Here is a 52,130-nt window from a genome sequence, read left to right on the forward strand (position 1 = left end):
CGTCGTGAAACGGGATCTCTATCTCGATACTGTGGCTAATCATCCAGGACTCATGCTGCATACAGACTCTCCATCGGGCCGTGCCAGACATCCGCAGCCATCATGTCCACATCGTGAAACGGGATCTCTATCTCGATGCTGTGGCTAATCATCCAGGGTTCACTCTGCATACAGGCTCTCCATCGGGCCGTGCCAGACATCCGCTGCCATCATGTCCACGTCGTGAAACGGGATCTCTATCTCGATGCTGTGGCTAATCATCCAGGACTCATGCTGCATACAGACTCTCCATCGGGCCGTGCCAGACATCCACTGCCATCATGTCCACGTCGTGAAACGGGATCTCTATCTCGATACTGTGGCTAATCATCCAGGCTTCACTCCCCATGGGAGATCTCCTCATAGAGCGGGTAATGACGGGCCTGCAGACGGGCGATCAGTGCCCTGAGTTCCTGCTCCAGGGGCCTGTCTTCCACCAGGGCCGGGTGGTGCTCGCGTACCCCTAGCACCATCCTCTGCAGCTCAGCGCCAAGCTCGCTGAGGGTGCGGCCCTGGGCCAGCAACCGCAGCTCGACCCCCTGCACCGCCGCCAGCAGGCAGGCGGCGCCAACCTGTTCACTCAGGGTCAGCACCCGCAGGGCATCCCGCGCCGCTATGGTGCCCATGCTCACCTTGTCCTGGTTGTGGCACTCGGTGGAGCGGGAAAAGACGCTGGCGGGCATGGTCAGCTTGAGGGCCTCGGCGGTCCAGGCGGAGACGCCGATCTGCACCGCCTTGAAACCGTGATTGATCATGCGTCGCTCGCCGCTGGCACCCGACAGGTTGCTCGGCAGGCCACCGTTGAACTTGCTGTCCACCAGCTGGGCCAGCTGGCGATCGAGCAGATCGGCCAGATTGGCCACCGCCGTCTTCATGCTGTCCATGGCCATGGCGATGTGGCCGCCATAGAAGTGGCCGCCGTGCATCACATGCTCAAAGTCGCCATCGATCAGCGGATTGTCATTGGCGCTGTTGAGCTCGTTCTCGATGAGCTGACGCCACCAGGGCAGGCTGTCGGCCACCACGCCGATGACATGGGGGGCGCAGCGCAGAGAGTAGCGGTCTTGCAGCCGGTCGCTGTGGCGCGGCAGCTCGCCACTCTGCAAGTCGGCCCGCAGCCAGGCGGCGATGCCCTGCATGCCGGGGTGGGGCTTGGCCGCGAACAGCCGCTCATCGAAGTGGAAGGCGTTGCCGGCCATGGCGACGCTGACCAGGGCGGTGATGCGGGTGGCAAGCTTCATCAGGTATTCGGTGCGGGCATAGGCCAGACAGGCGAGCGCCGTCATCACCGAGGTGCCGTTCATCAGCGCCAGCCCCTCCTTGGGCCTCAGGATCAGGGGCGTGACCCCGAGCGAACCATAGACATCGGCGGTATCGGCCAACTCTCCGTTCCGATAGAGCTCGCGCTCCCCCACCAGCACGGCGGCCACGTAGGAGAGCGGGGTGAGATCGCCGCTGGCACCGACCGACCCCTCTTCGGGAATACGGGGGATTAAGTCCTGCTCCAGCAACCAGCAGAGCCGCTCCAGCAACGCAGGGCTGACCCCGGAGACCCCCTGGGTCAGGGAGCAGAGCCGGGTCGCCAACACGGCGCGGCCAGCCTCCAGGCTCAGATCCGCCCCCAGGCCGCAGCCATGGAAACGGGTCAGGTGCAGGGGCAGCTCGGCCACCAGGGCGGGCGGCACGGCCCGGGTCACGGAGTCGCCATAGCCGGTGGTCACCCCGTAGATGACCCCCTCCTCCTCGAGCAGCCGATCGAGAAAATCGGCGCCGCGCTGGATACGGGCCATAAAGGCGGGATCCGGATTGAGTACGGGTCTGGCCCGCCCCTCGGCCAGGGCCACTACCTGCTCTATGGTGAGCCTGTCTGCGCCGAAGGTGACCTGGGGAGAAGGAGTATCACTGTTCATCATGAGTTAGCTGCCAAAAATCGAAGAAGTTGAACCAGTCGAGAGGGGCTCGCAGGCAGTGGTGTTGCAACCTGTCCGCATAGGCCTGCACCCAGTGCTGCAGCGCCGCCTCCCGATTGCTACGCGGCAGCAACAGCCGCTCTGCGAAGGGCTCGAAATGGACCCGGAACCGGCCCTGTTCCTTGAGGCCGAACATCAGATAGACGGGGCAGGCCAGCACGCTGGCCAGGGCGAAGGGGCCAAGGGGAAAAGGGGCCGGGGCGCCGAGAAAATCGGCCCAGACCACCCGCTTCTCCCTGGTGACCGAGGTGCGATCCCCGACGATCACCACCCACTCCCCCGCCTCTATCTTCTCCTTGAGCAAGATGGCGGTGTCGGCCCCCATCTCCTGCACCTGGATGAGATTGAGCCCGGATCCTGGATTGATCTGCTTGAGCAGGGCATTGAAACGGGCCGCATGGCGGGTGAACACCAGGGCGTTGATGCGCACTTGGCCCGCCTGGGTGCCAAGGGCCCGGCACAGCTCGAGATCCCCGAGATGGGAGCCGAGCAGCAACAGGCCACGCCCCGAAGCAAGAGCAGCCTCCTGGTGTTCGCGCCCCACCAGCTCGACCTGCTCCGGGGCTATGTCGCCGCGCCAGCCCGCCAGCTTGTCCAGGGCCGCCTCGCCAAAGCGCAGCAAGTGACGAAAGCTGGATCTCGGCTCGGCAGGCAGTGGAATGTCGTTGGCCGCAGCAAACGCCTCTAGCCGGGCCAGATACTGCTCCGAAGCCGCCCGCTGACGGCGGCCGGTCAACCAGAAGTAGCCGATGACCGGATAGAGCAGCGCCTTGAAGCCCCTGCGTCCCAGCAGCCGATAACTGGTCAGCATGATCCGCAAGCCAAGCAGGCTGCCTCGTTCCGGGGTACGCGACCAGTGTGCCCTGCCCCGGTGCCAGAGGCGAGCGGGCCAGCGCAGCAGCTGGCGGGTCAGATCCCAGAGCAGGCGGCACACCAGCCGGGTGTGCATCCAGGAGATATCCAGATTGTCTTGCCAGAGCCGAAAATGGGAGCTGCCATCGGCGGGATAGATGACCCGGGTCGCCACGAAACGACTCTTCACCCCGCGCCAGTGGAGGCGCACCATGATCTCGGTGTCAAAATCCATCCGCGCGCCGAGGCGCACCTCGTCAAACAGGGCGCAACTCGCCGCCAAGGGGTAGACCCGAAAGCCGCACATGCTGTCTTCGAGGGTGAAGGAGAGCGTCTCTATCCAGACCCAGACATGGGTGACATAGCGGCCATAGAGCCGTCCCTTGGGCACAGAGTCGTCATAGAGGGGGCGGCCCGAGATCAGCGCCTCGGGATGGGCCTCGGCCTCGTGCAATAGCCGCGGCACGTCAGCGAGATCGTGCTGACCGTCCGCGTCTATCTGCACTCCATGGCTAAAACCGCGCTCGAAGGCGGCCTTGAGCCCGGTCATCACCGCGGCCCCCTTGCCCAGATTATGGGGATGACGCAGCAGGCTCACCCAGGCCTGATGCTCCCTCGCCAAGCCATCGAGACGGGCGGCGGCGCCCGGCTCACTGCCATCGTCGATGAGCAGACAGGGCAGCCCCAGGGGGGCCAGCCTGGTCAGCACCCCGGCCAGGGGAGCCGAGTGGTTGTAGCAGGGGATGATGATGCAGGGAGTCAGGGACATAACCGCACTCTTCCACTACTGGCGAGCTCATCGGCGAGTCGATAGCTGAATAACAACTGACCCTTGTCGGCCTGCCAAGTCAGGTGCAGGCTGCACTGCTGACCCGGGCTCAGGGGGCGCTGGAACTTGAGCTGGCTCATGCCGCCAAAGGTGCCAGAGAGGCCAAGCAACTGCCGACCATAGTGGATGGCCCAGTGCACCTGCGTCACGCCGGGCAGCAGCGGCGCCCCCGGAAAATGGCCGCTGAACCAGGGGAGCGCGGGGTCAAGATGAAGCCGCAGCACCAGCGCATCCAGGGTCTGAGTCTGCTCGAGCAGCGTCGGTAGGGTAGCTGCTTGCATGGCGGCAGCCCCTGAGTCGTTGTTGTTCATCTCTTTTCTCATCGGCTGACCGGCTCCGCCACCCGCCATCTTGTCCGCAGGCAGCTCATCAAATAGCGCTTTCAACTCGGACCAGGGGCGCTTGCCCTGACTACTCAGGGGCAAGGTCGCCAGGAGTCGCACCCGGCGCGGCAGCGCCACCGGTTCGAGCCAGGGTCTGAGCCGCTCGCGCAGGGCGATGAGGAAGCGCCCATGCCCCAGTGTCTGCCACTGGCGCTGCCCCTCAGGGGTCAACACCAGCACGGCGCCGAGCGCTTGCCGGGTCGCCACCGTCAGGGGCAGCACGGCGGCGGCCTCCACCCAGGGCAGGGCCTGCAAGCGGGTCTCGACCTCATCGAGGGAGATCCGCTTCTCTTCGATCTTGATGAGCCGATCCCCGCGTCCAAGCAGATGAAAGCCAGCCTCTTCCCATCGAATGCGATCGGCGCAGAGCAGCGGCTCGCCATCGGGCAGAAAGGGGGAGTGCAGCAACAAGCGATCCTCGGCCGCCACCAGGGCCCGGATCCCCGGCATGGGCTGCCAGGGGGTATGGGGCGCCTGACTCTGGCGCCAGGCGATGCCACCGGTCTCGCTGCTGCCAAATACTTCGATGGGCAACTGACCAAACAGCTGAGCGCTGCGGAGTGCATCCGCCAGGGCCAGGGGACCGCCGGAGGAGACAATCAGGCGGCACTCCCCCTCCCCGAGCTCAGGATCGAGTCGACTGAGAAAGGCGGGAGAGGCGATCAGGGCCCAGGGCCCTCGCTGCCCCTTGAGCTGCTCCGGATAGAGGGTCAGGGTGCGGGCGAAGGGAACACCCAGTACCAGGGGCAGCAGGATGCGAAACAGCAGGCCATAGATATGCTGATGGCTGACGCTCGCCAGCAGACGTGTGCCATCGAGCCTCTCCCCCCAGAGCGCAATCAAGACTCGCAACTCGGCCTCTAGCTGGTGCCAGGCCTTGGGGATCGCCTTGGGCACGCCGGTCGAGCCCGAGGTGAACAGGGTCAGTTGCAAGCCGGTGGGAGCGGCCCAGCGCGGCGCCGGGCTCTCATGCTGCGAAACCGTCAGGGGCAGACGCAACCAGGGGTGCTCGCCCCCCTCCCCCAGCTGCTGGCTATCGGTCAGTATGCCGTCGAAACCCGCACCGAGTTCGGTCAGGGCGGCCGGGCGCTGATGACCGGGCAGCACGACCTCACGACCCGACAGGGCGCAGGCCAGCAGGGCCTGGGCAAACAGCAGGCTGTCATCGAAGCAGAGTGCCCAGCGCGTTGCCGGTGAGGCCGCCAGCACGCAGGCCAACCCCTCGGCGCCGCCTCTTAGCTCACCGAACAGGCTCTCGCCCTGTGGGCCGAACGCCACCACCTCCTCGTCTGCCCGCTCCCAGATGGCGGCGAGCAGACGTTGGCAGGGCGCGAAAGAGTCAGCTGCATGACTCATCAGGCAAAACTCCGTTTGACCCGCAGGCGCACCAGATATTCCCCGCCCATTAACAGCCCCATCAGCAGGTAGCTGATGAGACCGTTGTAGAGGCTCCACAACGCCAGGTCTCCGTGCCAGATGGTGGCGGCGGCAAGCACGCCATTGACCACGAAGAAGCCGCACCAGACCTGGGTCACGGTGCGGGTATAGCGCACTCCCGCCGGCGGCAAGTCGGGATCGGTCAGGCGGGCGAGGCGCTCCACCAGCGTCATCGGCTGGCGCAGACTCCAGCCAAACAGGCAGAGCAGCGCCAGGGAGACGGCGAGGGGGTAATAGAGCAACCAGTGCTGGGCCGAGAAGAGGGCGCTCAAGCCCGTCAGCAGCAGGCCGACACCGGCGAGCAGGCGGCCGAGCAGCAGCCACTCGCGCACCGGGGAAACACCGGGCAGCAGCCGCAAGGCAAAGGTGACCAGCAAGATGGCGAGCAGGGAGGATCCCCCCCAATGGGTCAATCCCCAGTAAACGGCCAGGGGATAGGCCAGCAGCAGCCCCCCTGCCAGCAGGGAGAGCAGTCGCAGCACGGGTCTGACCTTGGGATCAGGCATCGGCCAGCAGGCGCTCGACCGCGTCGACCACATCGGCCACGCTGCGCACCGTCTTGAACTCTTCGGGCTTGATCTTCTTGCCGGTCAGTTTTTGCAGATGCACCACCAGATCGATGGCATCTATGCTGTCGAGTTCCAGATCCTGATAGAGCTGGGCGTCCAGGGTGATCTCCCCTTCATCCACCTCGAACAGCTTCACCAGGGTGGCCTTGATCTCGGTAAAAATCTCGTCTCTGTTCATCTGCGTTTCTCCGAAAAGGGACGGGCTCAGGCTTGGGAGTGAACCAGGGCAACCAGGGCTGCGACACTGGCAAAGTGACGACGGGTATTCTCGTCATCGGCGGAGAGCACTATGCCGTAGCGACCCTTGATGGCGAGCCCGAGCTCGAGCGCATCGATAGAGTCCAGGCCCAGACCATCCCCAAACAGGGGAGCCTGGCTGTCGATGTCGTCCGGGGTCAATCCTTCCAGATTGAGGCTGTCGATAATGAGTTGCTTTATTTCTTGTTGCAGGTCTTGCATTGCTGTTCCATACGCTGTCATTGGGCCCCGGGTTGCAGGACCCTGGTGAGAAATCGGGTTAGCTGGCGGGCGGCCAGGGCGCTGCCCTGTTCGTTGTCGACCACCTCTGCGGCAGTGATCTGCGGCAGGAATTCCAGGGTGAAGCTTGGCTTGTGCTTCGGTGTTCTGAACCACTTGTCCTGCTTGGTGAGGAAGCGCTCACTGCAGTGAATGCGCACCGGCTGCAGCGGCACCTGACTGCGCAGTGCAAGCTGAGCCGCCCCCCGTTGCAGGTGCAGTGGCTGGCCTGGGGTGGTGCGAGTCCCTTCCGGAAACACCAGCAGCAGGCCGCCGCTGCGTACCCGCGCCATACAGAGCGGCAATAACCGCTCGGCCTCCACATTGGGAATGTAATCGGCGGCACGCACCACGCCCCCCAGAAACGGATTATGCCACAAGGCTTGCTTGACGATGCAGTCACATACCGGCAGCTCGGCGGCCAGCATCACATAGTCGAGCAGGCTGGGGTGATTGGCGACCACCAAGGCCCCGCGCAGATCCTGAGGCATGCCGCTCACCCGGTAATCCAGTACCCCCAGCCCCTTGAGCAGCGACATAAACAGCCGAAAACTCTGCTTGATGCTGGCCTGGGCCAGGGTGCGACGCCGTTCCCCGCGCAGGCAGAGCGCCAGCAGCGGGAACCAGCAGAGAGTGAGCAGCAGCCCCCCCAAACCAAAGAGGGTGAAGCCAAGGGCGGTGCCAAACAGCCGCCAGAGCCGGTTCAACCGCGCCGCCATGCCCACTCCTGACGTCCATCCCCCAGCAGGCAGGTCGCTTGCTGCAACAAGTGCGCGCGCCAGAATGCCAGAGGCTGGGCCAGCGCGGGAGCATGGCCATGAATCCTCGCCCCCTCGCAGTGCCAGCGCTCGCCTTGCTCCTCATCCCCGAGTACCAGCGCGATCCCATAGGGGGGAGTGGCCGGGATCCAGGGGTGATGAAAGGCGGGGATCTCCCCCTCGAAGAGCACCAGCAGCACCCGCCGGTAACCGGCCTGCAGGTTGGCGACCGCCTCGGTCAGCCCCGCCATCAGTCCCCCTTCCCCTGCCGCCAGCGAGCTCATGGGCAGCGCCGCCTTGCCCTGAATGGAGCAGAGTCCGGCCGCGGTGTTGTGCACCGACATGGAGAAATCCGTGGGCGAGAGGGGGTTCGCCGCCGCCAATCCTTGCAACAGCGTGAGAGAGCGGGCCAGCTCACCGTGGCGGCTGACAAAGATGGCGTTGTCTATCTCGTGGCGACCGAGCATCTCCAGGCCGAGCTGCACCGCGAGCCGGGCCCCGGCGCTGAGGCGACGGGCCATCATCATGGGCAGCAGCGGAGTCGGTGGCAACGGGGCAGCATCGGGCCACAGGCCCTGTTCCGCCCACTGTTGCCATTGACTGACCTGGTTCAGCCCGGGGGAGAGCGCCTGCGCATCAAGGAGTGAAAATGAGAACATGATGACGAGCTTCCGTCCTGGTGCGGCGCAATGGCTGATGAGTTGGGTTAATCAGATTGCCGGCTGTCATCCGGCGGGAAACATGGAGAAATAATGCTGGTTTCATGCCTGTCATTAATTCGGCGGCCATCATAGCATTATTTTCCGTAAATAATAGACGCGAACCATATAAGCCCTTGTCTTCAGTCATATTTATTGAAAATAACGCCATTATGTTGTCTCATTGCCCCGCTTCATAAGAAACCGACCTCGGGGAACAATAATGAACATGATGTCCAAATCCGCCTTGCTGCTCGGCTGCGCCCTGCTGGCCGCCTGCGCCACCAGTCAGCCGGTGCATAATTTGCCGGCCAATCAGGTGAACTTCACCCTGACCCAAGAACAGGTCGGCAACGCCATCCTCAATGGTGGTCTCAGCAAGGGCTGGGTGATGAAAAAAGAGCAGCCAGGGCTTATTCGCGGTCAATTGAATGTGCGCCAACATCAGGCGGTGATCAATATTCCCTATAGCGCTCATGACTACGCCATCAATTATGTCAGCAGCATCAATCTCGATGATGATGGCAAGGGTGCCATACACCGCAGTTATAACCGCTGGATCCAGGGATTGAACCAGGCCATCCAGATCGAGCTGTCCCGCACTAGCAATAATAAATAACCCCGGAGTGGCAAGTCCTGTGAAACATTACCAAAGCGAGGGACATGACGCCCTCGCCGCCATCAGCCAGGCGCAGCGCATCGCCTTCGCTCCCATGTTGTTCCAGGCGAGCTGGTGCCTGCGTGAAACCGGTGTGCTCGCCTACCTGGAGAGCCGTGGTAAAGAAGGCGCGACCACCGCCGAGATAGCCCGCCACTGCGCGATCAGTGAATACGGCGTCGGTGTGCTGCTCGACATGGGGTTGGGGGGCGGGATCTGCCATCTGGCCGGGGCGCGCTATGTGCTCGGCAAAGTGGGCAAATACCTGCAAAACGACTCCATGACCCGGGTCAATATGGACTTCACCCAGCACGTCTGCTATCAACCCCTCGCCCACCTGCTCGATGCCATTCGGGAAGGCAAGCCCGAGGGGCTCAAGGTGTTCAACCGCGACTGGGCCACCATCTATCCCCACCTCGACGAGTTGCCGGAGCCAGCCCGGGCCAGCTGGTTTGCCTTCGATCACTTCTACTCAGACTGGGCCTTCCAGCAGGCTCAGGACCATGTGCTGGGCTATGAGCCGCGCACCCTGTATGACGTGGGCGGCAATACCGGCAAGTGGGCACTCTCTTGCGCGGCCCGGGATCCCGGACTCAAGGTCACAATACTGGACTTGCCCGAGCAGCTCGCCCTGGCCCAGCCCCGGATAGAGGCCGCCGGGCTGACAGCCAGAGTCAGCGGCCATGCCGTCAACATGCTCGAAGCCGAAGGCCCGTTGCCCGGTGAAGCGGACGTCTGGTGGATGAGCCAGTTCCTGGACTGCTTCAGCCACGAGCAGATAGTCGCCATCCTCAAGCGTATTCGCCAACACATGAAACCCGGGGCCCGGGTCTGCATCCTTGAGCTGTTCTGGGACAGGCAGAGCTTCGAGGCGGCCAGCTTCAGCCTCAATGCCACCTCCCTCTACTTCACCGCCATCGCCAACGGCAACAGTCGCTTCTACCACTCCAAGCAGATGTACCAGTGCCTGCGGGAAGCCGGTTTCCATGTGGAGGCCGAGCACGAGATCCCGGGCCCCGGTCACACCCTGCTGGTTGCCCGCCCGCTCCCTCAGGGGCAATAATGACCTCAACCCTTAACGAGGAGGTTGGCATGCGTCATTTATCCCTGCGTCACTCATCCCTGATGGCGCTGCTCACCGGCCTGGTGCTGGCCGGTTGTGCCGATATCAAGGAGGCGGGCCGCACCATAGGCCACACCACCAAGCATGTGACCCGGGAGATTGGCCACACCAGCCGGGATGTCACCCGTGAGATAGGTCACAGCACCCGGGATGCGGTCAAACAGGTCGGGGATGAGCTGAGCGACTGATTTCGTCTGAACGCGTACCCATAACAAGAGGGCCCCGGGGCCCTCTTGTTATTGCGCGGTGATCTCGACTCAGAGGCTGGCGGCGATGTGGGCCCCCAGAACGGCGTTGTTCAGCACCAGCTGGATATTAGCCGCCAGGGAGTCACAGGGGCCAACAGTTACAAGCTGGCGGCAATCTTTGCCCCCAGGGCGGCGTTGTTCAGCACCAGCTGGATGTTGGCCGCCAGGGAGTTGCCGCCGGTCAGCTCGCACACCCGCGCCAGCAGGAAGGGGGTGGATGCCTTGCCTTTGACGCCCTGCTCGTCCGCTTCCTGCAGTGCCTGCTTGATGGCCGCATCTATGTCGGCCTTGGGCATGGCAAACTCGGTCGGGATGGGGTTGGTGACCACGGCGCCACCGGCCAGCCCCAGCTCCCACTTCAGACGCAGCGCCTCGGCAATGGCCGCCGGGGTGTCGAGGCGGTAATCCACCTTGAAGCCGCTTTCGCGGGTGTAGAAGGCGGGCAGCTGCTCGGTCTGATAGCCGATGACCGGCACCCCCTGGGTCTCCAGGTACTCCAGGGTCAAGCCGATGTCGAGTATCGACTTGGCACCGGCGCAGACCACGGCCACCGGGGTCTGGGCGAACTCCTGCAGATCCGCCGAGATGTCGAAGCTCTCCTGGGCACCGCGGTGCACGCCGCCGATGCCGCCGGTGGCGAACACCCGGATCCCCGCCATGGCCGCAATGATCATGGTGGAGGCGACAGTGGTGGCCCCCAGCCCCTTGTTGGCCAGCACGAAGGGGATGTCGCGGCGGCTGCACTTGGTGGCGGCGTGACCGGCCTTGCCCAGCGCCTCCAGCGCCCCCGCATCCAGACCCACCTTGAGGCGGCCATCGATGATGGCGATGGTGGCCGGCACGGCGCCGTTGTCGCGCACCACCTGCTCGACCTGGCGCGCCGTCTCCACATTCTGCGGATAGGGCATGCCGTGGGAGATGATGGTGGACTCCAGGGCTACGACGGGTTTGCCGGCGGCCAGGGCCGCGGCGACGACCGGTTGGATATCGAGGTAAGCGTTCAACATGGGTACTCCTCCAGAACACGTTCAACGGCGGCCTTGGACAGGCCGGAAAAAACAGTTTCATGACAACCGACGGTGAGGGCGGCGCACCCCAGGGCAAAGCGGGTGCTTTGCGCCATGTCGCTACCGGCCAGCCAGCCATGGACCAGACCGGCCATGAAGGCATCACCGCCGCCGGTCACATTGCTGACCGGGCAGCCGAGGATGGGCAGGTGACCCTGACTCTCCCCGTCGCTATAAAAAATGCCCTGCTCCCCCAGACTCAGGAACAGGCGCTGTACCCCGGCGCTGTGGAACCAGTGCGCCGCCCTGGGCCAGGTGTCGGGCCCTGCAATGGCGAAGCCGCACAGCTGTTCGGCCTCGCTGCGATTGGGCTTGAGGGTATGGATGCGGCCGAGCCAGGGGCGGATCTTCTCCACCTTGGCCACGGAGACGGTATCGACAAAGAGCACCTGCTCCCCATGGCGGTCGAACAGCCAGTCCAGGGTGCCGGTGGCGAGATTGGTGTCGAGCACCAGCACGTTGGCGGCAGCGAGAAAACCGCCAAGGGGGCTCAACCGGGCAGGGGTCAGCTCATCGATGATGCCCATGGCATTGATGGCGCAGCTCATCTCCCCCAGGCCATCGTGCAGGCTCAGGTAGCAGGAGGTGGTTTTGCCGTCGAGCACCAGCGTCTGGCGCACATCGACACCAGCCTGCTGGCTCACCTCCAGCAACTGATGGCCATGCTGATCGTTGCCCACCGCCGTCACCAGACGGGTATCAGTGCCAAGCCGCGCCAGGTTCTCGGCTATGTTGCGTCCCACCCCGCCGGCCGAGGTGCGCACCGAGCCCGGGTTGGAATCCCCCATGCGCAGGGCTCCCTGGCTCTGGCCACAGATATCCATGTTGGCCCCCCCCACCACCACGGCGTAAGGGCCCTCGCGCAGCACATAACCGCGCCCCATCACGAACCCCTGCCGCGTCAGGCTGGAGACATGGCTGGCCAGCGCCGAGCGACTGATGCCAAGTTGGGTCGCCAGCTCCTGCTGGGGGATCATGGGGTCCTGGCGCAGCAGGGCGAGGATCTCTTGCTCACGGTCTGTCATAGACAAATATCCATATCTAGGCTTTTGTTTAAGCTAGCAGGAAAACGTTTCGATAAAAGAGGGGCGGTGCAGAATTGTCGGGTGGCGCACAAAAAAAACACCGGGCAGGCCCGGTGCTGGTGACGCATCTGATTGCATGTTGGTGACCTGGCTCAGGAGAGCTTGACCCAGATGGTCTCTCCCTCCAGCCGGGTGGGCCAGGCGCGCACCCCGAGGGCCGGATCGTCGAGACAGCGGCCATCCATCAGGGCGTAGCGCTGCTTGTAGAGTGGCGAGGCCACCACCGGCTCTCCGCCAAGATCCCCCACTATGCCTCGCGAGAGCAGGGCAATACCCGAGACGGGATCCCTGTCGTCAAGCACATATACCCGCTCCCCGAGCAGAAACAACGCCAGCTGCTGCTCCCCAACCCGGGCACTGCGGCCCTGGCCGGGCAGCAGACTGGCCAGGGCGCAGACCGGCAACCAGGTTTCTTGCTGCATCATATCAACTCCTTGATCTTGATCGCCGGGACCCACTGGCCACGCTCCTCGCGCCTTGGCGGCGTGGCAACCGGCTCGTCATCGACGAATGCCTTGAACAGCGCCACCTTGTCCGGATCGGCCAATGTACTCCGCCACTCGCACTGCCAGCTGCCGACAATGGACTCCATGTGGGCCTCAAGTTCGGCCCCGAGGCCCAGTCTGTCCTCCACGATCACCGACTTGAGGTAGTCGAGCCCCCCCTCCATGCTCTCCATCCAGACCGAGGTGCGCTGCAGGCGCTCCCCGGTGCGCACATAGAACATCAGCAATCGGTCTATGTAGCGGATCAGGGTCGGCTCATCGAGATCGGTGGCAAACAGATCGGCGTGGCGCGGCCGCATGCCGCCATTGCCACAGACATAGAGGTTCCAGCCCCGCTCGGTGGCGATGACACCGATGTCCTTGCTCTGGGCCTCGGCGCACTCCCGGGTGCAACCGGAGACGGCAAACTTCAGCTTGTGGGGCGCTCTGAGCCCCTTGTACCTGTGCTCGAGCCGCATGGTCAGCCCCATGGAGTCCTGCACCCCGTAGCGACACCAGGTGGAGCCCACACAGGATTTGACGGTGCGCACCGACTTGCCATAGGCCTGGCCGGTCTCGAAGCCCGCCGCGATGAGCTCCCCCCAGATGTCCGGCAACTGATCGACCCTGGCACCGAACAAGTCGATGCGCTGGCCGCCGGTGATCTTGGTGTAGAGCCCGTATTTGCGGGCCACCTCGCCGATGGTGATGAGGCCGTCCGGGGTGATCTCGCCGCCGGGGATGCGCGGCACCACCGAGTAGGTGCCGTCTCTTTGCAGGTTGGCCAGGAAGGCGTCGTTGGTATCTTGCAGTCCCCGGTGGGGCTTCTCCAGCACGTGCTCGTTCCAGAGCGAAGCCAGAATGGAGGCCACGGTCGGCTTGCAGATATCGCAACCCAGCCCCTGACCGTGACGATCCCGCAGGGCATCGAAGGTCTTGATCTCCCCCACGCGGACCAGGTGGTAGAGCTCCTGACGGCTGTAGGCGAAGTGCTCGCACAGACTGTGGTCGGCCTCCACCCCCAGCTCGGCCAGGGCCACGTCCACCACCTGCTTGAGCAAGTTGCTGCAACCGCCACAGCCGGTGCCCGCCTTGGTGCAGCTCTTCACCGCCGCCAGCTCGTGATTGCCCGCCCGAACGGCGGCCACCACGGCCCCCTTGCTGACGTTATGGCAGGAGCAGAGGATGGCGCTGTCGGGCAGCACCATGGGCGCCGCCGCCTCGGCCCCCTCCCCCATCAACAGGGAGAGCACGGGTTCGGGCAGGGGCAGAGCGTTCTGGTAGTACTGGAGCAGCCGCTCATAATCACTGCCATCGCCCACCAGGATGGCGCCGAGCAGCCGCTTGCCCTCGCCATCGGTCACCAGTTTCTTGTAGATGCCATTGACCCTGTCCAGCAGCAACAGCTCCTGAGCCCCTTCGCTGCTGCCATGGGCATCACCGATGGAGCCCACATCCACCCCCATCAGCTTGAGCTTGGTGGACATGTCAGCGCCCTGGAAGCGGGTCTCACCGCCACAGAGGGTCGCCACGGCGGCGCGGGCCATCTGGTAACCGGGGGCCACCAGTCCGTAGATGCGCCCCTGCCAGAGCGCACACTCACCGATGGCCAGGATGGCGGGATCCGAGCTGATGCAGCCCTCATCGATGCAGATACCCCCTCGCTCACCCACCGTCAGCCCCCCCTGACGGGCCAGGGCATCCGCCGGGCGTATCCCGGCCGAGAAGAGGATCACATCCGTCTCCAGATGCTGACCATCGGCGAAGCGCAGGCGATGGCGCGCCGTCTCGCCATCCTCGATGGCCTCGGTCGCCGTGGCCGTGTACACCTCGACCCCCAGCCCCTGGATCTTCTCCCTGAGCAGGGCGCCGCCGCTCTCATCGAGCTGAACCGGCATCAGTCGGGGAGCGAACTCCACCACCCGCGTCTTGAGTCCCAGCAATCGCAGGGCATTGGCCGCTTCCAAGCCGAGCAGGCCGCCGCCGATGACGACGCCAGTGCGGGCGGCGGCGCAGGCATCGCGGATCTCGTCCAGATCCCCCAGGGTGCGATAGACGAAACAGCCAGCCCGCTCATGACCGGGGATGGGCGGCACGAAGGGCACAGAGCCGGTGGCCAGCACCAGACGGTCATAGTCGAGGCGCTCCCCGGACTCGAGGCAGAGCTGGCGAGCGGCCCTGTCCAGGCTCTCGACCTTGGCACCGAGCCGCAAACTCACCCCTTGCTCGGCGTACCAGGCCGGGTCGGCGAGGCGCAACGCGTCGGGCGCCTTGCCGCCAAACACCTCGGAGAGATGCACCCTGTCATAGGCGGGATCGGGTTCGGCACCCAATACGGTGACCGTGAAGCGGGCCAGTCCATCTGCCGCCACCAGCTGTTCGATGAAGTGATGACCGACCATGCCATTGCCGACGACCAGCAGTTGCTGTTTCTCAACCACCTTGGGTTGTTCGGTGAAGTGATGGTCTATCTCACCAGCCATGCCATTGCCTATCACCACCAATTTTTGTTCATCCATCTCGTTCATCCTTGTTCTCTTGTCCCGATTCAGGCGGTGCGTCTGATGACGCCCCCGGTGGCCGTCTTGAGCTGTGTCACCTTGCGCTGCTTCTCGTAGAGGAAACGCAGCACCTGCTGGCGCAACTTGTGGTACGCCGGGTCGTCGGCCAGGGCCACCCTCTCCCTGGGTCTGGGCAGGTTGACCGCCAGAATTTCCCCCACGGTCGCCGCCGGGCCATTGGTCATCATGATGATGCGATCCGACAGCAACACCGCCTCGTCCACGTCATGGGTGATCATGATGACGGTGTTGCCAAGCTCCGCCTGGATGGCCATCAGCGCATCCTGCAGATGAGCCCGGGTCAGGGCATCCAGGGCGCCGAAGGGTTCATCCATCAACAGCACCTTGGGGGAGAGCGACAGCGCCCGCGCGATGCCGACCCGCTGCTTCATGCCCCCCGAGATCTCATGGGGCATCTTGTGGCTGGCATGCTCCATCTGCACCAGGGAGAGGAAGTAGTGCACCTGTTCGGCCACCTCCTCGCGCCCCGTTACCCGCCGCCTGACCGCCAGTTCAACGTTCTGATGAACACTGAGCCAGGGCAGCAGGGCGTGGTTCTGGAACACCATGGCCCGCTCGGGTCCTGGCCCATCCACCTCGCGGCCATCGAGGATGATGCCCCCCTGGCTCGGCTCCAGCAGCCCTGCCACCAGATTGAGCACAGTGCTCTTGCCACAGCCGGAGTGGCCTATCAGGGAGATGAACTCCCCCTTCTCTATCTTCAGGTTCACCCCGGTCAGGGCCTCGAAGACTCCGTGCTCAGTGGTGAACGACATGCCGAGTTCACTCAAATCCAGATAGGTTTTCATCACGACTCCTTGCCCGTCAGGGCCATCAACGCAGCAGTTGCCGCTTGTCCCAGGACAACCACTGTTGCAGCGCCAACATCAGGCGATCCAGCGCGAAACCGATGAGACCTATGGTCACCACGGCCACCATGATCCGGGCCAGGGAGGCGGAACTGCCGCTCTGGAACTCGTCCCAGACGAACTTGCCGAGCCCCGGGTTCTGGGCCAGCATCTCGGCGGCAATCAACACCATCCAGGCGACGCCCAGGGAGAGGCGCATGCCGGTGAAGATCATCGGCAGGGCGCTGGGCAGCACTATCTTGGCGATATGCGTCAGGAAGGGCAGCCGCAGCACCCGGCTCACGTTATGGAGATCCGGGTCCACCGAGCTCACCCCGACCGCCGTGTTGAGCAGAGTCGGCCAGAGTGAACAGAGGGCCACGGTCAGCGCCGAGTTGACGAAGGATTTCGCCAGCCAGGGATCCGGGCTCACATAGACGGCACTCACCACCATGGTGATCAGTGGCAGCCAGGCCAGGGGAGAGACCGGCTTGAGCAGCTGGATCACCGGATTGGCGATGCGATAGAGCTGCGGGTGTATGCCAAGCACTATCCCCAGGGGGACGGCCAGCAGGGTCGCCAACCCAAAGCCGGTGGCCACCGTCAGCAAGCTGGTGCCAATCTGGTCGAAGAAGGTCGCCCGTCCCGGGTAGGCTCTCACCTTGATGCTGGCAGCGGGATCCGCCGCCAGCCGCTCGGCATTGCGACTGGCCTGGCGGGCCAGGAAGCCGGATTCGCGCTCCCGCTCGGCCAGGTGCTCCTGACCCAGTTGCCAGAGCTGGCTGGCGGTCGCCCCGGGGCCCGGCAAGGTACCCAGACTGGTCTTGACCTGACTGGCCCCCAGCTGCCAACAGAGCAGAAACAACACTATGCCGAAACAGGGGGCCAGCAGGCGCCCTATCGCTGTCGCTTTCATCATGAAGACTCCTTGTCCTTGGCTTCACTGCACCTGTTCATCGCCCTTGAGGCCGATGGCAAAGTGGTTCAGATAGTCATTGGGATGGCGACCGTCATAGACGATGCCGTCGATAAAACCTTGTTGCGGGCCGCGATAACCGCTCTCGGTCGCAAACGCCGGGAAATCCGTCGCCTGGAGCTTGCCCTCCTCGATAAGTGACAGCGCCGCCTGCTGGTACACCTCGGGCCGATAGACGGCGCGGGCGACCTGCTCGAACCAGGCATCGGATTGCGCCTGGGGGATCTGCCCCCAGCGGCGCATCTGGGTCAGGAACCAGATGGCATCGGAGTAGTAGGGGTAGGTGGCATGATGGCGAAAGAAGACATTGAAATCGGGCAGGCTGCGCACGTCGCCCTTGTTGTATTCGAAGCTGCCGGTCATGGCGGCGGCGATCACCCCTTCGTCTGCCCCCACGTAATCGGGGCGAGCCAGCAGCTTGGCCGCCGCCCGGCGATTGCCATTGTCGTTGGCATCGAGCCAGTGGGCGGCGCGGATCAGCGCCTTGACCAGACGGACATGGGTATTGGGATAGCGTTCGGCCCAGGCCTGGGTGACGCCCAGCACCTTCTCGGGGTTGTTGCGCCAGATCTCAAGGTCGGTGATGACCGGGACTCCGATCCCCTTGGCGATCGCCTGCTGGTTCCAGGGCTCGCCCACGCTGTAACCCGAGATGGTGCCTGCCTCCAGGGTGGCGGGCATCTGGGGGGGCGGGGTGACCGAGAGCCGCACCTCCCCCTGACGCTGACCCGAGTCATCCCCCTTGAGCGGGGCATAGTAGCCAGGGTGTATGCCCCCTGCCGCCAACCAGTAGCGCAACTCGTAGTTGTGGGATGAGACGGGGAACACCATGCCGAAGTTGAAGGCCTTGCCCGACTGGCGGTACTGGTCCAGCACCGGCTTGAGGCTGCTGGCCGAGACGGGGCGCACCACCTGGCCATCGGCCTGCTTGGCCAGCTGAGGCAGCATGGCCTGCCACACCGAGTTGGCAACCGTGATGCCATTGCCATTGAGATCCATGGAGAAGGCGGTCACCAGCTCGGCCTGGGTGCCGATGCCGATGTGGGCTCCCAAGGGCTGGCCCGCCAGCATCTGGGCACCGTCGAGCTCGCCATCGATGACCCTGTCCAGCAGCACCTTCCAATTGGCCTGAGCCTCCAGGGTGACATAGAGGCCCTCGTCCTCGAAATAGCCCTGCTCATAGGCCACCGCCAGGGGCACCATGTCGGTCAACTTGATGAAGCCCAGCTTGAGCTCTTCCTTCTCGGGGGCTCCGATGCTGACCGTCTCAGACGCAGCCGTTACCGCCCCCAGGGCTGGCCAGGCCAACATGGCCAGCAGCGCACCTTTGCACATCATTCTTGGCTTCATAGTTACCTCTTCACTTCGCTCATCCGGGTCTGGCCATCACGCGCCGTTGCGTTGTTGCCATCCCCGTTTTGCCAAAAAAAAGGCCCCACCGACCTGATGGTCGATGGGGCCACATTGCCCAGTTTTCATGGTGCCAGCGTTCATGGTGCCAGCACTCATGGTGATAGCCCCGAAGGGCCTGGCGCCTGTCCGCCCTTGGCGGCACCGGCTTGTTATTGCTCTCTATTAGCTATTCAGGATACGTGCCAACTTCTCACATGCCCTGTCTACCGGGCGAATGGGGCTGCGCGTCGGGCCAGGGTGCGCCAGCGCGGCGCATCTGCACCAAGTTGGCCACCCATCCCCCTCACCTCGCTCGGGTCGCCTGAGTGACGCCGCCTCTCAGGCGGGCAACGCCTGGAGCAGACGGCGGGCCAGTTCCGCCAGGCTGTGGTTCTGGGCCATGGCGGTGCTGCGCATCGCCTGGTAAGCCGCCTCCTCATCCAGCCCCTGGTGGCGCATCAAGCGCCCCTTGGCCTGCTCGATAAGCCGTCGTTCTTCCAGCTTCACCTTCAATGCATCCTGAGCCTGCTGCTGTTGCTGCACCATGGCCAACTGGGCACGGGCCAGTCGCAGCCACTGCTCGACAGGTTCCCGCTCACCACAACCATGGGGCACCACCAGGGCTCCCTGGGCCAGCAGCTCAGCCTGCTGTTGCGCCGTCAGACGATCGCAAAACAGTATCCGGGGCAGTAATTGCCCCTGGGTCATGGCCAGCCTGATTTCGGCACTGAAGCGCCGACAGCTGATCAGCAGCCCGTCCCCTTGTATCTTGCCGCCCAGCAACCCCCGCTCATCCAGGATGCGGGGGCTGTGACCATAATGGCTGACCAGGATACCCAGCCGGTTGGCCTGTATCCTGTCATCGGCATGGATCAGCAGTATGGAGTGGCGCCCCTCAGAGCTACCGCCTTGATGTTGCATGCCTCACCTCTTGTCAGTTCAATCCATCGAACAGGCTCTCTTTGACGCAACATGGGGGCCAAGTGTTTGAATCTACCCCTAAATTATCCAGCTCTAGGTAGTAGGGGTAGATCAGGCGACCCGGCTCTCCAGGCCAGTGAGCAGTTGATCCAGTTCATCACGCAGCGCCACCACCTCTCCCAGAATGATGAGCACTGGCGTCGCGCCCCGCAGGGCCTCTGCGGCCCGGGCCAGGCCACCGAGCCGGCAGCGGATCACCCGCTCATGCTCGCTGCACCCTGCCACAATCAGGGCCACCGGCAGCGCCCCATCGGCGCCCGCCCCCAGCAAGCCAGCCTCTATCTTGCCAGCCTGCTCCAGCCCCATGTAACAGACCAGGGTCTGGCCCTCTCCGACCAGGGTGCGCCAACCATTGAAGCTCTCTTCCCCCTGCAGATGGCCCGTCACCAGCGTCACCGAGCGAGCCAGCCCCCGGTGGGTCAAGGGGATGGCCGTGCTGGCAGCGCAGCCGAGCGCCGCCGTGATCCCGGGCACCAGCTCGGCCCGAAAGCCGTGATGGGCCAGATAGAGGGCCTCCTCCCCTCCCCGGCCGAAGATGAGCGGATCCCCCCCCTTGAGCCGCACCACTCGCTTGCCGGTACGCGCCAGCGCCAGCAGCAGGGCATTGATCTCCTGCTGGCTCGGGCTGGGCTCGCCACAGCGCTTGCCCACATCGAAGCGGGCCGCACCGACCGGTATGATGGCGAGGATCTCGGCCCCCACCAGGCGGTCGTAAACCACGACCTCGGCCGCTTCGATGCGGCGCAAGGCCCTCAGGGTCAACAACTCGAGAGGGCCAGGGCCTGCCCCCACCAGAGCGATGTGAACGGCGGTCTGTTCCGGATAGTGTTTCATCATGCTGACTCCAGGAAACGGTGTTGTATCAATAACTTGTCAATCTCTGGCAGACAGGTGCCGCAGTTGCTGCCGCACTGAAGCAGCCCCTGCAGCCCCGCCAGTTCGCTCACCCCCTGCTCGCGGATGGCGTTGACGATGCGCGCCTCCGTCACCCGGAAGCAGGAGCAGACGAGCCGGGAGTCACCGGCAAAGGCATCGCTCAGGGTCTGGCTGAGGGCCCCCGCCTGCAGAGGCAAGCCGAGCAGGCTCGCCAGCAACTCAACCTTCAGGGTCGGCCAACGCTCACCGACCAGCAGCAGGCTCTGGATCCGTCCCTGGGAGAGGGCAATGGCGAGCCAGCCCCCCTTGACGGGCAGGCGCAGCCAGTGCCCATCCAGGGCCAGTCGCTGCCAGCACTCACTCATCCCCTCTGACCAGGAGGCGAGCAACCAGCACTCCCCGCCCTTCAGGGGGCGGCGCGCCCACCAGTCCCCCCGCTCGGCAGGCGCCTGCTGGCCAAGCCAGACGCCCTGCCAATGGGTGGGTTGTTTGTTGAGCCTCACCCTGGCCTGTTTGAACATGGGCTGACCGGAGTGCGGATCCGTGCGCGGGGCCACCAGCCGGTTGACCGCGCCCTGGCTGCACTGGCTGTCGGTCCAGTGCATGGGCAAGAAGGCCTCCCCCTCCCGCAACCCCTCATCCAGTCCCACCCGCACCCGCACCTGACCCCGGCCATTGTCCAGGCTGACCAGATCCCCGGCATCCAGCCCCAGGCTGAGCAGGCTGGCCGGCCCCACCATGACCCGAGGCCAGGGTTCGGCCTCCAGCAGGCGAGGCACATGGCCGCTGCGGGTCATGGTGTGCCACTGATCCCGCAACCTGCCCGAGTTGAGCAGCAAGGGCACTCCTGCTCCGGGTGGCAGCGGCTCCAGTGCGGGGGCCTGTTGTTTCAGGGGTAACAAGCGGGCCCGGCCATCCGGGGTAGGGAAGCGACCATCCTCAAACAACCGATCGCACCCCTGGGGGTGAGCCTCATTGACCGGCCAGCGCAGGGGGGCAAGCGCCTCGAACTGGGCTGGGGTCAGCCCGGCCAGCCCCGAGATGTCGAACTGGCGCTCCCCGCGGTTTTCAAAGCCGGAGAGGGCGGCATGTTCACTGAAAATGGCATGCTCATCGGCGTAGGCGAACGCCTCCCCAAAGCCGAGATGCTGGCCGAGGCTGGCCAGGGCCCACCAGTCGGGACGCGCTTCACCGGGAGCCGGCAGGAAGGGGCGCTGGCGGCTGATGCAGCGCTCCGAGTTGGTAACGGTGCCGCTCTTCTCACCCCAGCCAAGGGCGGGCAACAGCAGATTGGCATAGCGCGCCGTGTCGGTCTGCGCCGTCAGATCTGAGACCACCAGAAACTCGCAGCGCGCCAGGGACTCCCGCACCCGGTCGCCATCTGGCAGGGAAGCCGCCGGGTTGCTGCCCAGCACCCAGAGTGCACGGATCTGACCGCTGTGCACCGCCTCGAACAACTCGACGGCCTTGTGGCCAGGCCCCGTCACCATCCGTGGGCTGCCCCAGAAACGCTGCAGGCGATCGCGCTCCGCGTCGCTAAAGCCCATGTGTGCGGCCAACTGACTGGCCAGCCCGCCCACCTCGCGCCCGCCCATGGCATTGGGTTGCCCCGTGAGGGAGAAGGGGGAGGCACCGGGCTTGCCTATCCGGCCGGTCAGCAGATGCGCATTGATGATGGCATTGGCCTTGTCCGTCCCCTGATTGGACTGATTGATGCCCTGGCAGTAGAGGCTGAGGGTGCGCGGGTGGCGGGCGAACAGCTGGTAGAAACCGAGCAGATCGGAGAGGGCCAGATCGCAATGCTGGGCCACCGCCTCCGGCATCCAGGCGGGATCGTCCAGCTCCCGGGCCAGGGCCGAGATGCCGCTGACATGGGCCGCCACATAATCTCGGTCCCAGATGTCGTGATCGAGCAGGTAGCGGCCCAAGCCGTTCCAGAGCGCCACATCGGTGCCGGGACGCAGGGCCAGATGCAAGTCGGCCTGCTCCGCCGTCATGGTGCGGCGGGGATCCATCACCACCAGCTTGAGTTCGGGACGGCGGCTGCGCGCCTGTTGGATGCGGCGAAACAGTACCGGGTGTGTCCAGGCCGTGTTGGCCCCGGTGATGATGATGAGATCCGCCAGCTCCAGATCCTCATAGCAGGCCGGGACCAGATCCTCCCCGAACGCCCGCTGCTGGGCCACCACGGCCGAGGACATGCAGAGCCGGGAGTTGGTGTCGACATTGGCGCTGCCGATGTAGCCCTTCATCAGCTTGTTGGCCACATAGTAATCTTCCGTGGTGAGCTGCCCGGAGAGGTAGATGCCGATCGCCTCGGGGCCGGATTCCGCCATGATCCGGCTGAACTGGGCCGACATCATAGTGAGCGCCTCGTCCCAGCTGATGCGCTGGCCCTGATGGCGGGGGTAGAGCAGACGCTGGGGAAAGGCCAGGGTCTCCAGCAGGCTGGCCCCCTTGACGCAGAGTGCGCCGCCATTGGCCGGATGAGCGCTGTCCCCCTCGAGCTGCCACTCGCCCGCCTGCTGCGTGACGCTGATGCCACAGCCAACACCGCAATATGCACATGTGGTCTTCATCCTTCCTCCTGCCTGCCCGCAATAAAAAGGCGTCCGCCCCATCGAAGGGAACGGACGCCTCTGTCCTGTCATTGATATTGTTGCTGGTCTATCAGCACAAGATAATGCAAAGAGCTTGCCAGCCTGCCGGACGCCTGCCAGCGCCAACGCTGGACCCTCGCCCTCCCTCATGGCTCCCCAACTCGGTGCAACTGCCCCAGCCTGGACAGGCGAGCGAGGTCCGACAGGGTTGCCAAGCCAACAAGAGCGGTGGGCTGGGCAGAACGGGGCATGGCCCTTTATAATGGCGCCGCAAACCAGGAGAGCGAGATGAGTGAACAGAACAACAGAGGCTGCGTCGAGTCTGCAAGGGAGACGGGGAGCGACTATGTCGGCCTGGGCCTGGTCAATCCAAAATCACCAAGCAATGTCGGGGCCGTGCTGCGGGCCGCGGGCTGCTATGGCGCCGACGAGGTGTGCTATACCGGCAGCCGCTTCGAACTGGCACGTCGCTTTGCCACTGACACCAAACAGATGGTGGACAAGATCCCCCTGCTCGGGGTGGATGACTTGCTCGGCGTGATGCCTGCTGGGTGCGAGCCGGTCTTGGTGGACTTGATTGAGGGGGCTACCCCCTTGCCGGAGTTCGACCATCCGGCCCGGGCTTTTTACATCTTCGGCCCAGAGGATGGCACCCTGGAACCGGCGCTGTTCGCCGGGGTAAAACGGGTGGTCTATATCCCGACCCACGGCTGCATGAACCTGGCCGCCACGGTCAATGTCATCCTCTATGACCGGCTGGCCAAACGTCTGCGCACCGGATCACAAGCGTGAGAGCCTGGTCTATATAACCCCATCCCGGGGCTGCATAAACCTGGCCACTACAGCCAACGTCATCCTCTATGACCGGTTGGCCAAACGTCTGCGCAAGCCAGAGGAATAAGGATGTGGTCTATCCCCCCCAGGGATGCATGAGCTTGGCCACTACAACCAACGTCATCCCTCATGACCGGCTGACCAAACGTCTGCGCAAGCCAGAGGAATAAGGATGTGGTCTATCCCCCCAGGGATGCATGAGCTTGGCTACTACAACCAACGTCATCCCTCATGACCGGCTGGCCAAACGTCTGCGCACCGGATCACAAGCGTGAGAGTCTGGTCTATATAACCCCATCCCTGGGCTGCATAAACTTGGCCACAACAGCCAACGTCATCCTCTATGACCGGCTGGCCAAGCGCCTGCGCACCGGATCACAAGCGTCATAAGAGAGCAGAGGGTGGCCTATATAGCCACCCAGTGACGGCATAAGCCTGGCCGTCACGGTCAGCGTCATCCCCCATGATCGGCTGACCAAGGGTCATTGGTCAGATTGAGCCCGCCTTTCCTGCTTGAGGCCCCGTAAAAAATCACTGTAATAGTCGAGCAAGTGATTCTCCCGGTAGAGCCCGGTCAGCTCCCCGCTGTCGATGAGACGCGCCATGCCTCTATCCCACTCTTGTTGCAACTTGAGCCCGGCGTCGCTGCGCGCAAAGATGGGGTAGCTTGGCAGCCAGCGCAGGAAGACCCGGCTGACATCGGGTGGCAGAGGGTCATTGGCATAGAGCACTCCCGCACTCAGGTAATAACGGTGGCGCCCCTTGGGCAGCAGCGCCATGGCATCCTGATGGCTGTTCACTTCATGCCAGCGCATCGGCACCTTGATGTATTTGTCGAAGGCCCAACCGCGCTGCCAGAGCACCCGTTGCTGGGCCAGACTCTGCTCTCCCTGCCAGCTCTTGCGCCACTTGTCGAGCATGAAAACCGTCACATCGTCGGCACCGTCCGGATAATGGGGCCAGTGCACCCCCTCCACCTCGTTGAGATAGACCCCCATGGTGATGCCATATCCACCCTTGACCACCATGGCCAGCGCCCGCTTGTAGGGCATGGATTGCGGTTTCACCCGGTAACCGAGCGGCTCATAGATGTGCCGGGCCAAATCCAGATAGAGCCCTCCCCCGTCCGCCTCGCAAAAGCCGGGCCAGTCATCGCAATAGACGGGGAGATCCTCGGCCCGACTCATCAGGGGACAGAGGCAACCGCAGAGCAACAGTATTCGTATCAGTATCTGCATTCCCTCTCCTCTCGCCTCCTGGCGCCATGCTTTGGATTATGCACGGCTTACCCAGAAGATCAGTCTGTTCAGGATCACACCGGGCACCATTTTTCAAATTTGCGAGCCAGTCGCAAGTTATTGTGCGGCAAGCAGGTATAACGGTAGGTGAGATTCATTGGTGGCCCATTTGCGATGGGCTACCCCTCATAAACCACTCGCGAAAGGAGCCTTCCATGTCTATCCGCACCCTGCTCTGTCCCGTCGATTTTTCCCAGATGTCCCAACCCGTACTGGACTATGCCGTCTTCATGGCCAAGAGCCACAATGCCAGCCTCAAGCTGATCCATGTGGTCGATCAGCTCCACGGCTTCGACAGCTACAAGATTCTGCACATGACCGCCATCGAGATCACCCACGAGATGGAACGCCACGCCAAGGAAGAGATACAACGGCTCATCGAGACCTTGCCGATCTCCGCCGACTTCGTCGTGCGCTTTGGCCGCGCCGCCGACGAGATCGTCGCCCAGGCCAAGGAGGAGAAGGTGGATCTGGTGGTGATGGGCAGCCATGGTCGCTCCGGCATCAGCCACCTGCTGGTTGGCAGCGTGGCAGAATCCGTGGTGCGTCATGCCCCCTGCCCCGTGCTGATCGTGCGCCAAGGTTAATGCACTAGCCAATAGTGCCAAGCACCTCTTTAGGAAACAAACATGCCGACCCTGGGGTCGGCATGTCATTGACTGAGGTGCAGTACCAAGACTCAGGGGCGGGAGAGATAATCCGCCTGCCCCACCCACTTGTAGCTGGTCAGCTCGGTCAACCCCATGGGGCCCCGGGCATGCAGCATCTGGGTAGAGACAGCCACCTCGGCCCCCAGACCAAACTGGGCCCCATCGGTGAAGCGGGTCGAGGCGTTGACATAGACAGCGGCCGAGCCTGCGCCATTGATGAAGCGTTCGGCGTTGCCCAGATCATTGGTCAGGATGGCGTCAGAGTGACTGGCATTGTGCTCGCGCATGTGCGCCAGCGCCTCCTCCACACCGGCCACCAGCTTGACCCCCAGGGTCAGCGCCAACCATTCGGTATCGAAATCGTCGGCCCCCGCCTCCCGCACACCGTTGGCCCCGTTGAGCTGCGCCATGGCATTGGGGTGCGCCACCAGGGTCACCTTCTGCTCGTTCATCCGCGCGACCAGCTTGGGCAGCAACTCGGCGGCAATGGCGTCATGCACCAGCAGGGTATCGAGGGCGTTGCAGGCAGAGGGGCGCTGCACCTTGGCATTGTCGATGACGGCCAGGGAGCGGGTCAGATCCGCGCTCGCATCCACGAACACATGACTGATGCCAAAACCGCCGATGATGACCGGAATGGAGCTGTTCTCCTTGCACATCTTGTGCAGGCCGGCGCCACCGCGGGGGATGATCATGTCCACGTAGCGATCCAGCCGCAGCAGCTCGGCCACCAGCGCCCGGTCCGGGTTGTCGATGTATTGCACCGCCGCAATGGGCAGGCCAGTACTGGCCAGGGCGGCCTGGATCACCTTGACCAGCTCCAGGTTGGAGTGGAAGGTCTCGCGCCCGCCGCGCAGTATGCTGGCATTGCCGGTCTTGAGGCAGAGCGCTGCGATGTCGATGGTGACATTGGGACGCGCCTCATAGATGACCCCAATCACCCCGATGGGCACCCGGCGCCGGGAGAGACGCAAGCCATTCTCCAGCACGCGGCTGTCCAGCTCAGCACCGACCGGATCGTCCAGGCTCACCACCTTGCGCACGTCGTTGGCAATGCCTGCCAGCCGCTCGGGAGTGAGCAGCAAGCGGTCCAGCATGGCCTCGGACAGGCCGGCTTCCCGACCCGCCGCGATGTCCTTGGCGTTGGCAGCCAATATGGTGCTCTGCCGGGCTTCCAGCTCCTGGGCGATGCTCAGCAGTGCCTGATTCTTCTGGGCCGTGTTGATGGTAGCCAGTTGATAGGCCGCCTCGCGGGCCGCTTGGCCCAATGTCTCCAGACTCATCTTTCGATCCTTTCATATGCCGGCAGGCCCCAGCCCACCACCTAGATTACAGCGATATCATCTCATCGCACGGCATCAACACTACAGCAGTATCATCTCATCGCACGGGCCATCGCCCGGCATCAAAACTACAGCAGTATCATCTCATCGCGCGGACCATCGCCCGGCATCAACACTACAGCAGTATCATGTCGTCGCGGTGAATGGCCACGGCGCCATAGCCATAGCCCAGCAGCGTCTCTATCTGATCCGAGTGAACCCCCCGCAGCCGTGTCAGCTCCTCGTGGTTATAACGGCAGATGCCACGGGCCAGCTCGCTGCCATGGGGATCGAGGATCCGCACCACATCACCGCGCACGAAGATGCCCCTGACCCCGGTAATCCCCTTGGGCAACAGGCTGGAGCCCTTGTCGCGCATGGCGACCACGGCCCCGAGATCGACCTGCACTTCGCCAAGGGGCGGTGGGCCCGCCAGGATCCAGCTCTTGCGCCCCTCAAGGGGAGAGGCCAGGGCCGGGAAGCGAGTGCCGATCCGCTCGCCATTGGCGAGACGCCCGACCACTTCCGGCACCTGACCCGTGGCGATCACCACATCGACCCCCGCCCGGCGCGCCACATCGGCCGCCTGCAACTTGGTCGCCATGCCGCCGGTCCCCAGGCCACTGACGCTGCCCCCTGCCAATTTACGCAGGGTATCGTCTATGGTCTGCACCTCCTCGATCAGCTGGGCATCGGGGTTGGTGCGCGGATCCGCGGTGAAGAGCCCGGTCTGATCGGTCAGCAGGATCAGCAGATCCGCATCGGCCAGAATGGCGGCACGCGCAGAGAGATTGTCGTTGTCCCCCACCTTGATCTCAGCGGTGGCGACGGCATCGTTCTCATTGATGATGGGGATGATGCGGTGGTCGAGCAGGGTGCGCAGGGTATCGCGCGCATTGAGGTAGCGCTCCCTGTCTTCCAGGTCGGCGCGGGTCAGCAGCATCTGGCCGACGTGCAGGTCATAGAGGTTGAACAGATCCTGCCAGACCCGGATAAGCTGGGTCTGTCCCACGGCCGCCAGCATCTGCTTGTTGGTCAGGGTCGGGGCCAGCGGGGGGTGCCCCAAATGGGCACGACCGGCGGCGATGGCCCCGGAACTCACCAGCACCACCCGGTGGCCCTGGCGGTGCAATGCGGCGCACTGGCGAACCAGTTCGACCATGTGGGCACGATTGAGCTGGGAAGATCCCCCGGTGAGTACACTGGTGCCCAACTTGACGACTATGGTTTTGTTTTCCATGGAATTGATAAGGCAAAAAGGTAAGGATTCCCTTTATACCCACGCCCCTGCTGCCCTGCAAGGCAATTAACCCCCGCAGGGCAGTCGGGTCAGGCGGCGGTGACGGATAACTCGCGGGTTACCTGCTCCGCGGGGGCAAGTTGGCACTCCAGTTGTGTCAGCTTGGTATTAAGCAGCCGATAGAAGAGTCGCAAGGAGCGGTCTACCTCGACCTGATGCTTCTTGGGGAGCGGCTTGTCTATCCAGTTGCCCTCGCCGTTATAAAAGCCGAGCTGATAGTGGTACTGGAAGTGGTGATCGTCTTGCTCCAATACCAGCCACCAGCCCCAGAACTCCCGCTTGTCCGGCGCCGCCTTGGCGCTGACGCAGACCGACAGGCAATCAAAGTAGTAGCGCCCCTCATGACAGAGGTCTTCCCTGAGATAAGGGCCAATGGCGGCAAATTGCCGCAGCAGGCGTTTATAGGTGACTCTTTCTGGCATGTTAACCTCCGTGTTGAACAAGCAGTGCCATCACATCAACCGGGATACTGACGGCGTAAAAAGAAGATATTCAAGTACATAGATGTTGCTTGAGCCAAGTTACCGTTTCATGAAGCGCCTGGTCATAGACCTCCCGCAACGGCTGCTTGTCAAACACCACCGCCTTGCCATTGCGGCTGCAGGCGGCCAGTGCCCTGACATCAGACTCTGGACAGATAAAGTCCCGCTTGTGACCGATGCTGAGGATGGGCACCGAGGTGCGCGTACTCATCAACCCCTGTTTTTTCAGGGAAAACACCTGACTCTTGGTGCGGATCTGTTCCCAGTCGGCGGCATTGGCACCCAGCCTGTTAGCCAGACTATCACGCATCATGCGCGGACACTTGGCAAAAAGCGATGGGTCGGCGAAGCACTGATTCACCCCGGCACCGATGCAGACCACGGTACGTAATTTGAACGGTTCAATGAAGGCGAGCCTGGCCGCTATGTTGCCCGCAAAGCGAAAACCCACCATGGCAATGCGCTGGTGATCGACCCAGGCCACCTCGGCCAGATAGTGCAACACGGCTTGATGCAGGCGGCTGGTGTCCTGCACCAGGGGCCAATGTTCGGCGTAGCCGATGCCCGGCATGTCGAGGGAGAGCATGCCAATACCATTCGGGGCCAAATACTTGCGATAAAAATTGAGGTAATCGAGCTGGAGTGAGTCGATGCCCCCGCTCACCATCACCAGTGGCACCGGCTTGTCGATGGTCGGCAGGTGCAAGTAGCCCTGAATGTGTTTGCCGCGAAACGGCACCTGTATCTCTTTGAGGGGCACCTCGAACAGGCGCCCCGCCTCCCGATAAGCGAGATTGCCGAGCAGTTGAGCCTGATCGGCCAGCTCATCGTGTTTGAGATGGGGATAACTGGCGATGGAGTAGTAGCGCACCGCCTTGAGCAGGGCATTGATTGCCTCCGGACGCTGACCTGCGTCGGCCAGGGCTCGCCCTTGCTTGAAGTGACCGCCGGCCTGCTGGCTCCATTCAAAGACCCAGTTGCCTGGCACATAGCCCTTGATGGTATCGAGCAACTCAGGGTGGCTCCGCTCCCCCTTGCCCATGGCGATCCGGGCCAGGGTCTGCTCCACCTCGACCGGATCCGCCCCTTGCCAGGCCCAGGAAGGGCGGCGCAGCAGACGATACCAACTGCGCACCGCAGAACCGTCGATGAAGTCCTCCGTCTCAGCCTGCGGCTCAAGGGGACTGCTGTTCGATATCTCCGAGGTCTCCTGGACCTTCTTGACTCGGGTAAAGAGTTGCTCGGTCAAGTTAATGTCGTCATTTGGCTTCACTGCATCGTCTCATCGCCATCAATCAGTGACCCATCTTACCCAGGTTTTGTCATGGCAGACCACCCCAGACTGGCCCCATTGCCACGCCACAACGAAACAGGGCCCCCGAAGGAGCCCTGTGTATCAACAAGCGGTGCCCGCAGAGGCCGTCGGCATTACTGCTCTTCGCAGATGGGCGTGGTGAACTCCAGCGCCATGTCCCAGGGTTGCTCAATCCAGGTGTCTTGCGGAATGGCGACTTCGAAGTCATCCACCAGCGGCTCGCCGAGGGGCTTGGCGAAGATGGTGATGAACTTGGCTCTTGGATAGAGCTCGCGAATGGCCTTGGCGGTACCGCCGGTGTCGACCAGATCGTCAACCACCAGCCAGCCTTCACCGTCCCCGGCGGTGGTTGCGGCCTTGACCACAGCCAGTTCGCGCTGGTTGTTGTGGTCATAGCTGGAGATGCACAGGGTCTCTACGTTGCGAATGCCCAGTTCACGGGCCATCAGGGCCGCGGGCACCAGGCCACCACGGCTGACGGCGATGATCCCTTTCCACTGGCTGACAGGCAGTTGGCGACGAGCCAGACGACGGGCTTCCCGCTGCAGGTTATCCCATGACACGTAGAATTTCTTAGGCATGCTATCGATCTCGACAAGTTATTTTAAAACAGATGAACACTTGAAATTTATTACCTGCCAACGCTCGTCCCCGGAGTGATACCACAGGGTCCTGCACCAAATTCAGCTTGCACTCGATCCCGCTCGGGCTAAGTCAGCCGGGCCGGAAACGAACAAAAATAGAGAGGCAATCTGGGCTCACCATGACAACGCATCGCAAGGGATGGGCATGGACAGGCTATTGGGCGGCTATGTTAGCACCCTTTCCCGGTGAAAAGGTTGGCAAACGTATGCCTTTTTATCAGCAAACCGGAAGGTGAGTATCGTTTGATGCCGCCCTCTGGGCTCAGTGATCGGCGAGGAAGGGGGCGCTGTTCAGGCAGCCTTGGCAGGGAAACGAGACGGGGATGAGGGCAGCCCAAGGGGATATGGCGTTCATCAAGAGAAGAAGGCATAAATGGCGGGCAAAAAAAAGCAGATGGAGGAGACCTCACGCCTGCTGTTTTCTCTACCTGGGTCCATGGCGCTCGCCTCTGGGCCCTATCGCCGCTTAACGACGATTGACAAAGGCATTCGGATAGCTGAAGCCCTGGGTGTAGAGAGAGGGGGTAAACCAATAAGTTGCGCTACTGCCTGACATATAAACTCCTGATTGCTTAACAAGTTACGTACCTTTATGCGGGCTTGAATCCTTAAGCTGACACTCGGTTCCATGGAGGCGCACTTGCTTTGCTTCGGTTCCCTGGAGGCACTTCTCGTCATCCTGACAGTGGTGGAGACCACGGAGGACAATTTACCAGCATCATCGTAAAACTCAATATTTTTGTGATGTGAGTCACAAAAATAAATCGCCAGTTTTGGGCGTCACACCAGCTTGCCAGCCTGGCCAAGGCGAGTGACGGCCATGATTTGTGCTGATCGCTCACAGTTTTACGGGATTGACTGTATTATCGTTACCCTCTTCATCAGGCCCTGGTGGGCCCGGTTATTTCCCGTGCTGGTAAGGAGTCTGACGTGGCACCTCTTAGTTCTCTATCTCCCAAACTGATTTGGCACTTCTTCGAACAGATCTGCGCCATTCCCCATCCCTCCAAGCATGAGGCCAAGCTCAGTGCCTGGATCACCGAATGGGCCCTGAGTGAAGGGCTGGCGGTCAAACAGGATCCCGTGGGCAACCTCATCATCAAAAAGCCCGCCACCCCTGGCATGGAGAACCGCAAGGCCGTGGTGCTGCAAGCCCACATGGACATGGTGCCCCAGGCCAATGCCGACACCCAGCACGACTTCGCCACCGATCCCATCGATGCCTACATCGATGGTGACTGGGTCACCGCTCGCGGCACGACCCTCGGCGCCGACAACGGCATGGGCATGGCTGGCTGTCTGGCCGTGCTGGCCGACAAGAGCATCAAGCACGGCCCGCTGGAAGTGCTGCTGACCACGGACGAAGAGACCGGCATGACCGGCGCCTTCGGCCTGGAAGCGGGCTGGCTGGAAGGCGAGATCCTGCTCAACACGGATTCGGAAGAAGATGGTGAGGTCTACATGGGCTGCGCCGGTGGCGTGGATGCCAATATCCGCTTCCCCCTGGAGCAGGTTGCTGCCGGTGAGGGCGCAGGTTTCGAGCTGCACGTGAAGGGACTGCGCGGCGGTCACTCCGGGGTCGACATCCACCGTGGTCGTGGCAACGCCAACAAGCTGCTGGTACGCCTGCTCAAGGCGGCGGAGCCCCTGGGCGTGCGCCTTGGCGATATCAGCGGCGGCACCCTGCGCAATGCCATTCCCCGCGAAGCCCGGGCCAAGCTGCTGGTGCCCGCAGCCAGTGTCGCGGGCTTCAAAGCTTTGGTAGACCAGTATGCCGGTATCTACCAGAGCGAGCTGGCCGCCGTCGAGGCAAACCTGACGGTCTTGCTGCAAGAGCAGGATGCCCCGACCAAGCTGCTCTCTGACGATCTGCAGCGCCGCCTGCTCGACGCCCTGATCGCCTGCCCGAATGGGGTGATGCGCATGAGCGATGCCATCCCGGGGGTGACCGAGACGTCGACCAACCTGGGGGTCATCAAGACCCTCGACAACGAAGTCTATGTCCAGTGCCTGATCCGCTCCCTTCATGACACGGGTCGCGAGAGCGTGGAGCAGATGACCCGCTCCCTGTTCAGCCTGGCTGGCGCCAGCTGCGAGTTCACCGGTGCCTATCCGGGCTGGGCACCGAACGTCAACTCCCCCGTGATGGCGCTGGTGCGAAACAGCTACCAGACCCTGTTCGGCGACCTGCCCAATGTCATGGTGATCCATGCCGGTCTGGAGTGCGGTCTGTTCAAGAGCGCCTACCCGGATTGGGACATGGTCTCCTTCGGCCCGACCATCCGCGGCGCCCACGCGCCGGGCGAGAAGGTGCACATCCCGGCGGTCGAGCGCTTCTGGCAGCTGCTGGTCCATGTGCTCGAGCAGATCCCTGCCAAATAAGACCCAGGCAGTCCAACATGCCCCGCCTGGTGCGGGGCATGATCCAAGCCCCACTCATCTTTTCACCCTCTCCCCCCGCCTCTCCTGCTTGCTTTTTGCTGACTCACGGACCGCAGCGGCTGCCCTGCCACCAATATTTTCCCCCTGAACCGGCCTGCAACCGCTTTCTGAAAACCTATCCATGAACCGACTTGCACAGGAAAACCTTTTCCAGGAGTTTTGTTGTTTAATTACCTCAAAATTTGATCTGCATCACATTAATCGCTAGGATTGAACCGTGACCTTTGTCACAGAAACATCCCAGACAACAGAACGACGAGGTGAATCATGTTTGAGAACCTGGCAGTGCTGTTCCACCTTAAAGGTGCCACCAGCAAGAAAAAAGGCAGTGTTGAAAAAGACACTTATGCCCCGGCCACTCGTAACTACTACTTCCGTTACGGTGCCTAATCACAACGGCAATCATGTCGTTATTAACCAACAAAATACCTATCAATACCACACACAGCCGCCATGCCATCCGGCACGGCAGTCCTGCCCAGGCCTCTGTGCGCACGCACTCCCAGGCCGAACCTGAACGCTACCAATGAAGATGGGGCCCACGGGCCCCATTTTTTAATTCCCTTGCCCCCGGCTCCCTCATCTCCAGGCTCTCATCTTTCAGATCACCTTTCCCAGTGATACCGGATCCTGCGTCGGCACCTCCTGAAGCGGCAGCGGGAAGTGGCAGGCCACCAGATGGGTCTCTCCCGCACAGGGGTCGAGCTTGGGTGACTGGCTGCGACAGCGTTCACCGGCATGGGGGCAACGCTGATGAAAATGGCAACCTGGGGGTGGTGAGATGGGCGAAGGCACATCCCCGCTCAGCAAGATCCGCTGATTGCGGCGCCGCGGATCCGGCACCGGAATGGCGGAGATCAGCGCCTGGGTATAGGGATGGCGCGGGTTGCGGTACAGCTGCTGGGCCGGGGCTATCTCGACGATGCGCCCCAGGTACATGACGGCGATCCGATCCGAGATATGCTTCACCACCGACAGGTCGTGGGCGATGAAGATGAGGGCCAGGTTCATCTCCCGCTGCAGGGTCAGCAACAGATTGATGATTTGCGACTGCACCGACACATCCAGCGCCGACACCGCCTCGTCGCAGACCAGCAGCTTGGGCTTGAGCGCGATGGCGCGCGCGATGCCGATGCGCTGACGCTGCCCCCCTGAAAACTCATGGGGAAAACGATCCGCCGCCGTCTCGGGCAGCCCGACCTTGCCGAGCAGCTCTCGCACCCACAGCTGGCGCTCACTGCGACTGCCCTTGCCGTGAATAATGAAGGGCTCTTCCAAAATCTGGCCCACGGTATGGCGACCATTGAGGGATTCTGCAGGATCTTGAAAGACGATCTGCATCTCCTGGCGCAGGGATCGCATATCCCCGGCACTCAATCCCGTAATATCCCTCCCCTCGAAACAGATTTGCCCCGCCGTGGGTTCGAACAGCTTGAGCAGGGAGCGACCCAGGGTCGACTTGCCACAGCCAGATTCCCCTACCAGCCCCAGCGTCTCCCCTTGCTTGAGATCGAAGCTGATGCCATCCACCGCGTAGACGGTGTACTTCTTCTGCAACAGGCCGCCGCCCATGACGAAGTGCTGCTTGAGCCCTTTGACACTCAACAGTGGCGTCATACCCGGATCTCCTTCCAATGATGGCAAGCCACGGCGTGCCGGTTTTGAAGCTGCTCCATGGGCGGCACCTGACTGACGCAGATGTCGCTGGCATGGGGACAACGGTTGGAGAAACGGCAACCCGCCGGCATCTCAAAGAGTGCAGGCACCTGGCCCTTGATGGTGTTGAGCAGGGTCTTGGGCTCATCTTCCAGGCGAGGGATCGAGTTCATCAGGCCATGGGTATAGGGGTGATGGGGCTGCTCGAACAGATCAAATATCTGGGCGCGTTCCACCGCGCGCCCGGCATACATGACCACCACCTCGTCGCACAGCTCGGCCACGACCCCGAGATCATGGGTGATGAAGAGAATGGCCATCCCTGTCTGGGCTTGCAGCTCCTTCATCAGCTCCAGGATCTGGGCCTGGATGGTGACATCCAGCGCCGTGGTCGGTTCGTCACAGATGAGCAAGTCCGGCTCGCAGGAGAGCGCCATGGCGATCATTACCCGCTGGCGCATACCGCCAGAGAGGTTATGGGGATAGACATTGAACCGCGTCTCGGGCTCCGGCATCCCCACCTTGCGCAACATGGCGATGGCGGCCTCCTTACGCTGGGCCTTGCTGTACGCAGGCCTGTGCAGGGTGAATACCTCCACCAGCTGGGCGCCTATGGTCTTGACCGGGTTGAGTGCCGTCATCGGCTCCTGAAAGATCATGGCGATCCGATTGCCGCGCACCTTGTACATCTGCTCCGGGCTTAAATTGAGCAGCTCCTCCCCCTGAAAATTGATGGATCCCGCCACCACCTGACCATGAGGCTTGGGCAGCAGTCCCATGATGGCCAGGGAGGTGACGCTCTTGCCGCAGCCAGACTCGCCGACTATCCCTAAGGTCTGGCCCGCCTGCACCTTGAAGCTGACGCCGTCCAGCACCTTGATCTTGCCGTCATCGACACTGAACTCCACCTCAAGATCCCGAACGTCCAGGATGGGCACCTTGCTTATCGACATCTGACTCACCCTCTCAACTGCGTGCATAGGTCTTGTCGACCATGTCTTGCGAGGGCAGGCTCTCGCCCGCATCCCTGGCCTGTTTGGTCTCTTCCTTTGCCTTGGGATCGAGCCAGAGCAAGCCACCACTGCTATAAGGGTAACCGTCCATCGGCCAATAGAGCTGATCCGGCGAATTTCGGGTGGCAGGCACCTCGGGCAACATCACATAACGCCAGGCACTGGCCCGCACATAGTTAAGCTGGGCACCGGGCACGAAGATGGCCAGATCGTAGATGCGCTGCTGAATTTGCTGGGAGAGCTTGGCACGCTTGTCGGTGTCGAACTCACTGCCATAGGTATCGATCAGGGTATCGAGCGCCTTGTCCGCCACATTGAAGAAGTTGTTGGTCTGCGGCTTGTTGGCATTATCCGAGTGGAAGAACTCCCAATATTGCGGATAGAGGCCACCGCCACCCCAGCCAAGCCAGGCCGCCTCATGCTTCTTCTCCAGCATCACCTTGAAGCCGGTCGCGCCATCGACCAGGTTGAGCTCCAGATCCAGACCCGCCTTCTTGGCCTCTTCCTTGAGCGCGGTCAGCCGTTTGGTATGCTCAGTGGTGGCATAGGTGATGGCCAGACTGAGCCGCTCCCCCTTGCCATTTTGCAAGATACCGTCCGGTCCCGCCTTGTCGAATCCACCCTTGGCAAAGTAGTCACGGGCCTGATTGATGTCATAGGTACGCTCGGGTAAGGCAACCTCGGTGAAGGCACCAAAGCCTGAGTCAAAGGTGGTGGCGCGCTGATAGTCGCCATAGAGCACCGTCTTGATCATCTTGTCGATGTTGAGGGCGTGCTGGATGCCGAGCCGGACATTGATATCGGCCAGCTTGGGATTGGCAATGTTGAGGTGCAGCCCCTGAGCGCCCTGCTTGGTGTCCGTCATGGCCATCACCTTCTTGACCAGCCCCTGCTTGTACTCCTGGGTGTTGGCCTTCTCGTGCCACCAGTTCGGCAGCAGCATCTCGAAGCTGTCAAACTCCCCCTTCAGGAAGTGGCGAAAGGCGATGTTGCGATCACGAATGACCTGCACCTTGATGGTATCGACGTTGAATCTGTGCTGGTTGTAGCGATCGCTTTGGGCCCACCACGCCTTCTGCTTGCTGAAGGTGATGGACTTGCCCTTCTTGACCTCTGTCATCACATAGGGCCCTGTGGTCGGTACCACGGCCCAGTTGTACTTCTTCACCCAGTTCTCATCGAGGGTGTAATAGTGTTTGGGTTGCGGCCACAGCTCAGTGGTATTGAGCAAGTCCAGTTTGGCCTTGGGGTTACCGGCCTTGACCAGGATGGTGTGCGCATCAATCTTCTCTACTGCCACCACCTCGGTGGTGTAGTAGTTGTTAAACCAGGGGCCCTTGATGTGCTTGGATCGCATCATCTCGTAACCGAAGGTGTAGTCATCGGCGGTGACCGGCTTGCCATCGGACCACTTGGCGCGCGGATCCAGCTTGAAATAGACGGTCTGATTGTCAGGGGCGATGGCCCATTGAGTCGCCAGCGACGGAATGGGGTTGCCGGTATTGGGATGAAAACTGATCAGCCGCAGCTGGTTATCCAGGATATAGGAGCGGAAGGCGCCATTGGAATCAGGCCCTACGGTGCGAAAGGTCAGCGGAAAACTGTCGACAAACATATTGAAGGTGCCGCCCGGCAGCGCCTTGGCAGAAGCAAACTGGGGATCCTGATCATTGGTCTCCCAGACCAGCCCCTCCGGCAACGTCGCCGCCCACACCCATTGCCCGTTCACCAGCAGGAAGAGGGCCCCTATCCATTTCATCTTGTTGTTCATCTTGACCTCCTGGTCACTGCATCCCTGCACGGGGCACTGATTGATAACGGGTAACATTCACAAGGTGCGCCCGCCTCTGCAGAGGCGTGGCGACCACTCATTGATAACGGGTAAATTTACGAGGATCGAAGGCTTCACGCACCGCTTCCCCGATGAAGGAGACCATGATCAGCACCAGACTCACCGCCACCACCACGGAGCTGACGATCCAGATGGCATCCAGATTGTTGATGCCCTGGGAGAGCAGCTCTCCCCAGCTGGGGGTCGGCGGCGCCAACCCGAAACCGAGGTAATCGAGCGCCGTCAGGGTCGAGATGTTGCCGACCACGGCGAAGGGCGCCAGGGTCACTATCATCACCAGGGTATTGGGCAGTATGTGGTTGAAGATGATCCGCTTGGTGCTGGCACCCTGGGCCCGCGCCGCCATCACATAGTCTCGCGCCCGCTCCTTGTAGGTGAGGGTACGCATGTACCAGGTGATCCCCATCCAGCCGAACAGCACATTGATGCCGACAAAGAGGCCGAAGTTGGGCTTGGCCAGAGAGACCAGGATCATGATGACGTAGAGGAAAGGCACCTGGGACCAGATCTCGATAAAGCGCTGCAAGAAGAGATCAAACTTGCCGCCCAGAAACCCCATCATGCAGCCAATGCTGACACCGATGAGGTAACTCGCCACCAGGACGATGAAGGCAAACCCGATGGCGATGCGAAAACCGTACACCAGCCGCGCCAGCACATCGCGACCACTGGTGTCGGTGCCGAGGAAGTGGCGATCCGCCAGGCTGGGGGCGTAGGGCGGGTAGACATCTTGCTTGAAGTCTTGCTCGTAGGGATTCCAGGGCACCGGGGGCAGCAGCACCCAGTTTCCGTTGTTCTCCTGCTCGAACTTGCCCTGCAGCTGCCGGTAATTGGTCTCGTATTGGTAATCCAGCCCGAAGTGCTGGCCCGGGATCACGTCGCCATAGGTGGGGAAGTAGAGCTCCCCCTGATAGTTCACCACCAGCGCCCGGCTGTTGACCAGCAGCTCCGCCAGCAACGCCAGCATCACCAGGGTTGAGAAGATGATGAAGGAGTAGTAACCCCGCTTGATGGACTTGAAACGCTTGAGCTTCTTTAGCGTGACCGGATTCAGGTTCATGATCACTCTCCAAACCGCACGCGAGGATCGACGGCCGGCATCGCCATGATATTAAGGACAAGGTTCATGATCATTCTCCAAACCGCACGCGGGGATCGACGAGGGCAACGCAAATATCCGAGACGATATTGCCCACCAGCATCAGCATGGAAGTGATGGCGAGTATGCCCATGACGGTGGGGTAATCCCGCTCGACGATGGCCTCGTAACCGAGCAGACCGATGCCGTCGATGTTGAAGATGGTCTCAATCAGGAAGGAGCCGCCAAAGAAGACGGTGAGCACCGACCCCAGGTGGCTGGCGATGGGGATCAGGCTGTTACGCATGGCGTGATCGGTCACCGCCTTGCGAAACGGCAGCCCCTTGGCCACGGCGGTGCGCACATAATCCGCCGACAGGTTCTCCATCAGGCTGTTTTTCATGGTCATGGTGAGGATGGCAAAGTCGCCGATGGCATAAGCGATAAGCGGCAACAAGGCGTGGGAGAAGACGACCACTATCTTGTCCCAGCTGCTCTCCATGTACTCGAAGTCATCGCCGGGGAAGCCCCCCATAGGCAGCCACTCCAGGTGAAACGCGAAGACGGTGATGAGGAAGATCCCCACCACATAGGCGGGCAAGGCATAGGCCATGTAGATGAGCATCGAACTGATGGAGTCGAAACGGCTGTTGTGTTTGAGCGCCTTGGCCACCCCGAGCGGGATGGATACCGCATAGCTGAGCAGGAAGGTCGCCAGCCCGAAGAAGGCGGTGACGGGTAGCCTGTCCTTGATGAGATCCCAGACCGGCTCGTAGTAACGGGTCGACTCCCCCAAGTCCAGCACCACCAGCTTCTGCAGCCACTCCCAATAAGCGATCAGCATCGGCTTGTCGAGACCATAGAAGGCCTTGAGTTCCTCGATCTGTTCGTCGGAGAGGGCCTGGCCGCCTTTGCTGCCGCTGGATCGCCCGGATTCATTTTGCGAGACCTGAGCTTGCAACAGCATGCGCTCGACCGGGCCGCCCGGTACGAAACGGGTGACGGTGAAGACCAGCAGCGTGATGCCTAGAAACGTCGGGATGATCAAAAGCATCCGACGTAAGAAATACGACAGCATGGTGGGTTAAACCTCGTCCTTGTTGTTATTGTGTGGCCAGTCATTTCCTGTGACTGGCCTCTCCTTCCTGGCACGACAAGCTGGATTGACTGGCAATTTGACAAACAATCCGCTCGGCCACTGTAAAACCTCTGCAACAAAAATCAAGTAAAACGAGCCCTTGGTCTCCTCTCATCCCCTTGCATGTCGCAACAGTGTAAATCACTGCACTTTTTTTGCTGAAAACTTAAATTCGAAATAAAAAACCACTATTAAAAAAAATATTTAAAGAATTTAAATTTTGTTTCATTCATGTGACTAAAAAGGTGAAAGCACATAAAATCAACAAGTTAAGATCGTGAAATTGAAATAGCTATAAAGAGGCAATAGACAGCCATCTCATCTGACCAGCCAATCTATTTATCGGGCCACCCTCGACACTCAGCAGTTAAAAATATCGTGAACGGCTGGAAAAGTGAGATGAAACTCAACAAGACCCCATCGTTAGTAATAAGTTCCGCATTAATCAAATACTTCACCAACAAGAGCGTTAACATCACATTAACCTTTCATTTTGCCATGCGTCAGAATATATAACTAAGAAAACGTTGTGCATTTAATATTGTGCCGCCACAAAACGCGATCTCCCCATACAGTGCCCATCAATTGACTCCCGCCGCCAAAACTTGATAAGCCTTACGCACTGCTCCAACGAGGGCGGTTCAGGAAGCAAACAATAAACAACCAGGAAGGATATAAGCGATGCTTAGGAAAAGCAGGATCTCTGCTGCCATCGCGTTCGCGTTGGCGAGCGCAGCAGCAGTAGTGGCCCCCTCTGTCTATGCCGAAGAAGAGGGCCAATCCGTTGAACAGCTGCAGAAAATCAAGGTCACTGGCTCACGCATCTCCCGCGTCGATGTCGAAGGCTCCACCCCTGTCGTCTCCGTCAGCAAGGCCCAGATAGAACAATCCGGCCAGCAAACCGTCGCTGACTACCTCAAGCAGGCCTCCTACAACTCCTTCGGCGGCGTCTCTCCCTCTTCGGGCAGCTCCTTCCAGTCCCAAGGCACCGTCGGCCTGCGTGGCCTGGGGTCAGAGCGAACCCTGGTACTGCTCAACGGCAAGCGGGTCGCGGGCTCCCCCACCATGGGTGGCACCGCCATCAACCTCAACACCATCCCCATGGCGGCCGTTGAGCGGGTCGAAGTCAACCTGGACGGCGGCTCCGCCATCTATGGCTCCGACGCCATCGGCGGCGTGATCAACGTCATCCTCAAGCAAGACTACGAGGGTCTGCAATTCCAGGGTCGTCTCGGTAGCCCGTCTGAAGACGGCGGTGACGAGAAGAGCGGCTCCGTCATGGCCGGTATCACCGGGGAGAAAGGCTCCCTGATGGCCGTCTATGAGCACGACAAGAAAGACATCATCTACTCCCGGGATCGCGACTATCTCGTCAAGCAGGGCAAGGAGGCGCCGAGCGCCTATGGCCGCAACGTCGAGGGCGTCACCGGGGTAGACGGCAATGGCGATGCCCAGTGGAAATATGGTCCCCTGGCGGGCGCCACCGATGCCAATGGCACCTGCAAAGAGCCCTTCACCAACTTCGATGGCGGCTGTAACTATGACTACGGTCAGGTCGCCGCCAAGACGGCTTCGCGCAGCCGGGATACCCTCTATCTCAACGGCCGTTATCACATCAACGACAGCGTCGACTTCGTGCCGCAGATAGTCGCCTCCCGGGTCGAGAGCTTCGGGCGCTTCGCCCCGGCAGCAGGCTCCTTCACCGTGGATGCGGCCAACCCGAAAAATGCCGCCTTCTACCAGCAAAATGGCCTGGATGCCGCCGCCACCGAGAGCCTGGGGGAAGCCGCCTACGTCTACTACCGCTTCAACAACGTCGGCACCCGCGACAACCTGGTCACAGATACCACCGGCAGCCTCAACCTGGCGTTCGAGGGCACCCTGCCCACCGAAGCGGTCGGCGATCTGATCTGGAACGCCGGTTACATGTACTCCAAGACCGACAACAAGGAGAACGGTACCGGTTACGTGCTGGCCCCCGCCGCCCAGCAAGCGGTTGCCGATGGCAAGTTCGTCAATGGCGAGTTTGATGCTGACACCACGGCCTCCATGGCGGCCGATACCAGCCGCCGCGCCACCATGGACTTCTACCAGTGGTATGCCGGTGTGCAGTGGGACATGGGCGAACTGCCAGCCGGCCCGGTCAGCTGGTATGCGGGCGCCGAGTACAACGACTGGGTCTATGCCGACAAATATGATTCCCAATCGGAAGCGGGCAACATCATAGGGTCGTCCGGCAACTCCTCGGGGGGCGATCGCAACGTCACCGCCGTCTATGTGGAGACCCTGATCCCGATACTGGAAGAGGTCGAGCTGAGCGTCGCCGGTCGCTATGACAAGTACAGCGACTTTGGCAGCGCCTTCTCCCCCAAGGCCAGCGTTCGCTATCAGCCCCTGGACAACCTGATGTTCCGTACCTCCTGGTCGCAATCCTTCCGCGCCCCCAGCCTGCAGGATCTCTATGCTGCGGACTCTTATTCAGCGGACTGGGCCAAGGATTACGTCTACTGCCAGAACAACGGCATCTCGGCAGCCGACTGCCCGAACCAGCAGTACAATACCACCCGAACCTCTAACGAGGAGCTGCAGGAAGAGACGGCCAACACCTTGAACTTCGGTGCCAGCTACAGCCCAATCGACGACCTGAACTTCTCCCTGGATTACTACATCATCAAGATTGAGGATGTCATCCAGCTCAACTCCACCCAGTCCATCATCTATGACGAGCTGAACAACGGCGGCTCCAGCCTGGTCGAGCGCCGCAGCGACGGCAAGATCCGCAATGTCACCTCTCCCATGGTCAACCTGGGGGATCTGAACACCAGCGGCCTGGACTTCAAGGCGGATTATCGCTACGACCTGAACTTCGCCACCATCCGCTATGACTTCGGCAGCACCTACATCCTGGAGTACAAGGAAGGTCTCTACGCCGGTGGCCCGGAGATTGACAAGATTGGCCAGAACGGTAAGCCGCAACTGCGCTTCAACTCAGGGGTCGGCGTGAACGTGCCCCAGTGGTGGAACATGGATACCTATCTGAGCGCGAACTACATCGACTCCCAGAGCCAGGACTATCTCGCCGACAGCGGTGAAGAGACGGGCCACATCGCCTCCAACACCACCTGGAACCTGAACGTCGGGGTCGATACTCCCTGGGATGGCAAGCTGCAGGCCGGTGTGAAGAACATGTTCAACCGTATTCCATCTCTCGAGAGCGATGGCTTCACCTATGACGAAGACATCTACAGCATCGACGGTCGCATCTACTACCTCGACTACACCCAGAAGTTCTGATCCCTGTGCTGACATAACAGTAAGCCGGCCCCCGGGCCGGCTTTACCCAAGGTCCAAAGAAGTAACGGAGATAGGGTAATCCTATGAAAACAAGGACGATTACAATGAAGAAAGCGCTTCTGGGCAGCCTGATCTCGGCCGCTCTGTTGACCAGCTTCAACCTGAGTGCCGCCACCGCAGGCCAAGCCGTGGACACCCAGGCCGCCACCGACAATGCCTCGAAAGTGTCTCAGCAAAAGATTGATAGCTACGCCGAAACCGCAGAATCCGCCCTGGCCCAGTACAAGGCGAGTCTGCGTCAACTCGACAGCCTGCACGTCTATAACGAGCAAGTCGGCAAGATGGTCGACTCCCAGAGCAGCGAGCTGGCCTCGATGCAGCGCCAGATAGCCCAGATCGATCAGACCAGTACCGAAGTGGTGCCGTTGATGCTCAAGATGATCGACGCCCTCGACCAGTTCGTCAGCCTGGACTTGCCATTCCAGAAAGTGGAGCGGGAAGACAGGGTGGCCGCCCTGACCCACCTGATGGACAGGGCCGATGTCACCATCTCGGAAAAATACCGCAAGATCCTCGAGGCCTACCAGATCGAAGAGGGCTTCAGTCGCACCATAGAGGCCTACAAGGCCAGTCTGGAAAAAGACGGCGCCCAGAAGACCTATGAGTTCCTGCGCGTCGGCCGCATCGCCCTGCTCTACCAATCCCCGGACGGGATGGAGACAGGGGTATGGAACAAACAGACCCGCCAGTGGGAAGCCCTGCCCCAGGAGTATCGCAGTGCAGTTGAACAAGGCCTTCGCATCGCCAAGAAGCAGGCTCCCCCTGCCCTGATCAAGTTGCCGGTTCACACTGCGGAGAAAGCATCATGAAAGGACTCAGACTCACCATAGCCTCGCTGATAGCGGGTGCCGCCCTGTTTACTCTGCCAGTCACCGCCGCCGAGAAGCCGGTGGATCTCAATGCCCTGCTGAGCCAGATCAAGGCCGACAGCCTGACCGAATCTCAGCTCAACAAGGAGCGGGAGGCCCGCTTCCTGGCCGACAAGAACGAACAGGCCAACTTGCTGGCCAAGGCCAAGGCGGATCTCGCCGCCGAGACCGCCAAGGGCGATCGGCTCAAGGCCAGTTTTGACGCCAACGACAAGCAGCTGACCGAGCTGACCGAGACCCTGCGCCAGCGCGCCGGCAATATGGGGGAGATGTTCGGTGTGGTGCGTCAGTTCGCTGGCGAGTTCAAGGGCATCTTCAACGCCTCGCCGCTGCGGGTAGAACATCCCGATCAGGCGCCGCTGCTGACCAAGCTTGCCGATAGCAAGGAGCTGCCCTCCAGCCAGGAACTTGAAGCCTTCTGGACCACCATCCTCAGTCGCATGGTCGACGCAGGCAAGGTGAGTCAGATCCCGGCCACCGTCGTCTACGGCGAAGGCAGCCAGGCCGATAAAACCGTCACCCAGATTGGCGAGTTCAACACGGTCGCCGATGGCAAGTACCTGAACTTCGTCCCCGAAACCGGCAAGTTTGAAGAGCTCTCCCGTCAACCGGACAGCAAGATGACCTCCCTCATCGCCGACTTCGAGCAGGGCGGCGCCGGGCTTGAACCCATCTATGTGGATCCGTCGCGCGGCGTCATCCTCTCCCTGCTGGTGCAGTCCCCAACCCTGGCCGAGCGCATCGATCAGGGCGGCGTGGTCGGTTACGTCATCCTGGCGCTGGGCGCCGTTGGCCTGCTGATCGCCCTGTTCTGCGGTGCCCGTCTCTCCCTCATCGGCGGCGCCATGCGCAAGCAGATGAAGTCAGACACCATCATCAAGGGCAACCCGCTGGGTGAGATGCTGACCGCCTATCAGGGCCACAAGGGCGACAACATCGAAGATCTGGAGTCCAAGCTCGACGAGGTGATACTGCGCCATGTGCCGACCCTGGAGAAGGGCGTGAGCATCATCAAGCTGATCGCCTCGGTCGCCCCCCTGCTGGGTCTGTTGGGGACAGTGGTCGGCATGATTGCCACCTTCCAGGCCATCACCCTGTTCGGTACCGGCGATCCCAAGCTGATGGCCGGCGGCATCTCCGAGGCCCTGGTCACCACCATGCAAGGCCTGGTGGTCGCGGTGCCCATGCTGTTCCTCTACACCGTGGTGCAGACCCAGAGCCGTCGCCTGATCCAGATCCTGGAAGAGCAGAGCGCGGGTTTCGTGGCCCGTTATCAGGAAGGTCTGCACGCCGCCAAAGCAGCAGCCTAAGGAGTCTTCCATGTGGTTCTGGTTGATTGAGGAAGTGGAATCCATCCGGCGCTTTCTGGGCATGGGGGGAGATGTGCTGGTCGCCATCTTCTTCCTCACCCTGTTGATGTGGGCCCTGTTGCTCGAGCGCTGGATCTATTTTCTGACCATCTACCCGCAGCAAGCCAGGGGAACCCAACAGACCTGGCTGGCCCGCAGTGACCATGGATCCTGGTCTGCCAAGCAGATCCGCCGTGAACTGGTCTCCCGGGTTGCCCTGGCGGTGGACAAGGGGATGCCGGTCATCAAGGTGCTGATCGCCCTCTGCCCGCTGATGGGCCTGCTTGGTACCGTGGTCGGCATGGTGCAGGTGTTTGACACCCTCGCCATCACGGGCACGGGATCGCCGCGGGCCATGGCCTCCGGCATCTCCAAGGCCACTATTCCGACCATGGCGGGCATGGTGGCCTCCCTCTCGGGTCTGTTCTTCGCCAGCCGCCTCGAGCACAAAGGCAGGCTCGCGGTCGACAAACTGGAAGACAGCCTGAAGCACGGTTGAATCAGGGAATGATCCGGTGGCGAAGCCAGGCTTCGCCACCCGCGACAAGCAAGGAGTTTTTGCTATGAGAAAGCGTCACAGCGCAAGCAGCGCAGACGAGGCGGCGATCGATATGACCCCCATGCTGGACATAGTGTTCATCATGCTGATCTTCTTCATCGTCACCACCTCGTTCGTCAAGGAGGCCGGGGTCGAGATCAATCGCCCCAGCGCCAATACCGCCGAAACGGTCAAGAAGGGCAACATCATGGTGGCCGTGCGTGAGAACGGTCAGGTCTGGGTCGACAAGCGCCAGGTCGAGGTGGGCGCGGTGCGTGCCAACATCGAGCGGCTGCGTGCCGAGAACCCGGAGGGCGCCGTGGTGATCCAGGCCGATACCGAATCCAAGTCCGGTATCGTGGTGGAAGTCATGGATCAGATCCGCATGGCCGGGGTGCAGAACATCTCCATCGCGGCCAACAAAGAAGGCTGATGCCAGGGGTCACCAATGAGATACCTGATATCCTTCGCAGCCGCTTTTCTGGTGGTATTCGGCCTGTTCTGGGGAATGGACAAGCTGGTTAACCAGGATCGCCGGGAGCTGTTGGAACAAGACGACGTCAGCATGGTCGATTTTGTCCGCCTCAAGCCCCAGGAGACGCTGCAAGAGAAACAGAGAGAACTGCCCAAACCGCCGCCGCCCAAGCGCCCGCCACCTCCTCCCGAGATGGAAGTGTCGAGCCCGGACAAGCCGCAGATGCAAACCATGGCCATGGACATGCCCAAGCTGGACTTGCCGGTCAACATCGCCGGGGGCAATGCCCTCGGCGCCTACAGCACCGGTGGCGGTGGGGGTGGCCTGGGCGGCAATAACGGTGCCATACCACTGGCAACCTTCGAACCCATGATGCCGCGCAAGGCCGCCCTGGCGGGCCTGGCATCGGGCAAGGTGCTGCTGGAGTTTACCGTTACCGAACGGGGCACCGTCAGCAATGTCCGGGTCGTCAAGGAACAGCCCCGCAGCTACGACCTCGGCAAAGAGGCGCGTAAAACCGTGGCCAAGTGGACATTCAAACCGGCCATGGTCGATGGCAAGCCGCAGGCGAGTCGCATGCAGCAAGAGATCGAATTCGCGGTCAACTAAGGAAGGTGGCGATGAACAAATTACACAAGGGGATATTGGCCCCGGTCGCCCTGGCCGTGTTGATGAGCACAGCCAGCTGGGCCGCCGAACAACCCTCCCTCTCTGACCGCGCCTACCGCGCGGTCAACAAGGCTCAGGAGCTGATTGCCGCCAAGAAATATGGCGAGGCCAATGCCAAGCTGCAAGAAGCCCTGTCGGGGGCTGGCGAGAAGGTCTATGACAAGGGGGTGATACTGCAAACCCTGGGCTTCGTGGCGGCCCAGCAGGATCAATACAGCAAGGCGACCAAATACTTCGCCGATGCCATTGCGACCGGCGGTCTCCCCCAACCCGTGGCCCAGCAGGTGCGTTACAACCTGGCCCAGCTTTATATGGCCGATGGCAATTTCAAGGGGTCCGTGACGACCATGAAGGAGTGGTTTGCCAACCTTGGCAAGGATGACAAGCCAACCCCCCATGCCTACATCACCCTGGCCAATGCCCATGTCCAGCTCAAGCAGTATAGGGAAGCCATTCCGGCAGTGGACAGTGCCATCAAGCTGTCGGCGGGCAAGGCGCCGGAATCCTGGTATCTGCTCAAGATGGGGGCCCACTACGAGCTGAAACAGTACAAGCCAGCCACCGAGGTATTGACTACCCTGGTCGGCATGTTCCCGGAGAAGAAGAAGTACTGGACCCAGCTCTCGGCCATGTATATGCAGGCGGGTAATGATGCCAAGGCGCTGTCCGCCCTGGAGAGCGCCTATCGGCTTGGCATGTTGACCGAGCAGGCCGAGTTGCTGCGCCTGGCCAACTACCTCGCCTTCGCCGGCATTCCCCATCGCGGCGCCCGCGTACTGGAGCAGGCCATGAAGGCGGGTCAGGTCGAGCGCAGCGTGGCGAACCTCAAGACCCTGGCCAACTACTGGCATCAGGCCAAGGAGCTCAACCCGGCCATCGATACCATGATGACGGCCTACCGCCAGGCGCCCAACGCCGAGCTGCAGCTCAAGATGGCGCGCATGATGATCCAGAGCAAGCGCTATCAGGATCTGGTCGCCCTGGCGGGCAAGCCGGCGGGCAATGCCAGCGGTGAGCAGCGGGCCGACCTCAAGTTCCTGACCGGGGTCGCCTACTTCGAACAGGACAAACCCCAGCAGGCGCTTACCGCCTTTACCCAGGCCGCCCAGAATGGCCAGGTCAGCGGCCGTGCCACCCCCTGGATAAGCTTCCTCAAGGAGCAGAGCCAGGAGGCAAACAGCAGCCAGACCCAATAACCCCCGAGGGAATTGCCTCTCTCACCTGTTCCAGGTGACCTGAACCGCTCTTCGGAGCGGTTTTTTCTATAGGGAATATCCGACTATGGATATCCATATTTTAGACGTCTAGACGTAGAAACATGCATTGACATAGCCATCCAGACATCTTAGCATCATCCACCATGATGACAGAGCAAACCCAGTGTAACCTCTGCCCAATTTACCCGCCTGTAGCGCCCTGTGCTTTAAGGCTTTGGCACGGAAGAATCCATGATCAAGTTGAATGCCCTCAACAAAGTCTACGGGAAAGGCAGTGATGCCGTACACGCCCTGCGTGACGTGAGCCTGCATGTACCCCAGGGCAAGATTTTCGGTGTGATAGGTGCCTCCGGCGCCGGCAAGAGCACCCTCATTCGCTGCGTCAACCTGCTCGAGCGCCCCACCAGTGGCCAGGTCGTGGTCGATGACCAGGACTTGACCGCCCTCGGCGAAGCCGAGCTGACCCTGGCACGCCGTCAGATCGGCATGATTTTCCAGCACTTCAACCTGCTCTCTTCGCGCACCGTCTTTGCCAATGTCTCCTTCCCCCTGGAACTGGCCGGTTGGGACAAGGCCCGCATCAAGGGCCGGGTCGATGAGCTGCTGGCCCTGGTTGGCCTGGAGGCGCGCGCCCATGCCTATCCGTCCGAGCTCTCCGGCGGTCAGAAACAGCGCGTCGCCATCGCCCGCGCCCTGGCGCCGGCCCCCAAGGTGCTGCTCTGTGACGAGGCCACCTCGGCCCTGGATCCCCAGACCACCCGCTCCATCCTGAGCCTGCTCAAGGAGATCAACCTCAAGCTGGGGCTCACCATCTTGCTCATCACCCACGAGATGGACGTGGTGAAGGGGATCTGCGACGAGGTGGCCATCATCAGCGACGGCAGCCTGATCGAGCAGGGCGAGGTGGCCTGGTTCTTCAGCAATGCCAAGACCCAGCTGGCCCGCGATTTTATCCACTCCACCATCCACCTGGATGTGCCCCAGGAGTACCAGGACCGCATGACCCCGACCCGGGTTGCCAACAGCTATCCGCTGTTCAAGCTCGGTTTCACCGGTGCCAGCGTCGACAGCCCGCTCATCTCCGAGGTGAGTCGCCGTTTCAATGTCGACATCAGCATCCTGGCGGCGGACATCGAATACGCGGGGGGCGTCAAGTTCGGCTTCCTGCTGGCCGAGGTATTTGGGGACGAGGCCCAGTGCGCGGCCACCCAACAGTTTTTCATCGACAACCATATACAGCTGGAGGTAATGGGTTATGTCCGACGCCATGATTAATCTGCTCATCACGGCGCTGGGCGACACCCTTGTCATGGTGTCAGCCTCGGCCCTGTTCGGTTGCCTGCTCGGCCTGCCCCTGGGCGTCGCTCTCTATGTGACCAAGCCGGGTCAGATCCTGGCCAACCCGCTGTTGAACCGCCTGCTTGGCATCGTGGTCAACATAGGTCGCTCCGTGCCCTTCATCATACTGCTGGTCGCCATCATACCGCTGACCCGACTCATCGTCGGCACCAGTATCGGCACCATAGCGGCCATAGTACCGCTGACCATAGGCGCCGTGCCCTTCATCGCCCGCCTGGTGGAAGGGGCCCTGATGGAAGTGCCGGATGGCCTGCTCGAGGCCGCCAAGGCCATGGGCGCCAAGCCGCTGCAAATCATCACCAAGGTGTTGCTGCCCGAGGCCCTGCCCGGCATCCTCAACAGCGTCATCATCACCCTCGTCACACTCGTGAACTACTCCGCCATGGCCGGTGCCATCGGGGGGGGCGGTCTGGGTGATGTGGGGATCCGTTACGGCTATCAGCGCTTCGACCCAACCGTCATGCTGGTCACCGTGGCCATTCTGGTGGTACTGGTTCAACTCATCCAGAGCGCAGGTGAGCGTCTGGTCAAGCAATGCGATCATCGCTGAGCATCGATTTCTAAACAGGAGGTTTTTATGAAATTAGGCATTAAATCCATCGCGGCGGCCCTGCTGGCTGGCCTGGTACTGACCGCTTGCGGCCAGAAAGAAGAGAGCCAGACCCTGAAAGTGGGCGCCATCGCCGGTCCCGAGACCGAACTTATCGAGACTGCCGCCAAGATTGCCAAGGAAAAATATGGTCTGAACGTCGAAGTGGTGACCTTCTCCGACTATGTCACCCCCAACGTGGCCCTGAACGATGGCAGCATCGACATCAACGCCTTCCAGCACAAGCCTTACCTGGATGCCCAGATCCGTGATCGCGGCTTCAAGCTGGTGCCGGTCGGCAACACCTTCGTCTACCCGATTGCCGGTTACTCCAAGAAGATCAAAGCCCTGAGCGAACTGAAAGATGGCGACCAGATTGCCGTCCCGAACGATCCGACCAACCTGGGCCGCTCCCTGATCCTGCTGGAGAAACAGGGTCTGCTGACTCTGAAAGAGGGCGCCGGTCTGGAAGCGACTGTGCTGGACATCACGGCCAATCCACGCAACTTCAAGATTGTCGAACTGGAAGCCGCCCAGCTGCCGCGCTCCCTGGAAGATGTCTCTCTCTCCATCATCAACAACACCTTCGCCGGTCAGATTGGGCTGACCCCGACCCAGAATGGTCTCTTTGTTGAAGATAAAGAGTCCCCCTACGTCAACCTGATCGTCGCCCGTGAAGACAACAAGGATGACGAGAAGGTCAAACAGTTCGTGCAAGCGTTCCAGACCGATGAGGTTTACCAGAAAGGCATGGCGCTGTTCAACGGCGGACTGGTCAAGGGCTGGTAAGCCACCCGCCACACCAGCAAAAAAGGCCACGTCAACGTGGCCTTTTTTATCGCTGCCGCTATCATAGCCTCGGGCACGATCACGATAAGAAATAACAAGCATGAAACTATGGTATCTGGCCTACTGCAAGCCCAAGGAAGAGGCGCGCGCACGAGTCCATTTGGCAGCTCAGGGCATTGAATCCTATTACCCCATGGTGGAAGTCGAAAAGCTGCGCCGTGGCAAACGCGTGCCGGTGCGCGAGCCCATGTTCCCGAACTACCTGTTCATCTATGTGGACCTCGAGGAGGTCACTCCTGTGACCCTCAAATCGACCCGGGGCATCAGCCGCATCATCCACTTCGGTCGGGAGTGGACCCCCATCTCCAGCCAATTGGTCTACCAGCTGATGAGCAAGGACGACAGCGATGAGGCGAGGGCCAGCTATGCCTGCCTGCCGAATCAGGGCGACAAGGTGCTCATCGAATCGGGTCCCCTGGCAGGATTCGAGGCCATCTATCTGGAGCCGGACGGCGAGAAGCGGGCTATCTTGTTGGTCAGCCTGCTCAATCAGGAAACCAGCAGCAGCTTCGACAACCAGACCTTCCGTCGCCTGAACTGAGCTGGCTCCCGATGATGAGAAGCGCACCCTCTCTGCTGGTCATCCTGCTCAATCAGGAAACCAGCAGCAGCGTCGACAACCAGGCCTTCCGTCGTCTGGACTGACATGAATCCCGATGACGAGAAGCGCACCCTCTCTGCTGGTCAGCCTGCTCAACCAGGAAACCAGCAGCAGCTTCGACAACCAGGCCTTTCGCCGTCTGGACTGACATAAATCCCGATGGTGAGAAGCGCACCCTCTCTGCTGGTCAGCCTGCTCAATCAGGAAACCAGCAGCAGCGTCGACAACCAGGCCTTCCGTCGTCTGGACTGACATGAATCCCGATGACGAGAAGCGCACCCTCTCT

General features: G+C 61.6%; 48 protein-coding genes and 1 pseudogene. 19 read left to right on the top strand and 30 right to left on the bottom strand.

What is annotated here, in order from left to right:
• Positions 1 to 377: 377 nt before the first annotated feature.
• From hutH to M2367_RS19910, 9 genes are read right to left on the bottom strand one after another with little or no spacing between them, the layout of a single operon-like run.
• Positions 378 to 1,949, bottom strand: a complete 1,572-nt coding sequence (gene hutH / locus M2367_RS19870; protein WP_259238209.1) for a histidine ammonia-lyase — start codon at positions 1,947 to 1,949, stop codon at positions 378 to 380.
• Positions 1,939 to 3,624: a glycosyltransferase gene (locus M2367_RS19875; protein ID WP_259238210.1), complete on the bottom strand. Its 1,686-nt coding sequence runs from the start codon at positions 3,622 to 3,624 to the stop codon at positions 1,939 to 1,941. Before M2367_RS19875 ends, hutH begins: the two co-directional genes overlap by 11 nt.
• Positions 3,621 to 5,429, bottom strand: coding sequence for an AMP-binding protein (locus M2367_RS19880; RefSeq protein WP_259238118.1), 1,809 nt, complete (start codon positions 5,427 to 5,429; stop codon positions 3,621 to 3,623). The genes M2367_RS19875 and M2367_RS19880 overlap by 4 nt, the downstream gene beginning before the upstream one ends.
• The gene (locus tag M2367_RS19885) at positions 5,429 to 6,016 is read right to left on the bottom strand and encodes a hypothetical protein (protein WP_259238120.1); all 588 of its coding nucleotides are present in this window, start codon (positions 6,014 to 6,016) and stop codon (positions 5,429 to 5,431) included. Before M2367_RS19885 ends, M2367_RS19880 begins: the two co-directional genes overlap by 1 nt.
• Positions 6,009 to 6,257 carry an acyl carrier protein gene (locus M2367_RS19890; RefSeq protein ID WP_042040144.1) on the bottom strand — a complete coding sequence of 83 codons (249 nt, stop codon included), beginning with the start codon at positions 6,255 to 6,257 and terminating at the stop codon, positions 6,009 to 6,011. The genes M2367_RS19885 and M2367_RS19890 overlap by 8 nt, the downstream gene beginning before the upstream one ends.
• A gap of 26 nt (positions 6,258 to 6,283) precedes the next feature.
• Entirely contained in the window at positions 6,284 to 6,538 is a 255-nt protein-coding gene (locus tag M2367_RS19895) for a phosphopantetheine-binding protein (protein WP_042040142.1), read from the bottom strand.
• A gap of 17 nt (positions 6,539 to 6,555) precedes the next feature.
• The gene (locus M2367_RS19900) at positions 6,556 to 7,314 is read right to left on the bottom strand and encodes a lysophospholipid acyltransferase family protein (RefSeq protein ID WP_259238124.1); all 759 of its coding nucleotides are present in this window, start codon (positions 7,312 to 7,314) and stop codon (positions 6,556 to 6,558) included.
• Complete coding sequence (locus M2367_RS19905) at positions 7,299 to 8,012, bottom strand: beta-ketoacyl synthase chain length factor (RefSeq protein ID WP_259238126.1); 714 nt, start codon at positions 8,010 to 8,012, stop codon at positions 7,299 to 7,301. The genes M2367_RS19900 and M2367_RS19905 overlap by 16 nt, the downstream gene beginning before the upstream one ends.
• Entirely contained in the window at positions 7,990 to 8,223 is a 234-nt protein-coding gene (locus M2367_RS19910; RefSeq protein ID WP_259238127.1) for a hypothetical protein, read from the bottom strand. Before M2367_RS19910 ends, M2367_RS19905 begins: the two co-directional genes overlap by 23 nt.
• 51 nt (positions 8,224 to 8,274) lie before the next feature.
• Between M2367_RS19910 and M2367_RS19915 the strand changes: the two genes are divergently transcribed.
• From M2367_RS19915 to M2367_RS19925, 3 genes are all read left to right on the top strand, one after another.
• A complete protein-coding gene (locus tag M2367_RS19915) occupies positions 8,275 to 8,670 on the top strand; it encodes a hypothetical protein (protein WP_224432225.1) in 396 nt (131 codons plus the stop codon).
• A 19-nt stretch (positions 8,671 to 8,689) separates the two neighbouring features.
• Positions 8,690 to 9,772 carry a methyltransferase gene (locus M2367_RS19920; RefSeq protein ID WP_224432224.1) on the top strand — a complete coding sequence of 361 codons (1,083 nt, stop codon included), beginning with the start codon at positions 8,690 to 8,692 and terminating at the stop codon, positions 9,770 to 9,772.
• A gap of 62 nt (positions 9,773 to 9,834) precedes the next feature.
• On the top strand, positions 9,835 to 10,020 hold the full coding sequence (locus M2367_RS19925; RefSeq protein WP_396021392.1) for a hypothetical protein: 186 nt from the start codon (positions 9,835 to 9,837) through the stop codon (positions 10,018 to 10,020).
• A 158-nt stretch (positions 10,021 to 10,178) separates the two neighbouring features.
• Here M2367_RS19925 and M2367_RS19930 read toward each other — a convergent pair whose 3' ends face one another.
• The 10 genes from M2367_RS19930 to M2367_RS19975 all read right to left on the bottom strand — a co-directional run bounded on the left by M2367_RS19930 (position 10,179) and on the right by M2367_RS19975 (position 22,930).
• Entirely contained in the window at positions 10,179 to 11,087 is a 909-nt protein-coding gene (locus tag M2367_RS19930) for a pseudouridine-5'-phosphate glycosidase (RefSeq protein WP_259238133.1), read from the bottom strand.
• Entirely contained in the window at positions 11,081 to 12,172 is a 1,092-nt protein-coding gene (locus tag M2367_RS19935) for a PfkB family carbohydrate kinase (protein ID WP_259238135.1), read from the bottom strand. Before M2367_RS19935 ends, M2367_RS19930 begins: the two co-directional genes overlap by 7 nt.
• Positions 12,173 to 12,324: 152 nt before the next feature.
• Positions 12,325 to 12,657, bottom strand: a complete 333-nt coding sequence (nirD, locus tag M2367_RS19940; RefSeq protein WP_042040128.1) for a nitrite reductase small subunit NirD — start codon at positions 12,655 to 12,657, stop codon at positions 12,325 to 12,327.
• Complete coding sequence (nirB, locus tag M2367_RS19945; protein ID WP_404972891.1) at positions 12,654 to 15,200, bottom strand: nitrite reductase large subunit NirB; 2,547 nt, start codon at positions 15,198 to 15,200, stop codon at positions 12,654 to 12,656. Before nirB ends, nirD begins: the two co-directional genes overlap by 4 nt.
• Positions 15,201 to 15,265: 65 nt before the next feature.
• Positions 15,266 to 16,087, bottom strand: a complete 822-nt coding sequence (locus M2367_RS19950) for an ABC transporter ATP-binding protein (protein ID WP_157013867.1) — start codon at positions 16,085 to 16,087, stop codon at positions 15,266 to 15,268.
• 25 nt (positions 16,088 to 16,112) lie between these two features.
• Positions 16,113 to 17,045: an ABC transporter permease gene (locus M2367_RS19955; RefSeq protein WP_042040125.1), complete on the bottom strand. Its 933-nt coding sequence runs from the start codon at positions 17,043 to 17,045 to the stop codon at positions 16,113 to 16,115.
• A 21-nt stretch (positions 17,046 to 17,066) separates the two neighbouring features.
• Complete coding sequence (locus M2367_RS19960; RefSeq protein WP_259238142.1) at positions 17,067 to 18,452, bottom strand: CmpA/NrtA family ABC transporter substrate-binding protein; 1,386 nt, start codon at positions 18,450 to 18,452, stop codon at positions 17,067 to 17,069.
• A 381-nt stretch (positions 18,453 to 18,833) separates the two neighbouring features.
• Positions 18,834 to 19,415, bottom strand: a complete 582-nt coding sequence (locus M2367_RS19965; RefSeq protein ID WP_259238143.1) for an ANTAR domain-containing response regulator — start codon at positions 19,413 to 19,415, stop codon at positions 18,834 to 18,836.
• Positions 19,416 to 19,526: 111 nt separating this feature from the next.
• Positions 19,527 to 20,312, bottom strand: a complete 786-nt coding sequence (gene cobA, locus M2367_RS19970; protein ID WP_259238144.1) for a uroporphyrinogen-III C-methyltransferase — start codon at positions 20,310 to 20,312, stop codon at positions 19,527 to 19,529.
• A complete protein-coding gene (locus tag M2367_RS19975) occupies positions 20,309 to 22,930 on the bottom strand; it encodes a nitrate reductase (RefSeq protein WP_259238146.1) in 2,622 nt (873 codons plus the stop codon). Before M2367_RS19975 ends, cobA begins: the two co-directional genes overlap by 4 nt.
• A 309-nt stretch (positions 22,931 to 23,239) precedes the next feature.
• Between M2367_RS19975 and M2367_RS19980 the strand changes: the two genes are divergently transcribed.
• Positions 23,240 to 23,743 (top strand): RNA methyltransferase, encoded by a 504-nt coding sequence (locus M2367_RS19980; protein WP_259238147.1) that lies wholly within the window; start codon positions 23,240 to 23,242, stop codon positions 23,741 to 23,743.
• Positions 23,744 to 24,267: 524 nt separating this feature from the next.
• On the opposite strand, the gene M2367_RS19990 is transcribed toward M2367_RS19980, so the two are convergent.
• Positions 24,268 to 25,023: an ABC transporter substrate-binding protein gene (locus M2367_RS19990; protein ID WP_259238149.1), complete on the bottom strand. Its 756-nt coding sequence runs from the start codon at positions 25,021 to 25,023 to the stop codon at positions 24,268 to 24,270.
• Positions 25,024 to 25,238: 215 nt separating this feature from the next.
• On the opposite strand from M2367_RS19990, the gene M2367_RS19995 reads away from it, so the two are divergent.
• A complete protein-coding gene (locus M2367_RS19995) occupies positions 25,239 to 25,670 on the top strand; it encodes a universal stress protein (protein WP_224432211.1) in 432 nt (143 codons plus the stop codon).
• 92 nt (positions 25,671 to 25,762) lie between these two features.
• Here the strand turns inward: M2367_RS19995 and M2367_RS20000 are convergent, their stop codons facing one another.
• The 5 genes from M2367_RS20000 to gpt all read right to left on the bottom strand — a co-directional run bounded on the left by M2367_RS20000 (position 25,763) and on the right by gpt (position 30,733).
• Positions 25,763 to 27,016 carry a glutamate-5-semialdehyde dehydrogenase gene (locus M2367_RS20000; RefSeq protein ID WP_259238153.1) on the bottom strand — a complete coding sequence of 418 codons (1,254 nt, stop codon included), beginning with the start codon at positions 27,014 to 27,016 and terminating at the stop codon, positions 25,763 to 25,765.
• A gap of 175 nt (positions 27,017 to 27,191) precedes the next feature.
• Positions 27,192 to 28,295, bottom strand: a complete 1,104-nt coding sequence (proB, locus tag M2367_RS20005; RefSeq protein ID WP_224432209.1) for a glutamate 5-kinase — start codon at positions 28,293 to 28,295, stop codon at positions 27,192 to 27,194.
• Positions 28,296 to 28,384: 89 nt separating this feature from the next.
• A complete protein-coding gene (crl, locus tag M2367_RS20010) occupies positions 28,385 to 28,777 on the bottom strand; it encodes a sigma factor-binding protein Crl (RefSeq protein ID WP_042039768.1) in 393 nt (130 codons plus the stop codon).
• A 70-nt stretch (positions 28,778 to 28,847) separates the two neighbouring features.
• Positions 28,848 to 30,110 (bottom strand): esterase FrsA, encoded by a 1,263-nt coding sequence (gene frsA, locus M2367_RS20015; RefSeq protein WP_259238159.1) that lies wholly within the window; start codon positions 30,108 to 30,110, stop codon positions 28,848 to 28,850.
• Between the two features lie 155 nt (positions 30,111 to 30,265).
• Positions 30,266 to 30,733, bottom strand: a complete 468-nt coding sequence (gene gpt, locus M2367_RS20020; protein ID WP_259238160.1) for a xanthine phosphoribosyltransferase — start codon at positions 30,731 to 30,733, stop codon at positions 30,266 to 30,268.
• A 993-nt stretch (positions 30,734 to 31,726) separates the two neighbouring features.
• Here gpt and M2367_RS20025 point away from each other — a divergent pair.
• Positions 31,727 to 33,178, top strand: coding sequence for an aminoacyl-histidine dipeptidase (locus tag M2367_RS20025; protein ID WP_224432157.1), 1,452 nt, complete (start codon positions 31,727 to 31,729; stop codon positions 33,176 to 33,178).
• Between the two features lie 327 nt (positions 33,179 to 33,505).
• Complete coding sequence (locus M2367_RS20030) at positions 33,506 to 33,628, top strand: hypothetical protein (RefSeq protein WP_157013844.1); 123 nt, start codon at positions 33,506 to 33,508, stop codon at positions 33,626 to 33,628.
• A gap of 210 nt (positions 33,629 to 33,838) precedes the next feature.
• Here the strand turns inward: M2367_RS20030 and M2367_RS20035 are convergent, their stop codons facing one another.
• From M2367_RS20035 to M2367_RS20055, 5 genes are all read right to left on the bottom strand, one after another.
• A complete protein-coding gene (locus M2367_RS20035) occupies positions 33,839 to 34,855 on the bottom strand; it encodes an ABC transporter ATP-binding protein (protein ID WP_259238166.1) in 1,017 nt (338 codons plus the stop codon).
• Entirely contained in the window at positions 34,852 to 35,847 is a 996-nt protein-coding gene (locus tag M2367_RS20040; protein WP_259238168.1) for an ABC transporter ATP-binding protein, read from the bottom strand. The genes M2367_RS20035 and M2367_RS20040 overlap by 4 nt, the downstream gene beginning before the upstream one ends.
• Positions 35,848 to 35,860: 13 nt before the next feature.
• Positions 35,861 to 37,678: an extracellular solute-binding protein gene (locus M2367_RS20045; RefSeq protein ID WP_259238170.1), complete on the bottom strand. Its 1,818-nt coding sequence runs from the start codon at positions 37,676 to 37,678 to the stop codon at positions 35,861 to 35,863.
• Positions 37,679 to 37,775: 97 nt separating this feature from the next.
• Positions 37,776 to 38,819 carry an ABC transporter permease gene (locus M2367_RS20050; protein WP_224432945.1) on the bottom strand — a complete coding sequence of 348 codons (1,044 nt, stop codon included), beginning with the start codon at positions 38,817 to 38,819 and terminating at the stop codon, positions 37,776 to 37,778.
• A gap of 70 nt (positions 38,820 to 38,889) precedes the next feature.
• Positions 38,890 to 39,915 (bottom strand): ABC transporter permease subunit, encoded by a 1,026-nt coding sequence (locus tag M2367_RS20055; protein ID WP_310504100.1) that lies wholly within the window; start codon positions 39,913 to 39,915, stop codon positions 38,890 to 38,892.
• A 741-nt stretch (positions 39,916 to 40,656) separates the two neighbouring features.
• Between M2367_RS20055 and M2367_RS20060 the strand changes: the two genes are divergently transcribed.
• The 12 genes and pseudogenes from M2367_RS20060 to M2367_RS20115 all read left to right on the top strand — a co-directional run.
• The gene (locus M2367_RS20060) at positions 40,657 to 43,269 is read left to right on the top strand and encodes a TonB-dependent siderophore receptor (RefSeq protein ID WP_259238174.1); all 2,613 of its coding nucleotides are present in this window, start codon (positions 40,657 to 40,659) and stop codon (positions 43,267 to 43,269) included.
• A gap of 104 nt (positions 43,270 to 43,373) precedes the next feature.
• A complete protein-coding gene (locus tag M2367_RS20065; protein ID WP_042039781.1) occupies positions 43,374 to 44,138 on the top strand; it encodes a DUF3450 domain-containing protein in 765 nt (254 codons plus the stop codon).
• Positions 44,135 to 45,508, top strand: coding sequence for a MotA/TolQ/ExbB proton channel family protein (locus M2367_RS20070; protein ID WP_259238178.1), 1,374 nt, complete (start codon positions 44,135 to 44,137; stop codon positions 45,506 to 45,508). The genes M2367_RS20065 and M2367_RS20070 overlap by 4 nt, the downstream gene beginning before the upstream one ends.
• A gap of 10 nt (positions 45,509 to 45,518) precedes the next feature.
• On the top strand, positions 45,519 to 46,046 hold the full coding sequence (locus tag M2367_RS20075) for a MotA/TolQ/ExbB proton channel family protein (RefSeq protein WP_259238181.1): 528 nt from the start codon (positions 45,519 to 45,521) through the stop codon (positions 46,044 to 46,046).
• Between the two features lie 64 nt (positions 46,047 to 46,110).
• Positions 46,111 to 46,518 carry a biopolymer transporter ExbD gene (locus M2367_RS20080; RefSeq protein ID WP_005892521.1) on the top strand — a complete coding sequence of 136 codons (408 nt, stop codon included), beginning with the start codon at positions 46,111 to 46,113 and terminating at the stop codon, positions 46,516 to 46,518.
• Between the two features lie 15 nt (positions 46,519 to 46,533).
• Positions 46,534 to 47,169: an energy transducer TonB gene (locus M2367_RS20085; protein ID WP_042039786.1), complete on the top strand. Its 636-nt coding sequence runs from the start codon at positions 46,534 to 46,536 to the stop codon at positions 47,167 to 47,169.
• An 11-nt stretch (positions 47,170 to 47,180) separates the two neighbouring features.
• Complete coding sequence (locus M2367_RS20090; RefSeq protein WP_259238188.1) at positions 47,181 to 48,425, top strand: lipopolysaccharide assembly protein LapB; 1,245 nt, start codon at positions 47,181 to 47,183, stop codon at positions 48,423 to 48,425.
• Positions 48,426 to 48,677: 252 nt separating this feature from the next.
• The gene (gene metN / locus M2367_RS20095) at positions 48,678 to 49,721 is read left to right on the top strand and encodes a methionine ABC transporter ATP-binding protein MetN (protein ID WP_259238189.1); all 1,044 of its coding nucleotides are present in this window, start codon (positions 48,678 to 48,680) and stop codon (positions 49,719 to 49,721) included.
• Positions 49,702 to 50,355 carry a methionine ABC transporter permease gene (locus tag M2367_RS20100; RefSeq protein ID WP_042039789.1) on the top strand — a complete coding sequence of 218 codons (654 nt, stop codon included), beginning with the start codon at positions 49,702 to 49,704 and terminating at the stop codon, positions 50,353 to 50,355. Before metN ends, M2367_RS20100 begins: the two co-directional genes overlap by 20 nt.
• A gap of 27 nt (positions 50,356 to 50,382) precedes the next feature.
• Complete coding sequence (gene metQ / locus M2367_RS20105; RefSeq protein WP_042039790.1) at positions 50,383 to 51,183, top strand: methionine ABC transporter substrate-binding lipoprotein MetQ; 801 nt, start codon at positions 50,383 to 50,385, stop codon at positions 51,181 to 51,183.
• A 100-nt stretch (positions 51,184 to 51,283) separates the two neighbouring features.
• Positions 51,284 to 51,784, top strand: a complete 501-nt coding sequence (gene rfaH, locus M2367_RS20110) for a transcription/translation regulatory transformer protein RfaH (protein WP_259238208.1) — start codon at positions 51,284 to 51,286, stop codon at positions 51,782 to 51,784.
• A gap of 105 nt (positions 51,785 to 51,889) precedes the next feature.
• A pseudogene (locus M2367_RS20115) lies at positions 51,890 to 51,992 on the top strand (transcription/translation regulatory transformer protein RfaH); the annotation flags it as partial.
• Positions 51,993 to 52,130 lie beyond the last annotated feature (138 nt).

The organism is Aeromonas sp. BIGb0445, from assembly GCF_024809075.1.
GTDB lineage: Bacteria > Pseudomonadota > Gammaproteobacteria > Enterobacterales > Aeromonadaceae > Aeromonas > Aeromonas rivuli.

Coding starts and splice junctions, on each gene's coding strand:
- M2367_RS19910 (WP_259238127.1), bottom strand. CDS start 8,223: ATGGCGTTATTTTCAATAAATATGACTGAAGACAAGGGCTTATATGGT.
- M2367_RS19915 (WP_224432225.1), top strand. CDS start 8,275: ATGAACATGATGTCCAAATCCGCCTTGCTGCTCGGCTGCGCCCTGCTG.
- M2367_RS19965 (WP_259238143.1), bottom strand. CDS start 19,415: ATGCAACATCAAGGCGGTAGCTCTGAGGGGCGCCACTCCATACTGCTG.
- M2367_RS20060 (WP_259238174.1), top strand. CDS start 40,657: ATGCTTAGGAAAAGCAGGATCTCTGCTGCCATCGCGTTCGCGTTGGCG.
- M2367_RS20085 (WP_042039786.1), top strand. CDS start 46,534: ATGAGATACCTGATATCCTTCGCAGCCGCTTTTCTGGTGGTATTCGGC.
- M2367_RS19885 (WP_259238120.1), bottom strand. CDS start 6,016: ATGCCTGATCCCAAGGTCAGACCCGTGCTGCGACTGCTCTCCCTGCTG.
- metQ (WP_042039790.1), top strand. CDS start 50,383: ATGAAATTAGGCATTAAATCCATCGCGGCGGCCCTGCTGGCTGGCCTG.
- rfaH (WP_259238208.1), top strand. CDS start 51,284: ATGAAACTATGGTATCTGGCCTACTGCAAGCCCAAGGAAGAGGCGCGC.
- nirB (WP_404972891.1), bottom strand. CDS start 15,200: ATGGCTGGTGAGATAGACCATCACTTCACCGAACAACCCAAGGTGGTT.
- proB (WP_224432209.1), bottom strand. CDS start 28,295: ATGGAAAACAAAACCATAGTCGTCAAGTTGGGCACCAGTGTACTCACC.
- M2367_RS20080 (WP_005892521.1), top strand. CDS start 46,111: ATGAGAAAGCGTCACAGCGCAAGCAGCGCAGACGAGGCGGCGATCGAT.
- M2367_RS19975 (WP_259238146.1), bottom strand. CDS start 22,930: ATGAAGACCACATGTGCATATTGCGGTGTTGGCTGTGGCATCAGCGTC.
- M2367_RS20050 (WP_224432945.1), bottom strand. CDS start 38,819: ATGAACCTGAATCCGGTCACGCTAAAGAAGCTCAAGCGTTTCAAGTCC.
- crl (WP_042039768.1), bottom strand. CDS start 28,777: ATGCCAGAAAGAGTCACCTATAAACGCCTGCTGCGGCAATTTGCCGCC.
- M2367_RS19930 (WP_259238133.1), bottom strand. CDS start 11,087: ATGTTGAACGCTTACCTCGATATCCAACCGGTCGTCGCCGCGGCCCTG.
- hutH (WP_259238209.1), bottom strand. CDS start 1,949: ATGAACAGTGATACTCCTTCTCCCCAGGTCACCTTCGGCGCAGACAGG.
- M2367_RS19880 (WP_259238118.1), bottom strand. CDS start 5,429: ATGAGTCATGCAGCTGACTCTTTCGCGCCCTGCCAACGTCTGCTCGCC.
- M2367_RS20100 (WP_042039789.1), top strand. CDS start 49,702: ATGTCCGACGCCATGATTAATCTGCTCATCACGGCGCTGGGCGACACC.
- M2367_RS19995 (WP_224432211.1), top strand. CDS start 25,239: ATGTCTATCCGCACCCTGCTCTGTCCCGTCGATTTTTCCCAGATGTCC.
- gpt (WP_259238160.1), bottom strand. CDS start 30,733: ATGCCTAAGAAATTCTACGTGTCATGGGATAACCTGCAGCGGGAAGCC.
- M2367_RS19905 (WP_259238126.1), bottom strand. CDS start 8,012: ATGTTCTCATTTTCACTCCTTGATGCGCAGGCGCTCTCCCCCGGGCTG.
- M2367_RS20055 (WP_310504100.1), bottom strand. CDS start 39,915: ATGCTGTCGTATTTCTTACGTCGGATGCTTTTGATCATCCCGACGTTT.
- M2367_RS20045 (WP_259238170.1), bottom strand. CDS start 37,678: ATGAACAACAAGATGAAATGGATAGGGGCCCTCTTCCTGCTGGTGAAC.
- cobA (WP_259238144.1), bottom strand. CDS start 20,312: ATGATGAAACACTATCCGGAACAGACCGCCGTTCACATCGCTCTGGTG.
- M2367_RS20075 (WP_259238181.1), top strand. CDS start 45,519: ATGTGGTTCTGGTTGATTGAGGAAGTGGAATCCATCCGGCGCTTTCTG.
- M2367_RS19955 (WP_042040125.1), bottom strand. CDS start 17,045: ATGATGAAAGCGACAGCGATAGGGCGCCTGCTGGCCCCCTGTTTCGGC.
- M2367_RS20030 (WP_157013844.1), top strand. CDS start 33,506: ATGTTTGAGAACCTGGCAGTGCTGTTCCACCTTAAAGGTGCCACCAGC.
- M2367_RS19925 (WP_396021392.1), top strand. CDS start 9,835: ATGGCGCTGCTCACCGGCCTGGTGCTGGCCGGTTGTGCCGATATCAAG.
- M2367_RS19960 (WP_259238142.1), bottom strand. CDS start 18,452: ATGAAGCCAAGAATGATGTGCAAAGGTGCGCTGCTGGCCATGTTGGCC.
- M2367_RS20040 (WP_259238168.1), bottom strand. CDS start 35,847: ATGTCGATAAGCAAGGTGCCCATCCTGGACGTTCGGGATCTTGAGGTG.
- M2367_RS20000 (WP_259238153.1), bottom strand. CDS start 27,016: ATGAGTCTGGAGACATTGGGCCAAGCGGCCCGCGAGGCGGCCTATCAA.
- M2367_RS19895 (WP_042040142.1), bottom strand. CDS start 6,538: ATGCAAGACCTGCAACAAGAAATAAAGCAACTCATTATCGACAGCCTC.
- M2367_RS19890 (WP_042040144.1), bottom strand. CDS start 6,257: ATGAACAGAGACGAGATTTTTACCGAGATCAAGGCCACCCTGGTGAAG.
- M2367_RS20070 (WP_259238178.1), top strand. CDS start 44,135: ATGAAAGGACTCAGACTCACCATAGCCTCGCTGATAGCGGGTGCCGCC.
- M2367_RS19935 (WP_259238135.1), bottom strand. CDS start 12,172: ATGACAGACCGTGAGCAAGAGATCCTCGCCCTGCTGCGCCAGGACCCC.
- M2367_RS19980 (WP_259238147.1), top strand. CDS start 23,240: ATGAGTGAACAGAACAACAGAGGCTGCGTCGAGTCTGCAAGGGAGACG.
- nirD (WP_042040128.1), bottom strand. CDS start 12,657: ATGATGCAGCAAGAAACCTGGTTGCCGGTCTGCGCCCTGGCCAGTCTG.
- M2367_RS19950 (WP_157013867.1), bottom strand. CDS start 16,087: ATGAAAACCTATCTGGATTTGAGTGAACTCGGCATGTCGTTCACCACT.
- M2367_RS20035 (WP_259238166.1), bottom strand. CDS start 34,855: ATGACGCCACTGTTGAGTGTCAAAGGGCTCAAGCAGCACTTCGTCATG.
- M2367_RS20090 (WP_259238188.1), top strand. CDS start 47,181: ATGAACAAATTACACAAGGGGATATTGGCCCCGGTCGCCCTGGCCGTG.
- M2367_RS19990 (WP_259238149.1), bottom strand. CDS start 25,023: ATGCAGATACTGATACGAATACTGTTGCTCTGCGGTTGCCTCTGTCCC.
- M2367_RS20065 (WP_042039781.1), top strand. CDS start 43,374: ATGAAGAAAGCGCTTCTGGGCAGCCTGATCTCGGCCGCTCTGTTGACC.
- metN (WP_259238189.1), top strand. CDS start 48,678: ATGATCAAGTTGAATGCCCTCAACAAAGTCTACGGGAAAGGCAGTGAT.
- M2367_RS19900 (WP_259238124.1), bottom strand. CDS start 7,314: ATGGCGGCGCGGTTGAACCGGCTCTGGCGGCTGTTTGGCACCGCCCTT.